The organism is Flintibacter sp. (genome assembly GCF_046973065.1).
The window spans coordinates 1-57398 of sequence record NZ_JBKVXZ010000012.1 but is presented as its reverse complement, the minus strand read 5'-3'; the positions used below and the strand labels follow the sequence as shown (position 1 = coordinate 57398).

At 58.0% G+C, this 57398-nt stretch carries 53 protein-coding genes, 2 pseudogenes, 1 riboswitch and 1 other annotated feature (1 of these 57 running past the window's edge); of the genes and pseudogenes, 27 read left to right on the top strand and 28 right to left on the bottom strand.

What is annotated here, in order from left to right; genetic code table 11:
* From ACLTXB_RS06665 to ilvD, 9 genes and pseudogenes are all read right to left on the bottom strand, one after another.
* On the bottom strand, positions 1-475 hold the beginning of the coding sequence (locus tag ACLTXB_RS06665; RefSeq protein ID WP_428226473.1) for an amidohydrolase. It extends 920 nt beyond the left edge of the window; 475 of the gene's 1395 nt are visible here — the first part of the coding sequence; it begins with the start codon at positions 473-475; its stop codon lies off the left edge, out of view.
* Between the two features lie 250 nt (positions 476-725).
* On the bottom strand, positions 726-1718 hold the full coding sequence (locus ACLTXB_RS06660; RefSeq protein WP_110441345.1) for a biotin--[acetyl-CoA-carboxylase] ligase: 993 nt from the start codon (positions 1716-1718) through the stop codon (positions 726-728).
* A 109-nt stretch (positions 1719-1827) separates the two neighbouring features.
* Positions 1828-2376 carry a ribosome hibernation-promoting factor, HPF/YfiA family gene (gene hpf, locus ACLTXB_RS06655; protein ID WP_008981934.1) on the bottom strand — a complete coding sequence of 183 codons (549 nt, stop codon included), beginning with the start codon at positions 2374-2376 and terminating at the stop codon, positions 1828-1830.
* Positions 2377-2527: 151 nt separating this feature from the next.
* Positions 2528-3688, bottom strand: a complete 1161-nt coding sequence (locus ACLTXB_RS06650; RefSeq protein ID WP_040648639.1) for an amidohydrolase — start codon at positions 3686-3688, stop codon at positions 2528-2530.
* Between the two features lie 195 nt (positions 3689-3883).
* Positions 3884-4351: a S1 RNA-binding domain-containing protein gene (locus ACLTXB_RS06645; protein WP_008981936.1), complete on the bottom strand. Its 468-nt coding sequence runs from the start codon at positions 4349-4351 to the stop codon at positions 3884-3886.
* 89 nt (positions 4352-4440) lie between these two features.
* Positions 4441-4716: a septum formation initiator family protein gene (locus ACLTXB_RS06640; RefSeq protein WP_008981937.1), complete on the bottom strand. Its 276-nt coding sequence runs from the start codon at positions 4714-4716 to the stop codon at positions 4441-4443.
* 238 nt (positions 4717-4954) lie between these two features.
* Positions 4955-5209: pseudogene (gene yabQ, locus ACLTXB_RS06635) on the bottom strand (spore cortex biosynthesis protein YabQ); the annotation flags it as partial.
* Positions 5206-5490, bottom strand: coding sequence for a YabP/YqfC family sporulation protein (locus ACLTXB_RS06630; protein WP_428226472.1), 285 nt, complete (start codon positions 5488-5490; stop codon positions 5206-5208). The gene ACLTXB_RS06630 and the pseudogene yabQ, both read right to left, overlap by 4 nt.
* 116 nt (positions 5491-5606) lie before the next feature.
* Positions 5607-7268, bottom strand: a complete 1662-nt coding sequence (gene ilvD, locus ACLTXB_RS06625) for a dihydroxy-acid dehydratase (RefSeq protein ID WP_428226471.1) — start codon at positions 7266-7268, stop codon at positions 5607-5609.
* A gap of 117 nt (positions 7269-7385) precedes the next feature.
* Here ilvD and ACLTXB_RS06620 point away from each other — a divergent pair, with 117 nt between their 5' ends.
* Together ACLTXB_RS06620 and ACLTXB_RS06615 are read left to right on the top strand one after the other, a co-directional pair.
* Entirely contained in the window at positions 7386-8063 is a 678-nt protein-coding gene (locus tag ACLTXB_RS06620; protein WP_428226470.1) for a FadR/GntR family transcriptional regulator, read from the top strand.
* A gap of 139 nt (positions 8064-8202) precedes the next feature.
* Positions 8203-9129, top strand: coding sequence for a lysostaphin resistance A-like protein (locus ACLTXB_RS06615; RefSeq protein WP_428226469.1), 927 nt, complete (start codon positions 8203-8205; stop codon positions 9127-9129).
* A gap of 57 nt (positions 9130-9186) precedes the next feature.
* Here ACLTXB_RS06615 and ilvC read toward each other — a convergent pair whose 3' ends face one another.
* The 5 genes from ilvC to ilvB (ACLTXB_RS06590) form a co-directional block, all read right to left on the bottom strand.
* Complete coding sequence (gene ilvC / locus ACLTXB_RS06610; protein WP_428226468.1) at positions 9187-10206, bottom strand: ketol-acid reductoisomerase; 1020 nt, start codon at positions 10204-10206, stop codon at positions 9187-9189.
* Positions 10207-10278: 72 nt separating this feature from the next.
* On the bottom strand, positions 10279-10845 hold the full coding sequence (gene ilvN / locus ACLTXB_RS06605; protein ID WP_008981943.1) for an acetolactate synthase small subunit: 567 nt from the start codon (positions 10843-10845) through the stop codon (positions 10279-10281).
* Positions 10846-10857: 12 nt separating this feature from the next.
* Positions 10858-12561 (bottom strand): biosynthetic-type acetolactate synthase large subunit, encoded by a 1704-nt coding sequence (ilvB, locus tag ACLTXB_RS06600; protein ID WP_428226467.1) that lies wholly within the window; start codon positions 12559-12561, stop codon positions 10858-10860.
* A 110-nt stretch (positions 12562-12671) separates the two neighbouring features.
* Positions 12672-13157 carry an acetolactate synthase small subunit gene (ilvN, locus tag ACLTXB_RS06595; protein ID WP_008981945.1) on the bottom strand — a complete coding sequence of 162 codons (486 nt, stop codon included), beginning with the start codon at positions 13155-13157 and terminating at the stop codon, positions 12672-12674.
* A gap of 16 nt (positions 13158-13173) precedes the next feature.
* Positions 13174-14802: a biosynthetic-type acetolactate synthase large subunit gene (gene ilvB / locus ACLTXB_RS06590; protein ID WP_428226466.1), complete on the bottom strand. Its 1629-nt coding sequence runs from the start codon at positions 14800-14802 to the stop codon at positions 13174-13176.
* 58 nt (positions 14803-14860) lie between these two features.
* Positions 14861-15098 (bottom strand) — a binding site (T-box leader).
* 153 nt (positions 15099-15251) lie between these two features.
* On the opposite strand from ilvB (ACLTXB_RS06590), the gene ACLTXB_RS06585 reads away from it, so the two are divergent.
* From ACLTXB_RS06585 to ACLTXB_RS06570, 4 genes are read left to right on the top strand one after another with little or no spacing between them, the layout of a single operon-like run.
* Positions 15252-16169: a ketopantoate reductase family protein gene (locus tag ACLTXB_RS06585; RefSeq protein ID WP_428226465.1), complete on the top strand. Its 918-nt coding sequence runs from the start codon at positions 15252-15254 to the stop codon at positions 16167-16169.
* Complete coding sequence (locus ACLTXB_RS06580) at positions 16166-16651, top strand: NUDIX hydrolase (protein ID WP_151075380.1); 486 nt, start codon at positions 16166-16168, stop codon at positions 16649-16651. The genes ACLTXB_RS06585 and ACLTXB_RS06580 overlap by 4 nt, the downstream gene beginning before the upstream one ends.
* Entirely contained in the window at positions 16648-17529 is an 882-nt protein-coding gene (locus ACLTXB_RS06575) for an aldose 1-epimerase family protein (protein WP_008981949.1), read from the top strand. The genes ACLTXB_RS06580 and ACLTXB_RS06575 overlap by 4 nt, the downstream gene beginning before the upstream one ends.
* A gap of 14 nt (positions 17530-17543) precedes the next feature.
* Positions 17544-17786 carry a hypothetical protein gene (locus ACLTXB_RS06570; protein WP_008981950.1) on the top strand — a complete coding sequence of 81 codons (243 nt, stop codon included), beginning with the start codon at positions 17544-17546 and terminating at the stop codon, positions 17784-17786.
* A gap of 30 nt (positions 17787-17816) precedes the next feature.
* Here the strand turns inward: ACLTXB_RS06570 and ACLTXB_RS06565 are convergent, their stop codons facing one another.
* On the bottom strand, positions 17817-19184 hold the full coding sequence (locus tag ACLTXB_RS06565; protein WP_428226464.1) for an MATE family efflux transporter: 1368 nt from the start codon (positions 19182-19184) through the stop codon (positions 17817-17819).
* Between the two features lie 196 nt (positions 19185-19380).
* Here ACLTXB_RS06565 and ACLTXB_RS06560 point away from each other — a divergent pair, with 196 nt between their 5' ends.
* From ACLTXB_RS06560 to ACLTXB_RS06510, 11 genes and pseudogenes are all read left to right on the top strand, one after another.
* Positions 19381-21372: a fructose-1,6-bisphosphatase gene (locus tag ACLTXB_RS06560; protein WP_428226463.1), complete on the top strand. Its 1992-nt coding sequence runs from the start codon at positions 19381-19383 to the stop codon at positions 21370-21372.
* Between the two features lie 119 nt (positions 21373-21491).
* Positions 21492-22343 carry an aminotransferase class IV gene (locus ACLTXB_RS06555; protein WP_428226462.1) on the top strand — a complete coding sequence of 284 codons (852 nt, stop codon included), beginning with the start codon at positions 21492-21494 and terminating at the stop codon, positions 22341-22343.
* 72 nt (positions 22344-22415) lie between these two features.
* Positions 22416-22599, top strand: a riboswitch (cobalamin riboswitch).
* Between the two features lie 154 nt (positions 22600-22753).
* On the top strand, positions 22754-23539 hold the full coding sequence (locus tag ACLTXB_RS06550) for a sirohydrochlorin cobaltochelatase (protein ID WP_428226461.1): 786 nt from the start codon (positions 22754-22756) through the stop codon (positions 23537-23539).
* Positions 23529-24671: a cobalt-precorrin-5B (C(1))-methyltransferase CbiD gene (gene cbiD, locus ACLTXB_RS06545; RefSeq protein ID WP_428226460.1), complete on the top strand. Its 1143-nt coding sequence runs from the start codon at positions 23529-23531 to the stop codon at positions 24669-24671. Before ACLTXB_RS06550 ends, cbiD begins: the two co-directional genes overlap by 11 nt.
* The gene (cobI, locus tag ACLTXB_RS06540; RefSeq protein ID WP_110441361.1) at positions 24653-25345 is read left to right on the top strand and encodes a precorrin-2 C(20)-methyltransferase; all 693 of its coding nucleotides are present in this window, start codon (positions 24653-24655) and stop codon (positions 25343-25345) included. The genes cbiD and cobI overlap by 19 nt, the downstream gene beginning before the upstream one ends.
* A gap of 12 nt (positions 25346-25357) precedes the next feature.
* Positions 25358-26134: a precorrin-4 C(11)-methyltransferase gene (cobM, locus tag ACLTXB_RS06535; RefSeq protein WP_428226459.1), complete on the top strand. Its 777-nt coding sequence runs from the start codon at positions 25358-25360 to the stop codon at positions 26132-26134.
* A complete protein-coding gene (locus tag ACLTXB_RS06530; protein WP_428226458.1) occupies positions 26131-27129 on the top strand; it encodes a cobalt-precorrin 5A hydrolase in 999 nt (332 codons plus the stop codon). The genes cobM and ACLTXB_RS06530 overlap by 4 nt, the downstream gene beginning before the upstream one ends.
* Positions 27126-27859: pseudogene (gene cobJ, locus ACLTXB_RS06525) on the top strand (precorrin-3B C(17)-methyltransferase). The gene ACLTXB_RS06530 and the pseudogene cobJ overlap by 4 nt, the downstream one beginning before the upstream one ends.
* Positions 27856-28584: a precorrin-6A reductase gene (cobK, locus tag ACLTXB_RS06520; protein WP_110441365.1), complete on the top strand. Its 729-nt coding sequence runs from the start codon at positions 27856-27858 to the stop codon at positions 28582-28584. Before cobJ ends, cobK begins: the two are co-directional and overlap by 4 nt.
* 19 nt (positions 28585-28603) lie before the next feature.
* Positions 28604-29821, top strand: coding sequence for a precorrin-6y C5,15-methyltransferase (decarboxylating) subunit CbiE (cbiE, locus tag ACLTXB_RS06515; protein WP_428226457.1), 1218 nt, complete (start codon positions 28604-28606; stop codon positions 29819-29821).
* Positions 29818-30465 (top strand): precorrin-8X methylmutase, encoded by a 648-nt coding sequence (locus tag ACLTXB_RS06510; RefSeq protein ID WP_428226456.1) that lies wholly within the window; start codon positions 29818-29820, stop codon positions 30463-30465. Before cbiE ends, ACLTXB_RS06510 begins: the two co-directional genes overlap by 4 nt.
* Positions 30466-30627: 162 nt before the next feature.
* Here the strand turns inward: ACLTXB_RS06510 and ACLTXB_RS06505 are convergent, their stop codons facing one another.
* Together ACLTXB_RS06505 and ACLTXB_RS06500 are read right to left on the bottom strand one after the other, a co-directional pair.
* Positions 30628-31551, bottom strand: coding sequence for a DNA/RNA non-specific endonuclease (locus ACLTXB_RS06505; protein ID WP_428226455.1), 924 nt, complete (start codon positions 31549-31551; stop codon positions 30628-30630).
* A complete protein-coding gene (locus ACLTXB_RS06500; RefSeq protein WP_428226454.1) occupies positions 31548-31937 on the bottom strand; it encodes a ribonuclease Z in 390 nt (129 codons plus the stop codon). Before ACLTXB_RS06500 ends, ACLTXB_RS06505 begins: the two co-directional genes overlap by 4 nt.
* 233 nt (positions 31938-32170) lie before the next feature.
* On the opposite strand from ACLTXB_RS06500, the gene feoB reads away from it, so the two are divergent.
* From feoB to ACLTXB_RS06465, 7 genes are all read left to right on the top strand, one after another.
* Complete coding sequence (gene feoB / locus ACLTXB_RS06495) at positions 32171-34579, top strand: ferrous iron transport protein B (RefSeq protein WP_428226453.1); 2409 nt, start codon at positions 32171-32173, stop codon at positions 34577-34579.
* 30 nt (positions 34580-34609) lie between these two features.
* The gene (locus ACLTXB_RS06490) at positions 34610-35413 is read left to right on the top strand and encodes a Cof-type HAD-IIB family hydrolase (protein ID WP_325208101.1); all 804 of its coding nucleotides are present in this window, start codon (positions 34610-34612) and stop codon (positions 35411-35413) included.
* 280 nt (positions 35414-35693) lie between these two features.
* The gene (locus ACLTXB_RS06485; RefSeq protein ID WP_428226452.1) at positions 35694-36305 is read left to right on the top strand and encodes a TetR/AcrR family transcriptional regulator; all 612 of its coding nucleotides are present in this window, start codon (positions 35694-35696) and stop codon (positions 36303-36305) included.
* 44 nt (positions 36306-36349) lie between these two features.
* Positions 36350-38005, top strand: a complete 1656-nt coding sequence (locus ACLTXB_RS06480; protein ID WP_020989378.1) for an efflux RND transporter periplasmic adaptor subunit — start codon at positions 36350-36352, stop codon at positions 38003-38005.
* A 3-nt stretch (positions 38006-38008) separates the two neighbouring features.
* Complete coding sequence (locus ACLTXB_RS06475; RefSeq protein ID WP_040648649.1) at positions 38009-38767, top strand: ABC transporter ATP-binding protein; 759 nt, start codon at positions 38009-38011, stop codon at positions 38765-38767.
* Complete coding sequence (locus ACLTXB_RS06470; protein WP_428226451.1) at positions 38767-40014, top strand: ABC transporter permease; 1248 nt, start codon at positions 38767-38769, stop codon at positions 40012-40014. The genes ACLTXB_RS06475 and ACLTXB_RS06470 overlap by 1 nt, the downstream gene beginning before the upstream one ends.
* Positions 40015-40032: 18 nt before the next feature.
* Positions 40033-41904: an S-layer homology domain-containing protein gene (locus ACLTXB_RS06465; RefSeq protein WP_428226450.1), complete on the top strand. Its 1872-nt coding sequence runs from the start codon at positions 40033-40035 to the stop codon at positions 41902-41904.
* A gap of 35 nt (positions 41905-41939) precedes the next feature.
* Here the strand turns inward: ACLTXB_RS06465 and ACLTXB_RS06460 are convergent, their stop codons facing one another.
* The 3 genes from ACLTXB_RS06460 to ACLTXB_RS06450 form a co-directional block, all read right to left on the bottom strand.
* Complete coding sequence (locus tag ACLTXB_RS06460) at positions 41940-42611, bottom strand: gamma-glutamyl-gamma-aminobutyrate hydrolase family protein (protein WP_428226449.1); 672 nt, start codon at positions 42609-42611, stop codon at positions 41940-41942.
* On the bottom strand, positions 42608-43240 hold the full coding sequence (locus ACLTXB_RS06455; RefSeq protein ID WP_008981969.1) for an AAA family ATPase: 633 nt from the start codon (positions 43238-43240) through the stop codon (positions 42608-42610). Before ACLTXB_RS06455 ends, ACLTXB_RS06460 begins: the two co-directional genes overlap by 4 nt.
* 137 nt (positions 43241-43377) lie before the next feature.
* A complete protein-coding gene (locus tag ACLTXB_RS06450) occupies positions 43378-44208 on the bottom strand; it encodes an AraC family transcriptional regulator (protein ID WP_374737131.1) in 831 nt (276 codons plus the stop codon).
* Positions 44209-44510: 302 nt separating this feature from the next.
* Here ACLTXB_RS06450 and ACLTXB_RS06445 point away from each other — a divergent pair, with 302 nt between their 5' ends.
* A complete protein-coding gene (locus ACLTXB_RS06445) occupies positions 44511-45002 on the top strand; it encodes a hypothetical protein (RefSeq protein ID WP_428226448.1) in 492 nt (163 codons plus the stop codon).
* 64 nt (positions 45003-45066) lie between these two features.
* On the opposite strand, the gene ACLTXB_RS06440 is transcribed toward ACLTXB_RS06445, so the two are convergent.
* The 5 genes from ACLTXB_RS06440 to ACLTXB_RS06420 form a co-directional block, all read right to left on the bottom strand.
* Entirely contained in the window at positions 45067-48069 is a 3003-nt protein-coding gene (locus tag ACLTXB_RS06440; protein WP_428226447.1) for an S-layer homology domain-containing protein, read from the bottom strand.
* A gap of 296 nt (positions 48070-48365) precedes the next feature.
* Complete coding sequence (locus ACLTXB_RS06435; protein WP_428226446.1) at positions 48366-49505, bottom strand: S1C family serine protease; 1140 nt, start codon at positions 49503-49505, stop codon at positions 48366-48368.
* Between the two features lie 98 nt (positions 49506-49603).
* Positions 49604-51058 (bottom strand): sensor histidine kinase, encoded by a 1455-nt coding sequence (locus ACLTXB_RS06430; RefSeq protein WP_428226445.1) that lies wholly within the window; start codon positions 51056-51058, stop codon positions 49604-49606.
* Positions 51059-51076: 18 nt separating this feature from the next.
* Positions 51077-51778: a response regulator transcription factor gene (locus ACLTXB_RS06425; protein WP_008981987.1), complete on the bottom strand. Its 702-nt coding sequence runs from the start codon at positions 51776-51778 to the stop codon at positions 51077-51079.
* A gap of 86 nt (positions 51779-51864) precedes the next feature.
* The gene (locus ACLTXB_RS06420) at positions 51865-53040 is read right to left on the bottom strand and encodes a cation diffusion facilitator family transporter (protein ID WP_428226444.1); all 1176 of its coding nucleotides are present in this window, start codon (positions 53038-53040) and stop codon (positions 51865-51867) included.
* 498 nt (positions 53041-53538) lie between these two features.
* Here ACLTXB_RS06420 and ACLTXB_RS06415 point away from each other — a divergent pair, with 498 nt between their 5' ends.
* A complete protein-coding gene (locus tag ACLTXB_RS06415; protein WP_428226443.1) occupies positions 53539-53976 on the top strand; it encodes a hypothetical protein in 438 nt (145 codons plus the stop codon).
* Positions 53977-54037: 61 nt separating this feature from the next.
* Here ACLTXB_RS06415 and ACLTXB_RS06410 read toward each other — a convergent pair whose 3' ends face one another.
* Positions 54038-54166: a hypothetical protein gene (locus ACLTXB_RS06410; protein WP_428226442.1), complete on the bottom strand. Its 129-nt coding sequence runs from the start codon at positions 54164-54166 to the stop codon at positions 54038-54040.
* Positions 54163-54459 (bottom strand): hypothetical protein, encoded by a 297-nt coding sequence (locus ACLTXB_RS06405; protein ID WP_428226441.1) that lies wholly within the window; start codon positions 54457-54459, stop codon positions 54163-54165. Before ACLTXB_RS06405 ends, ACLTXB_RS06410 begins: the two co-directional genes overlap by 4 nt.
* A 165-nt stretch (positions 54460-54624) precedes the next feature.
* On the opposite strand from ACLTXB_RS06405, the gene ACLTXB_RS06400 reads away from it, so the two are divergent.
* A complete protein-coding gene (locus ACLTXB_RS06400) occupies positions 54625-55158 on the top strand; it encodes a hypothetical protein (RefSeq protein WP_428226440.1) in 534 nt (177 codons plus the stop codon).
* 73 nt (positions 55159-55231) lie between these two features.
* On the opposite strand, the gene ACLTXB_RS06395 is transcribed toward ACLTXB_RS06400, so the two are convergent.
* Positions 55232-57398, bottom strand: a 2167-nt coding sequence (locus ACLTXB_RS06395) for an S-layer homology domain-containing protein (RefSeq protein WP_428226439.1), incomplete at its 5' end; no start/stop codon positions are given.

The following is a 57398-nucleotide window of genomic DNA, read 5'->3' as shown; positions in this document are numbered from 1 at the left end:
CGCGGCCTGCGTGGTAACGGATGCCCAGCTGGGAGGCCGCCTCCATCTGCCGGTCCACCGGAGCCTTGCCGGTGGCCTTGGTAAAGCAGTACTGGTGGTCAAAGGCACAGGTGCAGCCGTGCTTGAGCAGGTCGGCCATGGCGGTGAGAGAGGAGTAATAGATCACCTGGTCGTCCACCATCTGGAAGATACGGTAGATCTTGTCCAGCCACTGAGGCACCGTCATGTTGGGATAATCAATGGTTTTGAGGTTTCGTACAAAGGTCTGGAAAAAGTGGTGGTGCGTGTTGATAAGGCCGGGATAGACAAACTTGTCGGTGGCGTCGATTTCCTGATCGTGGGGGTCCGTGAGATTCTTTCCAATCTTAACGATCTTGGGACCCTGGATCAGCATGTCCGAGTCGTAGTACACCCGGTCCTGTCCGTCGCAGGTCACAATGGCCCGTGCGTTGCGGATCAAAATGGTGGATTCCATACTGCTTCCTCCTTACACTCCACTTGCTCTCGTTTTCGATGGACCCATCATAATAGGTATAGTAACTATAGGTTCAAGCCCCAATTTTATCTTTTTTGCAATTTAAGCGAAAGGCACAAAACCTCTTTCCTTTTTTCTGACCTTTTTGCCTGTTTTCGTGGAGTTTTGACAGAAGTCGTTTCCAATTTCCTTCCAAATCGGCGCAAAAAAACCGGACGGCTCTTACAAGCCGTCCGGCAGAGGCTACACTTTAAACATATCCATACATGCCCCGCACCGAAACTTCTCCGGCTGACAGGGCCTCCCGGCTGCCATCGGGATACTCCACCACCAGGCGGAATTCGTCGTCGATGGCCACAGCCTTGGCCTCCCGGCGGGAGACGGGGGTGATGAGCTGCACCTGGTTGCCCGGGGTGAGGCAGTCGGCGCGGTACTTGTCCAAATACTCCTGCTTCCCCTGGGGGAAGGCGGCGTACATCCGGTCCAGGGCACGGATGACCTGGACGGCCAGCTCGGAGCGGCGCACCGGATGCCCCAGCTCCTGGGCCAGAGAGGTGGCCATGGGGCGCACATCTTCACTGAAATCCTCCGGATCGTGGTTGGCGTTGATGCCGATGCCCGGGATCAGGTACTGCAGGGCGTTGCTCTCGCTCTCCAGCCCCATCTCGGTAAGGATGCCGCACACTTTTTTCCCGTTGAGAATGATATCATTGGTCCACTTGATCTGGGGACGCAGACCGCAGGCGGCCTCAATGCCGTCGCACACCGCCACTGCCACCCAGGCGGTAAAGTCGGTCACCTCGGCAGGGGGCAGCTGGGGGCGCAGCAGGGCAGATACATACAGGCCCCGGCCCTTGGGGGACTGGAAGGTCCGTCCCAGCCGTCCCCGGCCGCCGGTCTGCTCCTCACTGATGACCACCAACCCATCCGGCGCTCCTGCCATGGCCTGGCGCTTGCACTCGGTGTTGGTGGAATCTACGGTGTCCAGACACAGCAGCTTCTCACCCACATGGCATCCGGCCAGAGGTCCGGTCAACTCCCCCTCCCGCACCCGGTCGGGCGCGCTGTCCAGCCGATACCCGCGGTTGGGCGCGGACTGAATAGTATATCCCTCCTGGCGCAGGGCCTCAATGGCCTTCCATACCGCCGCGCGGCTGATCCCCAGGGTACGGCTCATGGCCTCCCCGGATACATATTGATTCTCCTGCTGCAGCAGCAGGGAGAGCACCTGTTCCCGGCTCATCCGTTTGTCCTCCAAATTTCTGATTTTCTTTCATTATACCCGCCGCAAGCCCCCGTAGCAAGGGCAAAAAACGCCCGCCCCAAAGTGGGGCGGGCGTTGTAAAGCGATGTCAGGTCTCGTCCTCGATGATTCCGTAGTCCCCGTCGTTGCGGCGGTATACCACAGCGAAGGAGCCGTCGGCGTCCTCATTGCGGAAGGCGAAGAAGCTGTGACCCAGCAGATTCATCTGCAGGATGGCCTCCTCCTGGGTCATGGGCTTAATGGGGAAGGTCTTGGTGCGCACGATGCGGTACTCGCCCTCTTCCGGTCCATCAGGAACGAAAGAAGCCACTTCCGCCTCATCAATGGTCCGCTCAAAGGCACCCTGGCGCAGACGCTTCTCCAGACGGGACTTATTTTTACGGAACTGGCGCTCCAGAGAAGCTACAGCCGCGTCGATGGAAGCACGCATATCAGAGGAGCTTTCAGACACACGGAAGATGGTGCCGCTGGACCGAATGGTGACCTCCACCTGGTTACGGTCCTTCTCGATGCTGAACGTAATTGCGGCGGTGGCATCCTCCTTAAAATAACGGTCGAGCTTACCCACTTTCTTCTCCGCATAGTTGTGGATGTAGTTGGGTATGTTCACCTTTTTGTCTGTAAACACAAACTTCATATCGGTCGCTCCTTTCACCCCCGAAGGGGGATCTGTGTGACAGGGGGAGAGGGTTCTCTCCCTATGTCAGCATTATACCATAGATAAGGAAAAATACCACCGATTTTTATGAAATATTTATGAAATTTTTTCGTGTCGCTTTTACATGGGCTTATTCCTTGATCACCTTACCGTCCATGACCACCAGACGCACCCGGCTGAGCCAGTTGAGGGGGTGGGCGCTGGTGACCACCACGTCGGCGTCCTTGCCGGGGGTGAGGGAACCCACCCGGTCATCAATGCCCGCCAGCTGAGCGGCATTGATGGTGATACAGGCCAGGGCGCCCTCCGGGTCCATGCCGCCCCGGATGGCCATGGCAGCACACAGGGGCAGATACTGGATGGGGGTCTCGGGGTGGTCGGTACACACCGCGGTTTTCACTCCGAACATCCGCAGGATGGCGGGGGTCTCAATAGTCATGTTGGCCAGCTCGGGCTTGGATCGGTCTCCCAGACAGGGTCCGGTGATCACACCGGCCCCCTCCTGAGCCAGCAGTTCGGGGATGAGATGTCCCTCGGTGCCGTGGACAATGACATACTTCAGCCCAAATTCCTTGCAGATCCGGATGCCGGTGGCAATGTCGTCAGCCCGGTGAGCGTGGATCTGGACGGGCAGTTCCCCGTTGATCACCGGCAGCAGCGCCTCCAGCTTGGCGTCATAGTCCGGCTTGTCCTCGTCCTCATCCTGGGCCGCCCGCTCCAGCTTCTCCCGGTACTCCACCGCCTTGGCCAGATTTTCCCGGATCACTGCGGCGGTAGCCATACGGGTGGAGGGGGTCTCGTGGCGCTCGTTATAGGTGAGCTTGGGGTTTTCGCCCAGAGCCATCTTCATGGCGGCAGGGGCTTTCAGCACCATGGCGTCCACCCACTTGCCGTTGGTCTTCAGGGCGGCAAACTGTCCGCTGATGGGATTGGCAGAGCCAGGTCCGGTGAGCACCGTAGTCACGCCCGCCTCCCGGGCCTCCTGGAAGCAGCGGTCCAGAGGATTCACCGCGTCCACCGCCCGGAGGTGAGGGGTACAGGGATCGGTGGCCTCATTGCCGTCGTCCCCTTCGATGCCCACACCGTCGCCGAACATACCCAAATGGCAGTGGGCGTCAATAAAGCCGGGGGTGATGTGGCCGCCGCGGGCGTCAAAGATCCGTCCCTCCCAATCCTTGGGACACTCCTCCATGGGGCCAACCTGGGCGATCTTATCGCCGCGAATGGCTACATATCCTCCGGGGATGGTCAGTCCGTCCATGGTATGGACCGTTCCGTTGATGATCAGCATAGGATTTCCTTTCTCGGGAGGCAGGATTCGACCCCCTTCCCGTTGACTGAAGTGGAATATTATGGTACCTTTTGGTTGCAGCTCACCAATCTGCACATTTCTCCCCCGCACACTGGGCGCCTCCTTCGGGAGGCGCTTTTCTTTTGCGGAAAAAGAAAACCGTGCGGACTTTGGTCCGCACGGTTTGATGTACGATTACCGGCGGCCGCCGCCACGGCGGTTTCCGCCCTTCTTCTCCAGATAGCGCAGCTCAGAGAGTTTGCTGTCGGAAGCCTGCATAAACTGTCTCAGCCGATCCTCAAAGTCCGTGGGCTCCTTGGGGGCGGCGGGACGGGGCACATAGCCCCCGGAACGGGGCGCGTTGGAGCGAGGTCCGCCCTGACGAGGAGGTCTGCCTCCCTGAGCTCCCCCGGCGGCGCGCTGAGGCGGATCATTGACCTTCTTAATGGAGAGATTGATCCGGTTGGCCTGGTCGATGCCGATGACCTTGACCTTGACCTCCTGACCCTCCTTCAGATAATCGCTGACCTCATTGACATAGGAATAGGCGATCTCGGAGATGTGCACCAATCCGGAGCGGCCCTCCGGCAGCGCCACAAACGCACCAAACTTCGTGATTCCCGTTACCTTACCGTCCAAAATGGACCCAACACCAAACTCCATACTGACTGAAATATCCTCCTTGTAAATTTCCCCCTGAAACTGTGCGTCGGCCTGGCGGAAGCCCGCACCTCCGCCCGCACATCAGCGTCTCAGCCGGCTACGTCACTGTACAGGGTCTCCCCCTGCTTGACATAGCCCCGCTCCCGGGCCACCCGCTCCAGAGTTTCGGGGTCATCGCTGTTGTCGATGGCCTCCTGAAGCTCCTGGTTGGCCAGGCGCTGATCCTCTACCTGCTGGCTCACCGTCTGCTGCTGCTCTTTGGTGTTCTGGATCTGTCCACGCAGATCCAGCAGAGAGGTAGCCAGATAGACCAACAGCACCACGATCACTACCTTGGTTAAAATCCCGGTTCGTCTGAGGCGCATGGTCTTCTCCCCCTCTCTCACGTTCCCGCCGGCGGCGGGCCGAGCGCTCCATTTCCTGAGTTATCTGATTTATTCTACCCCATTTTGCCCCAGAAAGGAAGATATTTTTTGCAAGTTTTTTGATTTTTTTCCGGAGCTGATTTAGTGCAATCAACGGGAGAACTAAGATTTTTAGTACAAAAGTGACCAGATCTGCCAAACGGTAGCCCACCCAGAGCACACCGGAACTGAGCAGCCAAAAATAGACGCAGCCTCCGAAGAACAAAAATACCGCTCCATACAGCCGCACCATCCCCCCCCAGGCCCACTGGGACCAAACAAACAAGACCGCTGTCAGCGTGATCCAGAACAGCAGATCCAAAAGCGGACCCAAAAGGGGCACATGGACTCGAACCCGCAGCACCCGGAACAGATCGTACAGCAGTCCGGCGGCCAGTCCCAGTCCGATCGCCTGGACTACCGCCCAGGCCTGGGCCGTCACATCCGCCGTCATCCGCCCAGCAGCCGGGCAAACAGCCCCACCCGCTCCCGGCCTGCGTCCTCATAGGACATGGAGTCCACGGTTCCTTCCACCTTCAGGTCTCCCCCGTCCAGAGACAGCTTTTCAATATGCAGATCCTCTCCCCGCACAACCAAGGTTCCCTTGACCGTGAGCATGACGATGGTATTTTCATCAAAGCTCTCCACTTCCTCCACACCGGAGACGGTAAGCTGTTCCCGTCCCTCCAGAAGAATGTGGTGGGCCACCTGATTGGGCAGTCCACTGTATTCCATACGCGCCACCTCATTTCCTTTCTGCCAGTATACGAAGGGGATGGCACGCTTATGACAGGTCGTCCCAAAGCACAGAAAAGCCCCGCTGTTTCGACAAAACAGCGGGGCTGAAAGGATTACTCCAGAATGGCTCCCTTATCCGCAGAGGAGACCAGCTTGGCATACCGGGCCAGGTAACCAGTCTTGATCTTGGGCTCGGGGCAGACCCACTTGGCCTTCCGGGCAGCCAGGGTGGCCTCGTCTACCTTCAGAGTAATGGTATGGGCGGGAATATCGATGGCGATGAGATCGCCCTCCTCCACCAGGCCGATGGGGCCGCCGGAGGCCGCCTCAGGGGAGACATGGCCGATAGATGCGCCGCGGGTGGCGCCGGAGAAGCGGCCGTCGGTGATGAGGGCCACGTCCTTATCCAGACCCATGCCCGCAATGGCGGAGGTGGGGTTGAGCATCTCACGCATGCCGGGGCCGCCCTTGGGGCCCTCGCAGCGGATGACTACCACGTCACCGGCCACGATCTTACCGGAGTAGATGGCCTGGATGGCATCCTCCTCGGAGTCAAACACCCGGGCGGGACCCTCGTGGACCATCATCTCCGGGGCCACGGCGGACTGCTTCACCACACAGCCGTCAGGAGCCAGGTTGCCCTTGAGGACCGCGATGCCGCCGGTCTTGGAGTAGGGATTCTCAGTGGGACGGATGAGCTCGGGGTTCCGGTTGACCACGCCCTCCAGGTTTTCAGCAATGGTCTTGCCGGTGCAGGTCATCAGGCTGGTATCCAGCAGGCCGGCTTTGGCCAGCTCGGCCATGACCGCGTACACGCCGCCGGCCCGCTCCAGGTCCTCCATGTAGGTATTGCCGGCGGGGGCCAGGTGGCACAGGTTGGGGGTCTTGTCGGAGATCTCATTGGCCATATCGAAGCTGAGCTCGATGCCGCACTCATGGGCGATGGCAGGCAGGTGGAGCATGGTATTGGTGGAGCATCCCAGAGCCATATCGATGGTCTCGGCGTTGTGGAAGGCGGCCTCGGTCATGATATCCCTAGGACGAATGTCCTTCTTCACCAGCTCCATGATCTGCATACCGGCGTGCTTGGCCAGGCGCAGCCGGGCAGACCACACGGCAGGAATGGTACCGTTGCCCCGCAGACCCATGCCAATGGCCTCGGTGAGGCAGTTCATGGAGTTTGCGGTATACATGCCGGAGCAGGAGCCGCAGGTGGGGCAGGCGTTGTTCTCGTACTCCTCCAGACCCGCCTCGTCCAGCTTGCCGGCGTAGTAAGAGCCTACCGCCTCGAACATGTGGCTCAGGCAGGTACGGCGGCCGTCATTCATGGTACCGGCCATCATAGGACCGCCGGAGACGAAGATGGTGGGGATATTCACCCGGGCGGCGGCCATGAGCAGGCCGGGTACGTTCTTGTCGCAGTTGGGGATCATGACCAGTCCGTCAAACTGGTGGGCCATGGCCATGGCCTCGGTGGAGTCGGCGATCAGATCACGGGTGACCAGGGAGTACTTCATGCCCACATGGCCCATGGCGATGCCGTCGCACACGGCGATGGCGGGAAACTCCACGGGGGTGCCGCCGGCGGCCCGGATGCCGGCCTTGACGGCCTCGGCGATCTTGTCCAGGTTCATGTGACCGGGAACGATCTCGTTATAAGAACAGACCACGCCGATGAGGGGCCGCTCCAGCTCCTCCTTGGTGTAGCCCAGGGCGTAGAGCAGGGAACGGTTGGGGGCGGCGGGAGCCCCTTTCTTGATGACGTCAGAGCGCATAATGAAGTACCTCCTCAAAAGCAAAATCAGTTGTCTGATTTCTATTGCATTGTCTGACTATATAGTATAAGATAGGGATACGAATGTCAAGGACCATTTTGGATGCAGGAGGGCCCTATGGAACGAAAAAACCGCTGGCAGCAGGCTGCTGCCGCACTCTATGACCAGATTGTGGCGGAAAAGCGCCTCCAGCCTGGAGATAAGCTGCCCAACGAAGTGGAGCTGTCCCAGGAGCTGGGGGTGAGTCGGGCCACTCTGCGGGAGGCCATCCGCTCCCTGTGTGCCCAGGGTGTGCTGGAGGTACGCCGGGGCAAAGGCACCTTTGTCTCCCCTCAGGTGGAGGAGATCGAGGACTTTGGGTTTGACCGGTTAAATGGCGTAAAGGGCCGCCTGCGTGATCTGTTTGAACTGCGGGCCATCTTTGAGCCTCAGGCCGCCGCCCTGGCCTGCCGTCGGGCCACCCAGGAGGAGCGCGCTGACATCCTGGCCAAGGGGGAAGCGGTGGCCGCCTGCATCCGCTCGGGTGAGGACCGCACCCGGGCCGACCGGGCCTTCCACACCGCCATTGTCCGCTCCACCCACAACGAGTTCATGGTGCGCCTGCTGCCCATCATCAACCAGGCGGTGGAGGAGGCCATCTCTGCCGGAGAACACGCCGAGGAGCTGGCCCAGGTCACTTTGCAGGATCACGCCATGCTCATGGACTTTTTCCGCAAGGGAGACGCCCGGGGAGCGGAGTATGCCATGGCTATCCACATGCGTCACGCCATGGATGAGATGGAGTTAGAGGAGTAATCCTCCAAAAAGGAATATACATGGAACAGGCGCCAAAGAAGGATTTCTTTGGCGCCTGTTTTCATTGACGCAGTAGGTTTATTATGATAAACTTCAATCGAGTGGTAGATTTATTTTTATAAACCCGGAGGTGCGTTCCATGAAACTGCGTCCCATTTCCCAAGTAACCAGCCGCATGGGAGCGGTTCTGCTCCTTTGCATCATCCTGATGGCCGCATGTTCGCCCATCTCCAATTGGATAGAACAAAATGTTTGCTATTTTCTCTCCACGCCCCTGATCTATGCCCTGCGGCTGCTGGCATTTCTCCCGCCTGCACGGCTCCTGCTGGGCCCGCTCCCAAAGAAGCCGAATCCTATGCGTCCATCTGGCACCCCAGAACACTGGATTGCCTGGGCCGTGCTGGGCTATGGCATCTGCCTGCTGATCACAACAGCGGTTCTGTCTGTTGGTCTGGGCGGACCAACCTTCCAAATCCTTACGCAAGATCCTCCGCCGGATTTTCTTCCGAATCTCTGGCTGCTTATCCCCGCCGCGCTTGTGGAAGAATTCATGTTTCGCCGCTTTTACTGCACCTATTTGTCCCCCTACGGCCACACCTTTGCCATCCTTGTCTCCGCCTATCTGTTTGCCTTCTTTCATGGGAATCTTCCCCAGGCACTCTATGCATTTCCCTTTGGTATTCTCACCGGATACCTCTACCTGAAAACTGGAACAATCGCTCTTCCCTTTCTGGTCCATCTGTTGGACAACGTTCTGTTTCAACAGTCCCTGCGCCTGCATGCCCTTCTGCTGGCTTGGACTGGATTGCCCTATGGACAAGGATTCTTCCTTTGCTCCCTGACCCTCATTTTTCTCCCCCTTCTGTATCTGCGCCTGTGCCGCAGGCGGGAGGGTGGACCTTCTCCCCTCTTCCAGATTCGACAGGTTCTGCGCCGCATTAGTGCTCAAAAAGCAGATTACAAGGCCGCCTTTGCTTCCGGCGGGATGCTGCTGGTCCATGCTTGGTTTGCAGTCAGCTGTTTGGTGTCTTTGGGCGCTATGATAGCATTGACCCACGGTTGGTAACGGATAAAAAATGGTCCCCCGGCTTTTGCCGGGGGACCATTTTGGTATGGAACTAAATTAGTTGGAAGCGGTGTCCAAATCCTTGTCGTCGCCCCAGAGCATGTTCTTACGCAGCTCCTCGCCCACGATCTCCATCTGGTGCTTGGCCAGCTGGGCACGCTTGGAGTTGAAGAAGGTACGGCCGTTCTTGTTTTCGGCGATCCACTTGCCGGCAAAGGTGCCGTCCTGGATGTCGGAGAGAACCGCCTTCATGTTCTTCTTGGTCTCCTCGTAAGGCAGAACACGGGGACCGGAGACATACTCACCGAACTCCGCGGTATCGGAGATGGAGTAGTTCATGGCAGCCACGCCGCCCTTGTTGATCAGGTCGATGATCAGCTTCATCTCGTGGATGCACTCGAAGTAAGCGTTCTCCGGCTCATAGCCGGCCTCCACCAGCACCTCAAAGCCGCAGCGCATCAGATCCACCACGCCGCCGCACAGCACGGTCTGCTCGCCGAACAGGTCGGTCTCGGTCTCGTCGTGGAAGGTGGTCTCCATCACGCCGGCCCGGGCGCCGCCGATGCCCGCGATGTAGGCCAGGGCGAGCTTATAGGCGTTGCCGGTGGCGTTCTGCTCCACCGCCACGAGGCAGGGCACGCCCTTGCCGTTGACGTAGGTGGAACGGACGGTGTGGCCGGGGCCCTTGGGGGCCGCCATGAACACGTCCACGCCCTTGGGAGGCACGATCTGCTGATAGCGGATGTTGAAGCCGTGGGCAAAAGCCAGAGCGTTGCCCTCCTCCAGGTTGGGGGCGATGTCACGCTTGTACACGTCAGCCTGGACCTCGTCGTTGATGAGCATCATCACGATGTCGCCCCACTTGGCAGCCTCAGAAATGGACATAACCTTCAGGCCGGCCTCCTCGGCGTTCTTCCAGTTCTTGGAGCCCTCACGCAGACCCACACATACATCGCAGCCGGAATCCTTCAGGTTCAGGGCATGAGCGTGACCCTGGGAACCGTAGCCGATAATAGCGATCTTCTTCCCGTTGAGATAGTTGATGTCACAGTCCTTGGCATAATACATCTTAGCCATGATCGTACACTCCTTTTTATAAATAAAATATATTCCAATTTCAAACAGACCGTCCGGCCTGTGGAATTGACGTTACAGTACGTTTTTGCCGTAGTTATACTCTTCCCGCAGCTTGTTGTCATCATAGATAGAGCTGCGGCCCCGCTCAATGGCCAGGGTGCCCGTCTTCGCCATCTCCAGGATGCCGAAGTCATCCAGCAGGTCAATGAGGGCGCTGGTCTTGTTCTTATCTCCAAAGATAGCCACAGTGAGGGTTTCCCGGCTGACATCAATGATGTTGGCGCGGAAGATGTTGGCCATCTGGATCACCTCGTCCCGGGCGTTGCGGTCTACCGCCTTGACCTTGATCATGGCGAATTCCCGCTGGATGGAGGTCTCCTCGTCCAGGATCTTTACCACCATGACGGGAATCAGCTTGCGGCACTGGGCGGCAATCTGATTGACCATCAGCTCATCCCCCAGGATGACGATGGTAATACGGGTCACCCCGGGCTGGCTGGTCTCGCCGGAGACGATGGACTCGATGTTATAACCCTTGCGGGAGAACAGCCGGGCCACCTGGCTCAGCACACCGGGAATATCCTGGACCAGCAGGGACAGGGTATAGAGCTTCTTTTCGGTATCAAAAGTCTTTTTCATGTCCCCGCCTCCTTACTTAAGCAAAAAGTCGGTGATGTGGGCACCGCCGGCCACCATAGGCCGAACCATCTCGTCCATATCGATCTGGCAGTCGATCACATAGCCGCAGCCGCAGGAGAGGGCCTCCTGAAGAGCGGCCTCCATCTCGGCACGGTTTGTAACCCGCTTGCCCTTCAAGCCATAGGCCTCGGCCAGCTTGACAAAGTCGGGGCCCCGGTCCAGGGTGGTCTGGGAATAATGCTCGTTATAAATGAGGTGCTGCCACTGACGAACCATACCCAGAGTTCCGTTATTGAAGACAACGGTGATAATGGGCAGATTATAGTGCTGCACGGTGGCCAGCTCATGGCAGTTCATACGGAAGCAGCCGTCGCCAGTGGTGTGAACCACTACCTTGTCGAGGTTGCCCATCTTGGCGCCAATCGCTGCTCCCAGGCCAAAGCCCATGGTGCCAAATCCGCCGGAAGTCAGCAGCTGGCCGGGATACTCAAAGTGGAAGTGCTGGATGGACCACATCTGATGCTGGCCCACGTCGGTGGCCACGATGGTATCGTGGGGCACCGCCTTCTGGATGGCGTCCAGGATCTGACCGGGGGTAAGCTTATCGCCGTCTTCCACCGGCTGCTTCTCCCGCAGTGGGAGAATATGCGCCTTCCACTCCGGATGGCTGTACTGGGGCAGACGCTCATTGAGCAGCTCCAGCACCCGCTTGGCGGAACCCACGATGTGGTGGTCGGTAAGCACGTTTTTATCGATCTCAGAGCGGTCAATATCAATATGTACGATCTTGGCCTGGCTGGCGAAGCTCTCCGGCTGGAGAGCCACTCGATCAGAGAACCGGCAACCCACCGCGACGAGCAAGTCGCACTCATTGCAGGCCACGTTGCTGGCCTGAGAGCCGTGCATGCCGATCATACCGGTGGTGAGGGGATGAGCACCGGGGAAGCCGCCGCCGCCCATGACCGTGATGGCCACCGGCGCGTCCAGCTTCTCGGCAAATTCCCGGAACTGTTTGTCCGCCCGGCCTCGAACCACGCCGCCGCCGCAGATGATCAGCGGACGCTCCGCCTGGGCGATCATATCCACCAGCTTGTCGATATCTCCCAGGTCGGGCTCAGGCGCCTTCAGACCGTGGTTCACCGCCAGTTCCCGGATGCTGTTGGTGGAGCGGTTCTTGGTCCAGGGGATGAACTCATAGTCGATCATGGCGTTGAGGAAGGTGACATTCTTCAAAAAGTCGATGAGCACCGGGCCGGGCCGGCCGGTGGCCGCCACGGCAAACGCCTGACGCATCACGTCGGGGATGGTCTGGGGATCCCGGACCAGATAGGTGGCCTTGGTAATGGGCATAGCAATACCGGTGATGTCTACCTCCTGGAAGGAGTCCTTGCCCAGCAGGTTCTCACTGACGTTGCAAGTGATGAACACCACAGGGGAGGAGTCCATGTAGGCGGTAGCGATGCCGGTAGTCAGATTGGTGGCTCCGGGGCCACTGGTGGCAAAGCACACTCCCACCTTTCCGGTGGAGCGGGCGTAGCCGTCGGCAGCATGGGAAGCTCCCTGCTCGTGAGCAGTCAATACATGACGTATTTTATCTTGATAATTATACAGTTCATCATAGAGATTCAGGATGGTTCCGCCGGGATAGCCGAAGACGGTGTCCACCTCCTGCTCCAGCAGGCACTCCATGATGGCCTGAGTGGCTCTGATTTTCATAGATTCAACTCCTAATATACAGGAACGTGTTTTTCTTCTTCAAAGCGGAAGAGGCAAAACAAGGTTTTACACAAAGCTCTTTTGGTTCCTTTTCTCACGAGAAAAGGAACTTAAATTTTTCCTCCACCTTTTTGTACTGCAATCACACCGGTGCGGGCCACCTCCAGGATGGAGAAGGGGCGCATCATGGACTGGAAGGTATCCAGACGGTCGGGAGTGTCGGACAGCTCCATGGTCAGGGAGGTGGGAGAAATATCCGCCACCTTAGCCCCCATGATCTCGCAGATAGTCATAATGTCCTGGCGGGTCTTGTTGTTGGCATTTACCTTTAAAATCATCAGTTCCCGGCCAATAAGGTTGTTCTCCTCCAGAGTCCGGACCTTGATAACCTCAATGAGCTTGTTGAGCTGCTTTTCCACCTGCTCCACCACGTTGTTTCCGCTGTCCACAATAATGGTAATGCGGGAGATGGTGGGGTCATCGGTGACACCCACAGCCAGGGAGTCGATATTGAACGCCCGGCGGGAGAAAAGTCCGGTAATTCGGTTCAGCACACCTGCCCGGTTTTCTACCAGAACGGAAATCGTCTGTTTCATCACTTCTCCCCCTTTCTCAGTCGTTGGTGCCCACGTCGGGGTGGACCTCACAGATCAGCAGGCAGCACCCCTTGGTGTTCAGGAACTGATCCAAGACCTCGTCCAGCTTCTCCTCGTCGCTGGCAAGGAGACTGGGGATCCCGTAGGCGGCAGCGATGGTCTCAAAATCCGGAGAGCCATCCAGAGCCACTCCGAAGGGACCATGGTAGGGGGCGCTGCACTGGATCTGATGGACCAAACCCAGCATATGGTTGCGCAGCAGGACGATCTTTACATCCATATCGGCACAGCGGATGGCGGAGAGCTCATTCATAGCCATCTGGAAGGAGCCGTCGCCGCACACAACGACCGTCTGCTTCTCCGGCGCCGCCACTTTAGCTCCAATGGCGGCGGGCAGGGCGTAGCCCATGGTGCCCAGGCCGCCGCTGGTCAGCAGCCGCCCCTGCTTCTGAGGCAGGTACTTGCAGGCAAAAATCTGGTTCTGACCCACGTCTACGCAGACCACCGCATCTTCATCCAGCTTTCGGCCCAGCTTGCGCATGACCGTACCGGGGAAGACATAGCCCTCCCGCTGGGGGAAGGTGCGCTGAAGCTCCGCCTTGCGGTAGTCCTTCAGCTGCTCCAGCCAGGCGGACGAGTCGGTTACCGGAGCGCCACGCTCCAGAATCTGCTGCAAAATCACCTTCACGTCGCCCACCAGAGGAACTGCGGCCTGCATGTTTTTGCCGATCTCTGCCGGGTCTACGTCGATGTGGATGGTTGCCATACGCCGCTGGATCTCCCGGGGATCCACAACCGCCCGGTCGGCGGCGCGGGTGCCTACCATAATCAGCAGGTCCGCCCTGGCCAGAGCCTGGTTGGCACATTGGTTTCCGTGAGCGCCGATCATACCCATATTCAAGGGGTGGTCGGTGGGGATAAGGCCAATACCCATCATGGTCTTGACCACGGGGATGGCACAGCTCTCAGCCAGCTCCAGCAGTTCGGCACGGGCGTCGGCCAGCCAAACACCGCCGCCGGCGCAGATGAGGGGCTGACGGGAACGGGCAATGGCCTCTACCACACGCTTGATCTGCAGATCGTTGCCCTTGACGCTGGGCTTATAACCCCGGATATCCACCTGCTCCGGATAATGGAAGCTTCTCAGGTGCTGCTCCTGCACGTCAATGGGAATATCAATGAGAACCGGACCGGGACGGCCGGTGGAGGCAATGTGGAAGGCCTCCTTAATTACCCGGGGGATGTCGTTGGCGTTTTTGACCAGGTAGCTGTGCTTGGAGAAGGGCGCCACCGCGCCGGTGATGTCCACTTCCTGGAAGATATCCCGGCCCAGCAGATGGCTGGGCACCTGGCCGGTGATGGCCACCATGGGGATGGAGTCCATATAGGCGGTGGCGATACCGGTAATGAGGTTGGTCGCTCCCGGGCCGCTGGTTACCATGCACACGCCCACCTTGCCGCTGATGCGTGCATAGCCGGAAGCCATATGGCCCGCGTTCTGCTCGGTCCGTACCAGAGTATATTCAATCTCCGGGTGTTCCTTCAGGGCGTCTACCGCCGGACAGATCGTTGCTCCGGCGTAGCCAAACATATGGGTTACGCCCTCTCGCAGCAAACTTTCAATCAGTGCCTGCGCTCCATTCATTTCACCGTCACCTCCGCATTCCTTTCCAAAAAGCAAAAGCGGCCACATCCTATCAAAACGATAGGACGAAGCCGCTAAACTCCGTGGTACCACCTAACTTCGCGCCGCTGCTGTGTGCGACGCGCACTCAAAACCCCGATAACGGTGGGCATCCGACCCCGCCTACTCAGCCAAAAAGCCGTTCAGCGAGATAGCTCGCGGGCGAGCTTCGGTCCTGAGTCCTCCCCGAGAGCTTACACCAGCCGCTCCCTCTCTGCGCGTTTTGGACTCGCCTACTACCCGGTCATTGCCATTTTAAGTTCTTCAACACTTTAATTTGTGTAAGTGATTTTCATCTTACCTCCATTCCTGCCGTTTGTCAATTCTTTTTTTCCCGGGCGGGCTGTGTTGCGCCTGGCCGCCTCAGCGTGGTATACTGGAAATAAATTATACACTGCTTGGAGGCTTTTATGAAGTACCTTGTATATGGCGCCGGCGGCACAGGAGGCTGTCTGGCCGCCTTCTTAGCCATGAGCGGAAAGGATGTCTCCCTCATTGCCCGAGGCGCCCACCGGGATGCCATTGAAGAAAACGGCCTGGTGCTGGAGACCGGCCACGGCACCTTTGCCGTCCCCATTCCCGCATTTGAACAGGAGCATTATGACCAGCAGCCCGACGTTATTTTTGTCTGTGTCAAGGGCTACTCTCTGGAGGGCATCTTCCCCACCCTGGAGCGGCTGTGCCGCCCGGAGACCATCGTGATCCCCATTTTGAATGTGGTAGGGACTGGCGGCGCCATGCAGCCCCGCCTGCCCCAGTCTCTGGTCACCGACGGATGCGTATACATTGCCGCCGAGATTAAGGCTCCCGGAGTGGTGCACATGAGCGGAGACATCTTCCGTGTGGTCTTTGGCCCCCGCACTCCTGAGGAGTACCGCCCGGAGCTGGAGCAGGTGGCGCAGGACCTCAACGAGTGCGGCGTGGAGGCCATTCTCTCGGACAACATCCAGCGGGATGCCTGGATGAAGTTCTCGGTGGTTTCCCCCATGGCCGCCTGCGGGATCTTCCACGATGTAAAGGTGGGCGCTATGCAGCACCCCGGCCCCATCCGGGACGATTTTGCGGCCTTTGTCAATGAGATCGGCGCTCTGGCCGCCGCCATGGGTTTTCCTCTGGGAGACGACTTGGCAGAGCGCAACCTGGCCATTCAGGACGCCCTGGCCCCCGACGCCTCCACCTCCCTCAAGCGGGACCTGGATGCCGGAAAGCCCTCTGAGGTGGACGGTCTCATTTTCCAGGTGGTGCGCCTGGGCCGTCAGTACGGTGTGCCCACCCCCCGGTATGACGCAGTGGCCGCCAAACTGGGCTACGTGGAGGCCGCGCAATGATCAACACCACTTTATGCTACATATCCCGGGGTGAGGACTACCTCATGCTCCACCGGGTGAAGAAGGAAAACGATCTCAACCACGACAAGTGGATCGGCATTGGGGGAAAGTTCGAGGACAAGGAGAGCCCCGAGGACTGCGTGCTGCGGGAGGCAAAGGAGGAGACCGGTCTGACCCTCACCTCCTACCGCTACCGTGGGATCGTCACCTTTGTCTCTGACCGCTGGCCCACCGAGTACATGCACCTGTTTACTGCCGACGGCTTCAACGGAACGCTGAAGGAGTGCGACGAGGGCGTGCTGGAGTGGATTCCCCGCAAAAAACTGTTGGAGCTGCCCCACTGGGAGGGAGACGCCATCTTTCTGGATCTCATCGCCCAAGAGGACACCCCCTTCTTCTCTTTGAAGCTATGCTACCGTGGGGAGGAGCTGACGCAAGCTGTTCTCAACGGAACCTATATCAAAGGAGGACCTTCTCTATGATCGTCACCATTCAAAATGAATGTCTCACCGTAGACATCGAGGACCTGGGCGCTCAGCTTGCCTCGGTACGCAACCACCACGGCACGGAGTACCTGTGGCAGGGAGACGCAGACATCTGGGCTCGGCGCGCTCCCATCCTCTTTCCCGTGCTGTGCGGTCTGAAAGACAACACCTACCTGCTGGACGGCGTTCCCTATCACATGAACAAGCACGGCTTTGCCCGGGACTGCGTGTTTGAGGTCGTGGAACACACAGACACCAAGGCCTCCTTCCGCTTGACCGACAACGAGGAGACCCGGCGCATGTATCCCTTCTCCTTCACGCTCACGGTCACTTATACCCTGGAGGAGAACCGTTTGATCAAATGCCACCGGGTGGAAAACCGCTCGGAGCAGGTGATGTACTACGAACTGGGCGTCCACGACGGCTTCCGCGCTCCCCTGGAGGAGGGGGAGACCATGGGACAGTATGCCATCCGCCTGCCCGGTCTGGAGGATGCCATCGAGCCCTATGGACTCAATGAGCAGTCCCTGGTCACGCCTAAAAATGGCGCCATTTCTCTGGAAAACGGACGCATCGCTCTTGACCCCACCACGTATCATCTGGATACCGTGATTCTGGATCAGCCTCCTCAGGCCAGAGCCGTCCTGGTGGACGGGCAGGACCGTCCACGGGTCACTGCGGACTTCGCCGATTTTCCCTATCTGGGAATCTGGACCCAGGCCAAGCCCTTTGACACCAACTACGTGTGCATTGAGCCCTGGTCCACCCTCCCCGATGCCACCTTTGTGGGCCGTGAGCTGAAAGACAAGGCAGGTATCCGCAGCCTGCAGCCCGGCGCCTGGGAAGAGCTGTCCTACACCGCTACCTTTACCTGAAAGGAGTCCTGTGGATGAAACCGGAATATGTCAACACCTTCGGCCTGCGCAAGGTCAGCGACAAGCAGGGTGAGATTTTGGAGATCACCCTGGACGCCTCCTATAAATATATGGAAAATACAGTGACAGTTACCACCAACGGACTGGAGAACATCGCCACCCCCAACACCGAGCAGGTGGCCTCTATGGTGATGAACCGCCAGAGCGCCATTTCCCTGCGCAATCTGCTCATTCAGACTCTGGACGGAGAAAACTAAAAAATGGGACCGCCGAGGCGGTCCCATTTTTTATTGGTCTTTTGCGGTGGGGAGCAGCTTTTTGCGCCGGCTCAAAAACAGGGTCAGGGTCGTCGCACTGGCCAGAGCATCCGCAATGGGCTCCGCGGCGTAGATTCCCATGACGCTGCCTGTCACCCGGGGCAGAATAATAGCCAGGGGAACCAGCAGGATCACTTTACGCAGCAGGGCCAGGAACAGACTGGTACGGGCCTGGCCCAGAGCCATAAAGGTAGTCTGGCAGGCCAGCTGAGCGCCAAAGGCCCAGATACCGCCAAAGAAGATTGGCATAACCCGGCTTACCAGGTCAATGAGTTCCTGCTGAGGGGTAAAGATCCGGGCCAGCATCCCCGGGAACAGAGCCACCACCACAAAGGAAACGCAGGTCACAGTCAAGGTAACGGTGAGCAGCCGCTTGAAGGTCTGGCGCACCCGCAGATAGTTCCCCGCTCCGTAGTTGTAGCTCATGATGGGCTGGGTACCCTGGGTGATACCCTGAGTGGGCAGAACGATCATCTGCATGATGGACTGCATGATGGTAATGGTACCTACATACAGGTCACCGCCGTAGGTCTGCATACCGGTGTTCAGAACCACGGTCACCAGGCTCTCCGTAGACTGCATAATAAAGGGAGCCACGCCCAAACCGGCCACCTGGCCTACCACCTTGGGCTCCAGGCGCATATTTTTCTTCCGGATCCGCAGGCCGCTGCGGCGGCTGCACAGGAAGCCTACCACCCAGGCTGCGCTTACCGCCTGAGAGAGAATAGTGGCAAGAGCTGCACCCTTCACTCCCATATGCAGGCCAAAGATAAATACCGGGTCCAGGCAAATATTCAAGACCGCGCCGATGAGCACGCTGAGCATAGCCACCAGGGCCTTACCCTGGGCACTGATGAAGGTATTCAGTCCCAGAGCCAGCTGGACAAAGATGGTACCGATGAGGTAGATGCCGATGTAATCCATAGCATAGCCGATGGTATTTTCCGAGGCGCCAAAGGCATAGAGAATGGGTTCTTTGAAGATGCTGAATCCCACCGTAAGAGCTACCGCGGCAATCAGCAGCAAAGTCAGAGAGTTGCCCAGAATTTTTTCCGCCTTCTCCCGGTTGCCCGCACCCAGCTGGATCGAGGCCAAGGGCGCGCCGCCCTGGCCAGCAAAGGCAGCAAAGGCAGATACCAGCATAATAATGGGGAAGGTGACGCCCACGCCGGTGAGCGCGATGTCTCCCACCTCCGGGATGTGACCGATGTAGATTCGGTCCACAATATTATAAAGCATATTGATGACCTGAGCCGCTACCGCCGGTACCGCCAATTTCAGCATCAACGGGCCGATGGGGGCATTGGCCAGGCGTTCTTCGTCACGGGTCTGCGCCAAGGGAACTCACTCCTTTTTAAGATGGTTCATTATAGCACAAAATTCCCAAAGTGAAAAGATAGTGCATATCTTTTCTCTTAACACCTCTTTATTCTATTTAATTTTTTGTTAAAGAGCATCAACGTACTTGCAAGCAGCGGCTAAATGTGAAATAATGTGTTCGCGTCTAATTCTCGCACTTGAAGGAGGTTTTGAAATGAAGCGGAAAAAGTCATTTTCTCAGGAAGAACTACGTTATCTGAAATTGTTGGCTCAGCAGTACCCCACCGTACAGGCCGCCAGCAGCGAGATTATTAACCTTCAGGCCATTTTGAACCTGCCGAAAGGCACCGAGCACTTCATCTCCGACGTCCACGGAGAGCACGAGGCCTTTTTACATATTCTCAACTCCTGTTCCGGCGTCATCCGGGAGAAGGTAGACGACCTGTTTGCCTCCACCATCTCCAAGGGAGAGCGGGACGAGCTGGCCACCCTCATCTACTATCCGGAGGAGAAGCTGGAACAGCTCCACCGCCAGATGAAGGACATGGATGAGTGGTACCGCATTACCCTACACCGCCTCATCGAGGTGTGCCGCTTTGTCACCTCCAAGTATACTCGCTCCAAGGTGCGCAAAGCCCTGCCCAAGGATTACGCCTACATCATTGACGAACTCATCCACACCAACTACGCCGAGGCCGACAAGCGGGACTACTTTGAAAACATCATCTCCACCATCATCGACCTGGAGCAGGCCGACGGCTTTATCGAGGCGGTCTCCGCCGTCATCAAGCGCATGGCCGTGGACCATATGCACATTGTAGGCGATATCTTCGACCGCGGTCCCCGGGCGGACATTATCATGGACTCTCTGCTGGACTACCACAGCGTGGACATCCAGTGGGGCAACCACGACATTCTCTGGATGGGCGCCGCCTCCGGCTCCCGCACCCTGGTGGCCACCGTGCTGGCCAACTCCATCCACTACAACAACCTGGAAGTGATCGAGACGGGCTACGGCATCTCCCTGCGCCCCCTGTCCGTCTTTGCCAACGAGGTATATAAGGACTGCGACATCCACCGCTTTGCCGTCAAGCTCACCGGCCCCGACGCCGACCAGTACAGCGAGAAGGACAAGCTCCTCTCCGCCCGGATGCACAAGGCGATCACCATCATCCTCTTCAAGCTGGAGGGCCAGAAGCTTCTGCGCCATCCCGAGTATGGCATGAGCGACCGGCTGCTGCTGGACAAGATCGACTACGCCAACAAGTGCATCACCATTGGAGACACCACCTATCCCCTGGAGGATGTGGACTTCCCCACCGTAGACCCCAAGGACCCCTACACCCTCACCCCCGAAGAGGACACGGTCATCAACCAGCTCACCGCCTCCTTCCTGCGCAGTGAGAAGCTGCAAAAGCACATCCGCTTTCTCTACTCCAAGGGCAGCCTCTACAAGGTATTCAACGGCAACCTGCTCTTCCACGGCTGTATCCCCATGACGGCAGACGGAGAGCTGCTCTCCTTCCAGATCGGCGGCAAAGAGCGGAAGGGTCAGGAGTTCCTGGACTACGCCGATACCGCTGCCCGCCAGGCTTACTACCACAAGCTGGGCACCCCGGAGCGGCAGCTGGGCATGGACTTCCTCTGGTTCCTCTGGGCCGGACGCAACAGCCCCATCTTCGGCCGGGACCGGATGACCACCTTCGAGCGCCGGCTCATCAAGGACGAGAGCGCCTGGACCGAGCCCAAGAACCCCTACTACACCTATTACCAGGACCCCGCCGTGTGCGATATGCTCCTCAAGGAATTTGGCCTGGAAGGCCCCCACTGCCACATCATCAACGGCCACATTCCCGTCAAGTCCAAGAAGGGCGAGAGTCCCATCAAGGGCGGCGGCAAGCTCATCGTCATCGACGGCGGCTTCTGCAAAGCCTACCAGCCCACCACCGGCATCGCCGGCTACACCCTCATCTACAACTCCTGGGTGCTGCGCATCGTCTCCCATGAGCCCTTCTGCGGCCGGAAAACCGCCATTGAGAAAAACATGGACATCGCCAACAGCTCCCGGGTCTTTGAGCGCATGGACACCCGCATCAAGATCGCCCAGACTGACATCGGCGCCAAACTCCAAGCTCAGGCCGACGCCCTGCGTGATCTGCTCAGCGCCTACAAAGCCGGTGCCGTCCCCGAGGACCACCGGGAATAACGCTTTACTTTGCCCGCCAGGTCTGCTATGCTATGGGCAGAAGGAACTGGCCTGCGATAGCCCCTGGAACACTCTGCTCCGGGTACATATCAGGACACATTGGAAAGGATCGAGAAACCATGTGGAAAAATGTAGGATATTATAATGGAACCATGGGTCCTCTGGAGGAGATGACCGTCCCCATGGGGGACCGCGCCCTCTACTTCGGCGACGGTATCTACGAGGCCACCTGCGTGGCAAACCGTGTTCCCTTCGCCCTGGACGATCACCTGGATCGGATGTACAACAGCCTGCGCCTGCTGGAGATCCCCTTCACCATGGAGCGCGACCAGGTCAAGGCCGAGCTGCAGAAGGTCATCGACGCCGCGGAGGATTCCCCCATCCACTTCCTGTACTGGCAGATCTCCCGTGGTGTTGCCATGCGCAACCACCCCTTCCCCGCCAATACGGAGCCCACTCTGCTCATCTATGTGAAGCCCCACACCATGAAGTCCATGGACAAGCCCTATAAGCTCATCTCCATGGAGGACATCCGCTTTAAGCTGTGCAATATCAAGACTCTGAACCTCATTCCCAGCGTGCTGGCCAACCAGCGCGCCGTGGAGCAGGGCTGTGACGAGGCCGTCCTCCACCGGGGCAGCCGGGTCACTGAGTGCGCCCACAGCAACATCTCCATTCTGAAGGATGGGGTGCTCCAGACCGCTCCCACCGACGAGCTCATCCTCCCCGGTATCACCCGCAAGCACCTGCTGGCTCTGGCCAAGGAGCACGGCATCTCCGTTTTGGAGAAGCCCTTCTCCATGGTGGAGCTGATGAACGCCGACGAGGTCATCGTCACCAGCTCCAGCGCCCTGTGCATGAAGGCGGAGTCCATTGACGGCATCCCCGTAGGCGGCAAGGACCCCCAGCGTCTCAAGCTCCTTCAGGACGCCTATCTGGAGAAGTTCCAGCGGGAGACCCAGCCCAAGTAATCCGGTTCTTTGGCCCGGCGCACTCTGCGCCGGGCCTTTTCGTTGACAGAGGGGCCAAGGTTGGGTACAATAAGAAAAAAATCGCCAGCGGGTGCCCGGAAGAAAAGGCCGGGAGAATAGGGAAGCGGGTGCAACGCCCGCGCGGGACCGCCGCCGTAAGGGGGAGGGCCGCTCCAGCGCCACTGCAATGCTTGCGGGAAGGGGGAGCGGGCCGGGGAACCCAAGCCGGAAGACCTGCCCACTGACCCACACTGCCTGAGGCTGAAGGCAGGGCCTGCCGCTCCGGACGGACCAAACGGAGAGGCGGAAGACCACGGACCGCTGTGCGGCCCGTCTTTTGTGTTGTCTTTTGCGCCCCTTCTCCCCTCAGGAGGAGGGGCGCGCTGGCTTATTCCAAGGAGGATTTTACCATGAAGGAAGCGCTGCTGACGGTGAGCTTCGGCACCGCGGTGGAGCAGGCCCGTCAGGCTGACATCTGTGCCGTGGAGCGCACCGTTGCCCAGGCTCTCCCCCACCTGCCCGCCTATCAGGCCTACACCAGCCCCACCATCCGCCGGATTCTGGCCCGGCGCGGGATCGACATCCCTGGCTTTGTGCCCGCTCTGGAACAGCTGGCCCAGGACGGCGTGGAGCAGGTCTATGTACTGCCCACCCATGTGCTCCCCGGCTATGAGTATGACGACCTGCTGGAGGCGGTAGAGAAGATTCGTCCCCAATTTCAGCAGCTTCGCATGGCGCCCCCTCTGCTGGGAGACACCTGGGGCGTGCGGGCTCTGGCGCAAATTCTGTGTGACCGTTTCCCTCGTCAGGAAGGACAGGCCGTGGTGCTGCTGGGTCACGGGACTGAGCACCCGGGCAACCTGGTCTATCCCGCCCTCCAGGGCGTGCTGGACTGGCTGGGCCGGGAGGACATCCTCATCGGAACGGTGGAGGGCTGGCCCCAGGCGGAGGACGTGCTGGAGCAGCTGAGCCGTCAAAACTGCCGCCGGGTACTGCTGGCTCCCCTGATGCTGGTGGCGGGCACCCACGCTGTGGAGGACATGGCCGGCCCCGAACCGAAAAGTTGGAAAAACCGCCTGGAGGCCAGCGGCTATGAAGTGACCCCCATCTTTGAGGGGCTAGGCCGCCTGCCCCAGGTGCAGGAGATGTACGTCCACCGTCTCAAGACACTTGTGGAGGAGAACCATGGCCTTTGAGCACTACGTCACCGCCGGAGGCAAGCGCCTGCGCTGCGGCTACACCACCGGCACCTGCGCCGCACTGGCCGCTGCCGGAGCGGTACGGCTGCTGCTCACCAGCCGTCCGCCCGATCTAGTGGCCATTGACACCCCCAAGGGCTGGCGGGTGGAGGTGTCTCTCACCAAGCCTCAGCTGGGAGAGGGCTGGGCGCAGTGTGCCGTCATCAAGGACGGCGGGGACGATATCGACGCCACCCATGGTCTGCCTATTGTGGCCCGGGTAGTGCGTCAGGATGGCGATACCATTACCATCCGCGGGGGAGAAGGTGTAGGCCGGGTGACTCGCCCAGGTCTTGACCAGCCGGTGGGCGAGTGGGCCATCAACCGGGTGCCCCGACAGATGATCACTCAGGCGGTGGATCGGGAGCGGAAGGCACTGGGCTGCACCGATGGATTTTTGGTGACTATCTCGGTTCCCGGTGGGGAAGAGGCCGCTCAGCGCACCTTTAACCCCCATCTGGGCATCGAAGGCGGCATCTCCATTTTGGGCACCTCCGGCATTGTGGAGCCCATGAGCGTCCAAGCCCTGGTGGACACCATGGCTCTGGAGCTGCGGCAGGCGGCGCTTCATAGCGACGGCCGCCTGGTGCTGGTGCCCGGAAACTACGGGCTGGACTTTTTAGCCCAGCATGACCTGATTCCCGAGGTCGCCCCGGTGGTCCGGTGCTCCAACTTTATTGGTGAGGCTCTGGACCAGGCCCGTCTGGAGGGCTTTCGGGAAGTTGTGCTGGTGGGGCACATCGGCAAGCTGGTCAAGCTGGCCGGAGGCATCATGAACACTCACTCCCGCTGGGCGGACGGCCGCCGGGAGTTATTCTGTGCCCACGCCGCTCTGGCGGGCGCGGACCGAAATACCGCCCGAGCTCTTATGGACTGCCCCACCACCGACGGCTGTCTGGAGGTTCTAGACCAGGCAGGGCTGCGGGAAGCAGTTTTGTCCTCCCTGCTGGAGGCCATCCAGGGACACTTGGACCGGCGCTTCGGCCCGGAAGGGACGGTGGGTGCCGTCCTGTTCAGCAATCAATATGGCCTTCTCGGCCTGACCCCCAAGGGGAAGGAGTTAACAGATAGATGGAACAACAGAAATTAGGAACCTTTTACGGCGTGGGAGTTGGCCCCGGCGACCCGGAGCTACTCACGGTAAAGGCCATTCGCACATTAGAAGCCTGCCCCGTGCTGGCCGCACCTCAGACGGCCTCCGGAGAGATGACAGCTCTGAATATCGCCAAGCAGGCCGCTAATCTGGAGGGCAAGACTCTCCTGCCCCTCCACTTCACCATGTCCCGGGACAAGGCCAAGCAGCACCAGGCCCATGTGGAGGCCGCCCAGGCGGTACGCTCTTATCTGGAGCAGGGTCAGGACGTGGCCATGGCGGTGCTGGGGGATGTGTCGGTGTACTCTACCTACTGCTATTTGATGGATCTATTAAAGGATGAATTCCCCTGTGTCATGGTACCGGGGGTACCCGCCTTCTGCGCGGTGGCCGCCCGGCTTGGCCGGAGCTTGACCACCATGAACAGCCCCCTGCACATCCTGCCCGGAGGCGGCGAAGGTCCCGGTGAGACGTTGGACCTGCCCGGAGCCAAGGTACTGATGAAGTCAGGGCGCAATTTCCCCCAGGTTCTTGACGAGCTGGAGAAGCGGGGCCTGCTGGAGCAGGCTGCCATGGTGGAAAACTGCGGCCTGCCCGGAGAGCGGATCTGCCCCTCTCTGGAGGAGAAACCCCAATCCAGCGGGTATTTTACTACGATCATTATACCGTAAGGAGGGAAATCCATGGTCCATTTTGTGGGTGCCGGCCCCGGCGGGCCCGATCTTATCACCCTGAGGGGGGCTCAGCTGCTGGGCGAGGCCGACTGCGTCATCTACGCGGGCAGCCTGGTGAATCCCGCTCTGCTGGCTATGACCCGGGAGGGCGCCTCCATTTATAACAGCGCCCAGATGACCCTGGAGCAGGTACTGGCCGTCATCAAAGACATGGAGCAAAGCGGCAAGACCACGGTCCGGCTCCACACCGGCGACCCCTGTCTGTACGGCGCCATCCAGGAACAGATGGACCAGCTGGACGAGCTGGGCATCTCCTGGGATGTGACCCCCGGTGTGTCCTCCTTCTGCGGGGCTGCTGCTGCGGTAGGGACCGAGTACACCCTGCCCGGGGTGAGCCAGAGCGTCATCATCACCCGCATGGCGGGACGCACTCCGGTGCCCGAGCGGGAGTCCATTGCCGCCTTGGCTACCCATGGGGCTACCATGGTGATTTTCCTCTCCGCCGGCATGCTGGAGGGGCTGTCTGCGGAGCTACTCAAAGGGGCCTATACCCCGGACACCCCCGCCGCTCTGGTGTACAAGGCAACCTGGCCGGAGGAGAAGGTAGTGCTGTGCACGGTAGGCACGCTGGCCCAGGCGGGACGGGAGCACCAGATCTCCAAAACTGCCCTTGTGCTGGTGGGGGACTTTTTGTCCCACAGCTACCAGCGCAGCCTTCTCTACCACCCCGGCTTTACCACCGAATTCCGGCAGGGAGACGGCTCCCTGGATGGAGCGGCGCTATGAAGCTGGAACTGATCGCCTTTACCCAGCGGGGCAATGCCCTGGCAGAGCAGTTGGCCAAAACTCTGTCCGACCACGGACACCAGGCCGCCTATACCCGGGATGGGTTGAAGGCGGAGGCGTGGGCAGAGCGGGCTTTCTCCCGCTCCGAGGGGCTCATTTTTGTGGGGGCAACGGGCATCGCGGTTCGTTCTATTGCCCCTCATCTGCGCCACAAGAGCACCGACCCGGCGGTGATCGTGGTGGACGAGGGAGGACAGTTTGTCATCCCCATCCTCTCCGGCCATCTGGGCGGAGCCAACGATCTGGCCCGGGAGATTGCTACTTTGATCGGTGCTGTCCCGGTCATTACCACGGCCACCGATGTAAACGGAGTGTTCGCCGTGGACCAGTGGGCCCGGCGGCAGGGGCTGATGGTGTGCAATCCGGAGCGAATTTTGTCCGTCTCCTCCCGGCTGCTGGCTGGAGAGACGGTAGGATTCTTCTCCGCCTGGCCCATTGCCGGGGAGCTGCCCCATGGACTGTGTCCGGTCTCCCGGGAGGACGTTCAGGTGGTGCTGGACCTGCACCGCCCGGAGGAGGACGCCCTGTGGCTGTGCCCCAAGGGCGTGCGGGTAGGCATGGGGTGCCGGAGAGGAACTCCGGCGGCGGCTCTCCGCACTCTGCTGGAAGAAGTGCTTACCCAGGAGGGTATTCCTGAAAAAGCAGTCTGTGCCTTATGTACCATCGACTTGAAGAAGGACGAGCCAGGACTCCAGGAGCTGACCCAAGAGCTGAACGTGCCTCTGCTCACCTACTCCGCCCAGGAGCTGGCGCAAGTCCCCGGAGACTTCACCCCCTCCCCCTTTGTGGAGCAGATTACCGGAGTGGACAACGTGTGTGAGCGGGCGGCATTGGCCTCCGGCGGGACCCTGCTGCGGAAGAAAACGACCCGAGACGGGGTCACAGTGGCCCTGGCAATGGAAGAACTTCATTTGACTTGGAAGGAGCACCTATGAAACGGTTGTATGTGGTTGGGCTTGGTCCCGGCGGAACGGACTACCTCACCCCCCAGGCCAGAAAGGCGCTGGAGGACTGTGAGGTGCTGTGCGGCTACACCACCTATATGGATCTTGCGGCGGACTTTACCGCCGGGAAAGAACTGGTCACCACCCCCATGACCCAGGAGCTGGAGCGCTGCCGCCTGGCCCTGGAGAAGGCCAGCGAGGGGAAAACCACCGCTATGATCTGCAGCGGCGACGCAGGGGTGTACGGCATGGCGGGTCCGGTACTGGAGTTGTCGGTCCAGTACCCAGAGGTGGAGATCGAGGTGATTCCTGGGTGACGGCAGCTCTGTCCGGCGCGGCGGTGCTGGGCGCTCCCCTGATGCACGACTTCGCGGTGATCTCTCTTTCTGACCTGCTCACTCCCTGGGATGTCATTGAAAGACGGCTGGACTGCGCCGGGGCGGGAGACTTTTCCGTGTGCCTCTATAACCCCATGAGCAAAAAGCGGCGGGACCACCTGCGCAGGGCCTGCGACATTCTCCTGAAGCACCGCACCCCCGACACCCCCTGCGGCTGGGTGCGGAACATTGGCCGGGACGGCCAGGAAAAGCGGCTGCTCACCCTGGCCCAGCTTCGGGATGCTGAGGTGGATATGTTCACCACCGTGTTTATTGGTTCCACCTCCACCCGTCAGATTGGGGAAAACTTGGTGACTCCCCGAGGCTACGAGGGGAAGAAATGAAGATTCTAATTTTCGGCGGCACCACCGAAGGACGGTTGCTGGCCCAGGCCCTCTCCCAGCGAGGACTGCCTGCCACGGTGAGCGTGGCCACCCCTCTGGGGGCACAGGAGCTGTCCGGTCTGCCCGGCATCACCCCTCTGGTGGGCCGGAAGACAGCACAGGAAATGGCAGAACTTCTAAAAAGTTTTGACCGCTGTGTGGACGCCACCCACCCCTACGCGGTGGAGGCGTCCCGGAATATCCGGACCGCCTGCCAGGCAGCGGAAGTACCCCTGCGGCGCCTTCTCCGGGCAGAGAGTTCCCACGAGACAGGCCACTGGGTGGAAAGCCCAGAGGAAGCTGCCCGGTGGCTGAGGGAACGCAGCGGCAATGTACTGCTGGCCATTGGCGCCAAGGGGATTGGCGCGTTCCAGGATCTGGACCGAGAGCGTCTTTATCCCCGGGTGCTCCCGGTGGTGGAGAGTATTTTAGCCTGTCAGCAGGCCGGTATCCCCACCCGGAATATTATTGCCCTCCACGGGCCGTTTTCCCGAGATCTGAACCGGGCCATGCTGGAACAGTACCACATCCGGTATCTGGTAACCAAGGACGGAGGCCGGGCCGGCGGTTTTGAAGAGAAAGCCGCTGCCGCCCGGGAGGCCGGTGCGGAGCTTGTGGTCATTGGCCGGCCCACGGAAACGGGCTGCACATTGGAAGAAATTTTGTCCTGGCTGACCCAGGATTGATTGGAAGGAGCGAGCTTGGATGGAAGTGACGCTGGTGGGCGTTGGACTTGGGAATCCCTCCACATTGACGGCGGGTGCGGCCGCCGCCTTGAAGCAGGCGGACGGGCTGATCGGCTCCCGGCGGCTGTTGGAGGAATGTCCCCTGCCCCAGTCGGTACCCCGAAAGTTTTCCACCAAATCGGCGGAGATTGTGGAAATTTTGAAGAAGCAGTCCTGGCAGAACCCCTGCGTGCTGTATAGCGGGGACACCGGATTTTACTCCGGCGCCCGCACGCTGGTTCCTCTTTTGGAGGCAGATCACATTCCCTTCCAGGTACTGCCGGGCATCTCCAGCCTGCAATACTTTGCCGCCCGGCTGGGCCGGTCCTGGCAGGAGTGGTCGGTGGTGTCTGCCCACGGCCTTAACTGCGACCCGGTGGGGGAGATTCTTGCCGCCCACGGCAAGCCTGTGTTTTTCCTTACCAGCGGTGCGGAGGGAGCCGGCTCCCTGTGTGAACGCCTTACCCAGGCTGGGCTGGGCCACCTGACCGCCACAGTAGGACAGTCTCTCTCCTACCCCCAGGAGCAAATCATTTCTGACTCTGTCTCCCGCCTGGCGGGACACGCCTTCGCTCCCCTCACCGTTCTGCTTGTGGAGGGGTACACCAGCTGCCGTCCGGCCGGCTCCCAGGGCTTACCCGACGAAGTTTTCCTGCGGGGCGACGTCCCCATGACCAAGCAGGAAGTCCGGGCCGCTGCCATCGGCAAGCTGGCAGTGCGGGACGGCGAGACCTACTGGGATGTGGGGTCAGGCACCGGTTCGGTATCGGTGGAGTTGGCTCTGCTGGCTCCCCACAGCACCGTGTGCGCGGTAGAGTGCGTGGGCGAGGCCTGTTCCCTCATCCGGGCCAACCGGGAAAAGTTCGGAGTCTACAACCTGGAGCTGACCCAGGGGCGCGCCCCGGAGGTTCTGGCCCAGCTGCCCGCCCCGGATGCGGTCTTTATTGGCGGCAGCGGCGGGGAGCTGCCCGCAATTTTGGAAGCGGCTCTGCGGAAAAATCCTGCCGCCCGGTTCTGCATCACCGCCATTGCGGTGGAAACTCTGGGCACGGCAGTCGCTGCCATGACCCAGCTTGGGATGGAGCCCCAGATCAGCCAGGTCACCGTGGCACGAAGCCGCGCAGCGGGTGAACTTCATCTGATGATGGGACAAAACCCGGTTTGGATCATCACTGGGCGAAAGGAGGCCCTGGTTTGAATTTGACCTTTCATACCCCCGGAGGCATCGAAGGGGAGAGCATGCGCATCATCCAGCAGGAGCTGGACGAGATGGGCATCATCCTGGACCCCGACTGCGCCGACGTGGTACGGCGTGCCATCCACACCACCGCCGACTTTGACTACGTCAAAAACCTGATATTCACTCCCGGAGCAGCATCGGCAGGCGCAGCTGCCCTGCGTTCCGGTACGCCCATCGTCACGGACACCAACATGGCCCGCTCCGGTATCAACCAGAAGGCCTGCACCCAGTTTGGGGTGGAACGGTTCTGCTATATGGCCGATCCAGAGGTGGCTCAAGCTGCCAAGAAGCACGGTACCACCCGGGCGGTGGCAGCGGTAGACCGCTGGGCTCAGGAGCACCCCAACGCCATCTTCGCCGTGGGAAACGCCCCCACAGCGCTGCTGCGCATGTGCGAGCTGATGGAGGCGGGCAAGCTCCGTCCCTCCCTGGTGATTGCGGTCCCGGTTGGCTTTGTGAACGTGGTGGCGAGCAAGGAGGCCATGCTGGATCTATGCCGAAAGCTGGAGGTGCCTGCCATTGTGGCTATGGGGCGCAAGGGCGGCTCCACGGTGGCAGCGGCCATCTGCAACGCCCTTTTCTACCGCACCTTTGAACGATAAAAAACGCGAAGTCTGACGATTCAGACTTCGCGTTTTTTCTGTTTCCTAGAAGGTTTCCGGCGTGTCACCAATCTCCCCGCTCTAAACATACTCAGGGCGGGCCAGGGGCGAAACGGAGTTTCGCCGGAAGTTCTTTGCCAAGCTTTCTTTCAAGAAAGCGGGTCAGGGTTTGCAGGTGCCGCAGGGGGAATATCCCTGGTCAATGAGAGACTGACGGGTGCCGGTGTAGTCCTGGCGGTTCTCCGGGCTCATGCTGGTGACTCCGGAGCAATCAGGCAGGTGGAACTTCTTGGAGTTGATGTTCAAAACATACTCCTGTTCCTGCTCTGCCGTGGAAGTGCTGCCGCTGGAGGTCTCCTCCGGCGCCGTACTGCTGTCGCTTCCGCTGCTAGCGGGCGCATCCCCTTCCAGCCAGCTGTCGCCGGTGGCGTAGTCAATGGCCACGCCGGGCTGGACGTTGTAGCAGTAGACATTGAAGCACACACCCTCGCCCTTGTCCTCCACAGACATGGCCTCCATCTGCACGCCGCTAGCCACCAGATTGTCCCCCTCAAAGATGGGGGTAACCCGGTAGAGAACGTGGTTTTCCGTTTCCTTTACGTAGTCAGCCACCAGATTTTCAAAGGGAAGCATGCCCTCCACATTTAAGTACCGGGTACCGGTAATGAGGTTCTCCTTATTGGCATTCTCGGCGGTGAGCTGATAGCCGATGAGGTGACAGCGGTTATAGAGATACTTGCCATCCACGCAGTCGTATTTCACCGTCTGCCAGCCGGAGGGCTTCACCTGGCCAATGCTGCCCCGCTCCTCGGTGGGCATGGTGTCCAGCCCCACATTGGCGTAGGCCACGCCGCAGCGGCCCAGGCTGTCCAGGGGACTGTAAGTTTCAAAGCTTTCGGTAACCAACTCATCTTCGGTGAAGGTGGGCTGGTTGCCATTGAGCTCTACATAGGCTTGGCCGGAATAGGCCGGGATGCTGTCCAGCGTGGCGCTGCTGCCGCCGCTTTGGGGCAGGGCTCCGCAGGCGGAGAGCAGCACGCTCATCAGCAAAAGAAGGGAAAGCAGGGCTGTATTCAGACGTTTCATCTGGTATAGACCTCTCTTGTGATCTTCTCATGGGAATAGCCGGGAAATTCCGTGCGCTCAGCCAGCTTCCACCCCTTGGGAGGCAGCTCGATGCGGACATCTCCGGGATACGCCCGGTTCCAGTGGTACAAAATGAGCTTGTCCGCCTGCTCCAGAACGGGCTGGGGGGACAGGTCCTCCAGGAAGAAGATATCTTCCTCTCCCGGCTGCTCCACCACCTTCACGCCGTCCTCCGGCCCAAACTGCCGGGCTGTATAGGGGCTGACAGCCAAGGGCCGTGCTCCGCACAGATGAAGCATATCCTGGCGCACCAAACGATCCTGGCTCTGGCGGCGGCGGTTGAACATCAGTCCGCCCCGGTCGTCGACACATAAGATCAAGATCACGGTCTGCGCCTCCTCTCAGCCCATCCTGACATGCGGGCAAAATTGCGGGTTAGGAGTGATTATACCACATTCCTCTTCTAGTTTCCAGTAGGTAACTGAGCACAATTTTCTCTCTTTCTATTCCGCTGATTGGCCAGAAAATGCCCCGCTTCCCTTGAAAAGTGCCCTTTCCTTGGGTAAAATATATGGTCGAAACAATTATGTTTTTGTTGCAAGCAGAGAGGACCGAGAATATGGAAGATAAGAAAAACGTCCCACGCACCCTTCAGGAGCTCTCCCCCGGCGAGAGCGGTATGATCCTGTCGGTGGGCAACCAGTCGGGCGCTGTGAAGCGGCGGCTGGTGGATATGGGCCTGACCCCCGGTACGATGGTGAAGGTGACCAAGATCGCCCCCCTGGGTGACCCGCTGGAGGTATCTTTGCGTGGTTATGAACTGTCTTTGCGCAAGGACGACGCGGCCCAGATTCAGATGGGCGCGCCCCGGCGCATGACACCCCCCAAGCCTTCAAACCGCAGCCAGGACCCGGAGGCCATCCGCCGTCAGCTGCTGGATCACGTCCACGAGCTGGAACATCACGGCCGGGACTACGACCACAACGCCCACGACAACCGCCCCATGAAGGTGGCTCTGGCGGGCAACCCCAACTGCGGCAAGACCACCTTGTTTAATGCCCTCACCGGCTCCAACCAGTACGTTGGCAACTGGCCCGGAGTGACCGTGGAGAAAAAAGAGGGCATTGCCCATCTGGGCGACCGGGAACTGACCGTGGTGGACCTGCCCGGCATCTACTCCCTGTCCCCCTACTCCATGGAGGAAATCGTGGCCCGGGACTTTATCATCGGCGAAGGCCCTGACGCCATCATCGACATTGTAGACGCCACCAACCTAGAGCGAAACCTCTACCTCACCGTACAGCTGCTGGAGCTGGAGCGCCCCATGGTGCTGGCTTTGAACTTTATGGATGAGGTCCACGCCCACGGCGATAAAATCGACATCGAGCGCCTGTCCCGGGAACTGGGCGTGCCGGTGGTACCCATCACCGCCCGCACCGGCGAAGGTCTGGACGAGCTGCTGGAGGTGGCCCACCGGCAGATGCACCTGGGCTACACCTTTGAGCCGGACGACCTCTATGATGAATTCACCCACGATATCCACCACCGGATGGGCGAGCTCATCCACGACGCGGCTTATGCCGCCAATCTCCCCGCCCACTGGGCATCCATCAAACTGTTGGAGGGCGACGAGATTGTCTCTAAGGCCCTGAATCTGCCTCAGGATACCCAGAAAAAGCTGGACCAGATCATCGCCGAGTATGAGGCCTCCAGCGATCTGGGCGACCGGGAGACTCTCATCGCAGACAGCCGCTACCAGTACATTGAACGGGTGGTCAAAGCTTCTGTGGTCAGAGGCCAGGCCAGCGGCCAGCCCACCCTCAGCCAGCGCATCGACCGCATCGTCACTGGAAAATACACCGCCCTTCCCCTCTTCCTGTGCGCTATGCTGGTAATGTTCGTTATTACCTTCGGCCCCTTCGGCTCCTGGCTTCAGGACGGAGTGAGCGCCCTCATTGATCTGTTCTCCGGCTTTTTGCGGGACACCATGACCGCCGGAAATGTCTCCCCCGTGCTCATCAGCCTGGTGTGTGACGGCATCATCGCCGGCGTAGGCGGAGTGCTCTCTTTCCTGCCCCAGATCGCCCTGCTGTTCTTCTTCCTGAGCTTCCTGGAGGACTCGGGCTACATGTCCCGGGCCGCCTTTATCATGGACCGGCTGCTGCGGCGGTTTGGTCTGAGCGGCAAGGCCTTTATTCCCATGCTGATGGGCTTTGGCTGCTCAGTGCCCGCCATTATGGGCGCGCGGACCATGGAAAATGAGAAGGACCGACGTATGACCATCCTGCTCATCCCCTTCATGTCCTGTTCCGCCAAGCTGCCGGTATACGGCATGATCGCCGGAGCGTTCTTCGGCCCCTGGGCAGGTCTGGTGGTCTTTGGCCTGTATGTCATCGGCATGTTGGTAGGCATTCTTTCCGGCATCTTCTTCAAGCACACCCTCTTTGCCGGAGAACCCGCTCCCTTCGTACTGGAGCTGCCCCCCTACCGCCTGCCCTCCATGGAAAACATCGCCACCCATGTGTGGCAGAAGGTGAAGGGCTTCCTCATCAAGGCGGGCACCCTCATCCTGCTGATGAGCATGATTTTGTGGCTGCTGCAGTCCTTCGACTTCTCCCTGCACATGGTGGATGACGCCTCCGCCTCCATGCTGGGCATCATCGGCGGGTGGATCGCCCCCATCTTTGCTCCCATGGGCTTTGGCTTCTGGCAGGCGGCAGTGGCCCTGCTCACCGGCCTTATCGCCAAAGAGATGGTGGTCTCCTCCCTGTCTATGTTCTACGGCTTTGCCCTGACCGCTACCAGCGCCCAGGTAGCCGCGGCTATGACCGGCTTTACCCCTCTGGCTGCCTTCTCCATGCTGGTATTTATCCTGCTCTATGTCCCCTGTGTGGCCGCGGTGTCCACCCTGGCCCGGGAGATGCAGAGCACCAAGTGGACCCTCTTCTCCATCGCCTGGCAGCTTGGCGTGGCCTATGTGGCCTCCCTGCTGGTGCACACCATCGGTGTGCTGCTTGGACTGGGCTGAGATACACACCATATTAAGGAGGACCTTATCATGATCCGACTCATCGCCCTGGACCTGGACGGGACCCTGCTGGACCCGGCGGGCCAGATCACCGACGAGACAAAAGCCGCCATTGCCCAGGCCCGCCAGGCGGGTATCAAGGTGGTGCTGTCCACCGGGCGCTCCGTGCAAGAAGCTGCCGACTTTTCCGCCCAGGCTGGGTGTGACAATTTGTCTGTCTGCCTGGGAGGCGCCGTGCTGTCGGATAACGCAACCGGCGCCCACCTGCGGCGCTGGGATATTCCGGCGGACGTCAGCCGAAAGGCCCTGGAGCTTTGTCTGAATCGGGACATTGAACTGATGATCTTTGCCGGGGAGCAGATCGTACTGGACCCCTTCTCTCAGCAGTCCCTCTCCAAGACCTTCCCCTATCCGGTCTTTCATAACGCGGCGGTGGTATCCGAGGATCCCATCGCCTATCTGGAGGAGCACGACCTTCCGCTGACCAAGATCCACGGAGACTGGAACCGGCCGGCCTACCCCCTGGAGGAGCTCTCACAGCTCCAGGGCGTAGAACTCACCTCCTCCAACGATCACGACTTTGAATTGGTACCCGCTGGAGTCAACAAAGGCCGCACCCTGGCCCTGCTGGCTCTGCTGTGGGGGATTCCTCTGGACCAGTGCGCCGCGGTAGGCGACAGCGAAAACGACTTGGCTATGCTCCAGGCGGTAGGCACCCCCATCGCCATGGGCAACGGCTGCGAAGCTGTGAAAGCGGCTGCCCGCCATGTTGCCCCCGATAACGCCCACGAGGGCGTGGCTCATGCCATCCGCTGGGCCATGGAACAGCCTTAACCAAATGCGATCCCCAGACGGCGCGGAAAATTCCGCGCCGTCTTCTTTTTTCCCTTGACCTTCCCCCTGGTGGATGGTATATGCTGAGCTAAGATTTTATGAAATTTTAAGGAATTTTTTTGAAATTTCTCACCTGCCTACGCTACACTGAGACGGAGCACGGCAGCTTGGAAGTATGAACAAACTATGAATTGCTCCGTTGCCTCTTGACCGGGAAAACACAGGCGATTATACTATATGACAACTTGTCATATTTGTGTTTTTTGGGGGTATGTACACCGTGCCCAGCACAACATTTTTCCATCTGCCCCAGGCCAAACGGGAAAAGCTCCTTCAATGTGCCCGGGATGAGTTCTCCCGGGTGCCCTTTGATGAGGCCTCTATCAACCGCATCGTCCATCAGGCCGAAATCTCCCGGGGCAGCTTTTATATGTACTTCACAGACAAAGCGGACCTGTTCCGCTATCTGCTGCAGTGCTATCTGGACGATCTTACCCAGCTGATGGTCCAGCTGCTGGACCGGGAACAGGGCGACCTCTTTGCCGCCTTTGAGTCCCTATTCCAAGCTCTGGTGGAGCGGAGAGAGGATTTGGCCGCACAGCAGTTTCAGGCTATCCTGCACCGCAATGCCGGGGTCCAGCAGGGAGCACTGCTGCGCTCGGCAGGCACCCACTCACTGTTTACCGCCCTGTCTGACCACATCGATGCATCCCGGCTGTCCATCCGCCGTGAGGATGATCTGGAGGACATGTTCCATATTCTTATCAGCGTGACCGCGCCGGCGCTGTGCGCCGCCCTGTCTCATACAGACCCTCAGCCTGTATGGACCCGCTTCTGCGCCCAGCTGGACATTCTCCGCCGGGGAATGCTGGCCCGCCATGAGGCTACCTGATCTGTCACCCCTTCAATTTAACATACAGCAAGGAGTTCACTGCAATGGAAACAAAAGAACAACTGCAAACCGCTCCCGAGGTCCCCGTCATCGCGGATGCTCCCGAGCAGGACAGCACCCCGACCTGGAAAGCACCCAAGAAAAAGCGCCGCTGGCCTAAAGTGGTCATCGCGGTGCTCCTGGTGCTGGCCGCCCTGTTCTTCTTCGTCATCCGGCCCATGCTGGGTGCAGGAAAAGAACTGCTGGCGGGCGCCTACCTGACCAGCACTGCCCAGATGCAGGAGATGACTGTATCCGTCTCCAGCACCGGCACCATCCAACCCATCGACTCCTACAACGTCAGCGGCATGGTCACCGGCGAGGTTCTGGAGGCCCCCTTTGAGGTGGGCGACCAGGTGGAAAAGGGCGACGTCCTCTACCGCATCGATCCCGGCAGTGCCGAGACCGCTCTGCAGCAGGCCCAGCTGTCGGTGCAGCAGGCCCAGCTCAACTACGACTCCATCGTAGACGGTCTCAACCCCAAGGCCTCCGGCGCCGGAGTTGTGCAGAAGCTGCACGTGAAGAAGGGCGATCTGGTATCTGCCGGCTCCCCCATCGCGGATATCTCGGATACCTCTACCATGACCCTTACCGTCCCCTTCCAGTCCGCCGACGCTCAGCGCATCGCCGTGGGCTCCTCCGCTCAGGTCACGCTGGCCGGCACGCTGGAGACACTCACCGGCACGGTGGAATCGGTGGCCAACGCCGACCTGGTGGGCAACGGCGGCGCTCTGGTACGCCAGGTAAAGATCCGGGTACAGAACCCCGGCGCTCTCACCACCTCTACTACAGCCACCGCCAAGGTGGGCAGCATCGCCTGCGCCGGCAGCGGCACCTTTGAGGCCAATCTCACCCAGACTGTCGTCGCTACCGGCAGCGGCGAGGTGGTCAGTCTGAACGTCTCCGCGGGCAGCCGGGTATCGGCTGGTCAGGTGCTGGCCACGCTGGGCGGCTCCTCCGCGCAAACCTCTCTGGAGAACGCCTCCATCTCCCTGCAGAATGCGCAGCTCTCTCTGCAGAACGCCCAGGACGCGCTGGACAACTACACCATCACCGCCCCCATCTCTGGCACGGTGATCGAAAAGAACTTCAAGGCCGGTGACACCATTGACAACAACAGCCTCACCGCCGCCGGCGGCACCCTGGCCGTTCTCTATGACATGTCTACCCTGACCTTTGAAATGAAGATCGATGAGAAGGATATCAACAAGGTCCAGGTCGGCCAGGAGGTCACCATTACCGCCGATGCGGTGGAAGGCGTCACCTTCTCCGGTGTGGTGGACACCGTCAACATCAACGGTACTACCGTCAGCGGCCAGACCAACTATCCCGTTACGGTGGTCATCAACGATCCTCAGGACCTCAAGCCGGGAATGAACGTCTCCGCCGACATCATTGTGGAGCGGGCCGGCACGGTTCTGTGCGTACCGGTAGATGCCGTGAACCGAGGCAGCGATAAGCCCACCGTCCAGGTGGCCCAGGAGGGCGCTCTGGATGAAAACGGCAACGTGGTCGATCCCTCCAAGCTGGAGACCCGCGAGGTCACGCTGGGCCGCAATGATAACGACAACATTGAGATTACCAGCGGTCTCAGCGAGGGAGAAATTGTCGTGTGGGTCAACGAGGTCTCCAATCCCTTTGCCGCTATGATGGGGATGTAAGCCATGGGACACCTGATCGAATTTCAGCAGGTCTATAAGATCTATCCCATGGGTGATACCCAGGTGCGCGCTTTGGATGGGGTGAGCTTCTCCATCGACAAGGGCGAGTTTGTGGCCATCGTAGGCCAGTCCGGCTCCGGTAAATCCACTGCCATGAACATCATTGGCTGTCTGGACGTGCCCACCAGCGGACATTACTTCCTGGGCGGCGTGGATGTATCCACCATGGACGATGACCAGCAGGCGGTGATCCGCAATAAGATGCTGGGCTTTATCTTCCAGCAGTACAACCTGATTCCCAAGCTCAACGTGCTGGAAAATGTGGAGCTTCCCCTTCTGTATGCCGGAGTTCCGGAACGGGAGCGGCGGGAACGGGCTCTCAGCGCGCTGGACCGGGTTGGATTGGCATCGAAATACAAAAACCGTCCCAACCAGCTCTCCGGCGGCCAGCAGCAGCGTGTATCCATTGCCCGGGCTTTGGCAGGCAACCCCTCAGTCATTCTGGCCGACGAGCCCACCGGCGCACTGGACTCCCACACCAGCCGCGAGGTCCTCTCCTTCCTGAAAAAGCTCAACCGGGAGGGCGACACCGTGGTGCTTATTACCCACGACAACTCCATCGCCGTGCGGGCCAAGCGCATTATCCGCCTTCAGGACGGAAAAATCATCTACGACGGCGACTCCAGCGATCCTCAGGCTGTGGTCCAGCCCAAACTGGACGAGGATGAGGACGAGGATCTGGACGAGGAGGTGAACGCCTGATGGGTGTGAAGCAATCCTTCTTCCTGGCCCTGAAGTCTCTGGCCACCAGCAAGATGCGTGCTCTGCTCACCATGCTGGGCATCATCATTGGCGTGGCCGCAGTCATTATCATCATCTCTCTGGGTGACGGCATGCAGAAGCTGATGAGCGACTCCTTTGACGAGCTGGGCGCCAACCTCATTCAGGTCACCGTTCAGTCCAGCGGCTCCTCCCGTGAGGTAGACACGGACGACATGTATGACCTGGTGGAGAAAAACCCCAAATACCTCACCGCCGTCAGCCCCTATATTACGGTCTCTTCCGCCTCTGCCCGTACCCCGGGCGACACCTTCACCCCCTACAGCGTGGTAGGTGTCAGCGAGGACTATGACGAAATTCGGGCGCTCACGGTGGAGCAGGGACGCTTCCTTCAGTATGTGGACGTACTCCGCTCTCAGAAGGTATGCGTGATAGGCTCCTACATCAGCAAGGAGTACTATAACGGCAATGCGCTGGGCAAGACCATCGGCCTGAGCGGCTATAACTACACCATTGTAGGCATTCTGTCCGAGAGCGCGGAGTCCCGCAAGAGCTCTGCGGATGACGTGATCATCATTCCCTACACCAACGCCCAGCAGCTTAACAGCGCCTTAAGCAGTGACACTGCCGGCGCCGGAGCAGGCGGCATGTCCTTCAGCATGGACAACTACATGTTCAGCGGCACCAGCAAGGACACCGCCACCGCCTCCCGCGGCATCATCGAAACCTTTTTGGATAAAGTGTACGGCGAGGACGGCAACTACATGGTGGTCACCTCGGCTGAGATGCTGGACATGATGAACACCATGATGGGCACCATGATGGTGGTACTGGTGGCCATTGCAGGCATCTCCCTGCTGGTAGGCGGCATCGGTATCATGAACATCATGCTGGTATCCGTCTCGGAGCGCACCCGGGAAATCGGCATCCGCAAATCCCTGGGCGCCAAGCGCCGGGACATCCGCGGACAGTTCATCATCGAGGCTGGCACCACCTCTGCCATCGGCGGCCTGATCGGCATCGTGCTTGGCATTGTGCTCGCTAAGCTAGCGGGCACCCTCATCGATGGTATGATGAGCTCTGGCTCCACAGAGTTTACCGCCGTGGTCTCTCTGGGTGCCATTGCCGTGGCCTTTGGCGTATCGGTGGGCGTTGGCATCCTGTTTGGCTACCTGCCCGCCAACAAGGCCGCCAAGCTCAATCCCATCGACGCGCTGCGCTATGAATAACAAGGAGGTAGACCTCTTATGAAGTTAAAATCCATTCTCGCCGCCGGCACTGCCGCTGCCCTGCTTGTGGGGATGCTGGTACTGCCGGCCGGCGCCCGCTCCGCCACGGTCCCTGCCCAGCAGGAGGTGACCCAGGTAGTCAACGCCCTGGGTATTATGGTGGGCGACAGCCAGGGCAACATGCAGCTGGACCGCACCGTCACCCGGGCCGAGTTTATCACCATGGCGGTCAAGGCCTCCCCCAACGGAGACCAGGTGGGAGAGGCTTCCACCTCCCCCTACCCTGACGTACCCTATACCCATTGGGCGGCTGGCTTTGTAGAGGCCGGCGTAGCCGCTGGGCTTATCACCGGATACTCGGACGGCACTTTCCGCCCCTCCAATCAGATCACCCTGGCCGAGGGCGTGACCATTATCCTGCAGCTGCTGGGATACAGCAACGAGGACTTTTCCGGCGCCTACCCCACCCCGCAGATGGCTCTCTACCACAGCCTGAAGCTGGACCGGGGACTCAAAGCCCAGAACAGCAGCGACGTGCTCACCCGCTACGACGCCATGTATCTCTTCTACAACATGCTCTCCACCAACACCAAATCCGGCACCCCATACATCAATTCTCTGGGACACTCCCTCAATGCCGCCGGTGAGGTGGATCTGGTTGCTCTGATCAACGGCGTGATGGACGGTCCCCTGGTAGCCACCGGCAACTGGCAGTCCTCCATTCCCTTCTCCCTCTCGGGCGTTACCGTGACCCGGGACGGCGAGGCCTCCTCCCTGAGCAAGGTACAGGAGTACGATGTGGTCTACTGGTGCCAGTCCATGCGCACCCTGTGGGTCTACTCGGACAAGGTGGTGGGCACCATTCAGGCCATTACCCCCAACACCGCTGCTCCCACTGCAGTGACCATCGGCGGACACTCCTATGAGCTGGACAGTGCGGCTGCCGTCTATGCTCTGTCCGATCTGGGCACCTATGACCTGGGCGACACAGTCTCTCTGCTCCTCGGCCGTCAGGGCAAGGTAGCCGCTGTCACCGACCCCATTGCCACCACCTCGGAGCGCTGCGGTGTGGTCACCAAGGTCACCCGGGAATCTTACTCCGACGGTTACCACTCCTCCTACACCGCCGATACCATTACCCTTTTGGCTACCGACGGCAACTCTTACAACTATGAGTGCACCACCCACACCTACGAGGTAGGCGATCTGGTAGGAGTAAACATTGCCGCAGATGGCACCGTCTCCCTCAAGCGCCTGCAGGCTGCAAAGCTCTCCGGCAAGGTCAGCAGCGACGGCAGCAAAATCGGCTCCACCCCTCTGGCTGACGGCGTGGAAATTCTGGACGTGTACGAGAACTCCGGAACCCGGGTCTTTGCCAGCCGCCTGGCCGGCATCAATCTCACCCAGGATATGGTCAGCTACTACACCATGAACGGCAGCGGTGAGATCGACCGTCTGATTCTGAACGATGTTACCGGCGATAACTACAGCTACGGCCTGCTGACCCGGATGGATGTACTCCCCTCCGGCGGCCTGACCAACTACTACACCTATGTGTATGATGTGGGCGGCACCACCTACACCCTGCCCAACATCACCACCGGCTTCCCCGTCAGCACCGGCGGTGTGATGATCAAGGGCGACCTTACCAACCCCGACAAGATCTACAACCTCACCAAGGTGACTGCCACCAGCATCAGCGGAAATCAGCTCATCGCCAGCAACCGCTCCTACACCATGGCAGACAACGTGGTGGTCTACGAATACCGCAACGGCTCCTACTACCTCTCCTCCGCTCAACGGGTCCAGGAGAAGGGACTGAGCCTCACCGGTTGGTACGACAAGGCAGAAAGCAACGGCGGACGCATCCGCATTGTGGTTGCAAAATAAGAAAAATGGAGGAAACCAAATGGTTTCCTCCATTTTTATGCTTCAATACAAGAAATGAGCCATTGAAACAGGGCGCTTCCCTCGCCCCGGCCCGGCCCGGACAGACGTTCCGGATGAAACTGCACCCCCAGCACAGGTAGGCAGCTATGTTCGATTCCTTCTGTAAATCCCTCCGGCGCCCAAGCGGTGGCTTCCAGGTCATGTCCCAGACGGTCCACCGCCTGATGGTGGGCACTGTTGACCACGGGACAAGGCCCCAGAAGCCGCTCCAGCAGGCTTCCCGGCTCACAGCAGATCGGGTGGTAGACATCTTCCTCTCCCTGGTGGCGCACCCGCCAAGCGGGCTGCAGGTCCTGGATCAGCGTGCCTCCCAGAAACACGTTGAGCACCTGCATCCCCCGGCAAATTCCCAGCACTGGGCGTTTCCAGGTAAGGAAGGCCTCCGCCAAAGCCAGCTCCGCCCGGTCCCGCTCCCGGTCCGGTGGATTGGAACCCCGGTTCTCCTGTCCAAACAGGACCGGATCCATATCTCCCCCGCCGCACAACACCAGAGCATCGCAGCTGGGATCAGGTATGGGACAAATCCCAGGCACCGGAATCGCTCCCGCTCGCTCTACCGCGCGGATATAGCGTTCCAGTCCGCCCGCTTGGCCGGAAATCTGGACCTTTGGGATGTGGTTTCCTCCTTGGTATTTCTGAGAACTCACTCAGCCATCTCCGCCTGGGCGGTACGCAGACGAACCAGTGCGGCGATGAGATCCACCGCTCCCTCAATGCCGGTCACGCTGGAGTTGATGGTCAGGTCATACCGGCGCATCTCGCCCCAGGTGTGACCGGTGTAGTAGTTATAATAGTTCGACCGGCCCCGGTCCATATCCCGAATCCGTTCGGACATGTTGCTGGTAGGGATGTGGTATTCCTCCACACACCGCACCACCCGGTCCTCCAGGGGCGCATGGACAAACACTTTCAGGCACTCCGGACGCTCTCCCAGCACATAGTCGCTGCAGCGGCCCACAATGACACACGGTCCCTGGTCAGCCAGCTCCCGAATCACTTCGGCCTGGGCAAAAAAGGCCTGGAGGCTTACCGGCACTCCCTGCTGGGTGTAGGTGGGAATTCCGATACCAATGGGCGTAAAGGTAAGATGGAAGCGGCTTCTTGCCCGTTCTTCTGCCCGAGCAATGAATTCCGGGGAAAGGCCGCTCTTCTCCGAGGTCTTCTGGATCAAAGTACGGTCATAACACGGGATTCCCAGCCGGGCGGCCAACCTCTTCCCGATCAATCTTCCGCCGCTTCCAAATTCACGGCTGATGGAAATAACATAGTTGCTCATATGGCGCGCCTCCTGTCTGGACTGTTCCCTCGCGGGGGGACCGGCGGAGGCCGGCCCTTCATGCAGGGTATATTTCATATTATAGCGACTCTTCCGGAAAATGACAATGAAAACCTGTCCCCGCACGATAAGCCGTTCTAGGGCTGTTCTTCATGCTCCCGACGATACTGGGTGGGGGTGACTCCCAAAGTGCGCTTAAACGCCTTAGAGAAGGTAAGGGGATCGGGATAGCCGCAGGAGCGTGCGATCTCACCTACCGTCAGTTTGTTTTCACTCAGCATGTTGGCTGCCCATTCCATGCGGAACCGCATCAGATATTGCTGGGGCGACATGTTAATGGTGTTTTGGAATACTGTGGTCAGATAGCTGCGGTTAAGCCCCACATACCGGGCCAGCTTAGCCACCGTGAGGTCCTCCTGGAAATGGTTGCGGATATACTCCATGGCCAGCTCCACATACTCCGACGCTGTCTCCCGACTGCGCCGGACGGAGCTTTGCGCCGACTGGGCAATCCAACCCAAAAACACATACAGCTCTCCCAACAGCAGCAATTCGTTGCCCGCTCCGGCGGTATCAAAGCCCAGCATGGCCTGCACACAGTCCTCCAGCTGTTGGGACTGGGCGCACTGGAAGGTACGCCGCTCCTTTCCCAAGCCGCAGCATTTGAGATAGTCCGCCGCCCGGCTTCCGGTAAAGCCTACCCAAATATGGTTCCAGGGCTGCTGGGAATCTGCCTGATAGGAGCTGAGTTCACCGGGCAGAATCAAAAATCCATCTCCCGGACCGATCTCATACTTTACTCCCTGAGCCCGGTATACTCCCCGTCCCGACAAGCAATAGTGCATCACATAGTGCTCCCGCACTGCGGGGCCAACCGCCTCTCCAGGTTGACAATTCTGGCGGCCGCAAAACAAGAACGACAACTCTCGAACTTCATCTGCTCCGTGCGCGAACCAGGATCCACCCATCCTACGCCCCTCCTTTTTGAACCATAACCAGTTATAAAGCTAGGACCTTCTTTCTATTTGTTGTGGATATTATATCATATTGACCATAAACTTTCCATATGCTTTTCAATGTTTTTATTGCATTTGCACAATTCTTTCTAGGGGAGAGATTTGTGCTACCAAACAAGTTTCCTGGAAGAAAACAGTAACCCCACACATGGAAACAGGCATGGCGGGGCATAATTACCAGTATTTGTATAAGATTGTGCACTTGCAGGCGGATTTCTACCATAGGTGAACGCTACTTTTAAGGAGGAGTACCTATGGCGAGCAATTATACAGAACACTACGGTCTGTGCCAGTGGGAGGCCACGGACCAGGTAAGGAGGGAGGAATTCAATCAGGATAATGCAAAGATGGATGAAATCCTAAAAACTTTGGCTGACAAGGACATTACATTGGAGCGTGCAGTAGCGGCCGTAGCGGCAGCGGCAGGCAACTGTCAGATGGAGCTGATTACCTACACCGGCACGGGCACATATGGTACAGGCAAGGCCACAAAAATTACCTTTAGCCAGATCCCGGATGTCTATTTTATCGTCGGAGATCTGGCCTTAGTAACCGGACTGGGAGGAAATAAAACTCCGCTGATGGTGGCCCAGGATAAAACCTATAACGAAAGTTTTGTCGATGACACAAATGTCACATGGAATGATGCCCAGTTATCTCTGGTCAACGGCGTGGACGCCCGGTATCAGATGAACAGCAAATCCAAGCAATATTGGGCTTTGGGCTTAAAGCGAAATGTCGTATGAGAGAAAGGTCCCCGGGCACAAAGCTCGGGGACCTTTTTTAAGCCTTAATGGTCTTTTAAGAGCATTACTTGCTCAGCAGAGCAGTCAGCTCACCATAGACCAGACGATACTGCTGGTTGCCGGAGATACCGGTAACAGGAGTAAAGCCATATTTATCACCGCTCTTGACCAGAACCTTGATGGTATCGACAGTGCGCCAATCGCCGTCATTGTTCATCATCTGGAGCTGCACCTCATAGGTGGTGTCCTTGGAGACAGCGCTCTTCAGCTCGATCTTAGCGCCGGTTTCCTTGGCATTGTTCCGGCTGGACAGCTTGATCACATTGGCATCGCTGCTGCCGCCATCGGGACCCTCATAGTCATTGTCCTTGTTGCCGTCAACAATGATCACGGAGGTGGCGCGACCATCCTCAATCACAGCGTAGAACTCATAGGTGTTCTTGCCGTCAGCATCCTCGTTCAGATCCTCGAGGATGGACTTCAGGGAGTTAACGCCGGTGTAGTACTCGGTGGTCTCCTTGTTCTTGACCGTCTGGGTCAGAACAACATTCACATCCTCAGCGATGCGGAAGCCTTCCTTATTCTCGGTCTCATCGTACAGGGTCTTGCCCTTCAGGCTGTACTGCTTCTCAGCAGAATCGGCAACAACGATAACATCCTCATCGTCGGCCTCGATCAGGGCTACAGCCTCCTGAATGTCGTCGACATAGTAATCCTTGCCTTCCAAGGGCTCAATGTCCTTCACATTGCCGTTGGCATCGTACTTCACAGTGACCCAGCGACCATCCTTAGTGACATTGTAGTTCTCCAGGACGCTGTTGTCATCGTCGCCAACCTCAGTCAGGATCACGGACTCACCGTTGATGATGACCTCACGGGTCCAAGTCCACTCGCCGGAAGCCTTGTCGTAGCTCTCGTCCTTCAGGTCATCGCTGTTCACATAGGCAATCTTGGAGGAGACGCTGTCGCTCTCGCCCACGACCACAGCGGCGATCACATAGTTGTCATCGTCATACAGAACATAAACACCGGAAGAGGTGTTATCGGCACTAGCAGTACCGTCGCACTTGACCTCGTCAAAAGCGTCCTGACGGGTGTAGATCTTGAAGCTGGCATTGTCCACACCAGTCACAACCTCACTGGTACCACTGATCACAGCATAGTCAGTCTTGCTCTTGGTAACCTTGTCCAGATCAGCCAGCAGGTAGATGGAATCATCATTGCCGTATACCTTGCCGTCCTTCTCGCTCTTCAGGGAGATGTGCTTGGAGTCGATCACGTTATCGGTCAGAGTGGAGCCGCTGCGAGTAGCGTTGTGCTGGCTCTGAGCCAGGTCAACGTCCTTGTCAATGTCGTTGCCCACGGGCTTCAGGGTGTACACATCGCTGCTGTTCTTGGTGTAGGTGAACCACTTGTTCACAACGGGGCTGTTCAGGTCGCGAACATCATCGGTGTTCTTGACCTCAATGACCTTGCTGGTACCATCAACAAAGATGGCGTTAGCATCATAGCTCTTGGTGGTCAGGTTGCTGCCGTTGGGATCAACACCAGTGATGAAGACATAGTTGTCAACACCGTCAACCTCTTCAATACCGATCATGTAGCCGTACTGATCCAGATAGACATTGTAGGTCTTATCCTTCATATTGCTCTGGGTGTACTCGTTCAGCACCTTGCTATCATACTTCAGCATGGCGGAATCGTCATACTTGGTGCCGTCCACAGTCACAGAAGTAACCATATTGCCGCTAGTGCTGATCTTGCTGATCTCAACTGCAGACAGAGTCTCGACATCAGCAATGCTCTGAATCTCACGGTCAGCATAAGTCACCAGATAGAACTCGCCCTCAGCCACATCAGAGACAGCAAAGTCCTCTCCTGAAACAGACACACGCTTCTCGCTATCAGCATAGATGACGAAGTTGGCCTCATCCTTCTTTTCGTTGTAGTCAGCATCAGCCTGAGCCAGGTAGGTGTTGATAACAGTAACAACAACTTCCTCGGCGTCGGAGTCCACGAACACCTGAGTCAGAGCGCCGTTGTCGGTCACGTCAACGTCATCCTTGTTGTTCTTGGAAATCTGCTTATAGAAGTCATCATCCTTGCCGTCCACATAAGCAGAGAAGTCATACTTGTCAAAAGCAGTCTTGCCCACGACATCGTACAGCTCCTTGCCGGAAACGGAGGTGGTATACTCCTCGACCATCAGGTCGTAGTTGACATAGGTGCCGATCTTCTCACCGTCAAAGCTCCAGGTGTGAGCAGGACGGCCGAACACGTCAGCCTCATCGTCAGCCAGCTTCAGGTCGCCGTTGTACAGTTCCTCACCCAGCTGAACGTAGTACTGATTGTTACCAGCAATGTCAGTCTTACCGGTATCGATGCTGTTGTACTTCTTATTGGCGTTGGTGCGGGCAGTGTACTCAGCGCGGTAACCGACAGTCACATCGCCGATCTGGATGCCCTTGTCGCCGGTAAAGTCAACCATCTGAGCTTTCAGGCCATTCAGCACCAGCTGAGCCACCTGGGCGCGGGTCAGAGCGCTATCAGCATCAGAATTGATGTTGGCAAACAGATTAATGTAGGAAGCCTGACGGATGGTAGCTACTTGCCAGTCAGAGCCGAAGTCCTCGGCGTTCTGGAAGTAGCCCAGAGCCTTCATGATCATCAGGCTGGCCTCAGCGGCGGTCACCTTGTTGTTGCCGCCGTACTGGCCGTTGCCGATGCCGGCGACCACGCCCTCGGCGGCACAAGCGGCCACATAGGGAGCGGCCCACTCGGGCACGTCAGTAAAGGGATTGGTACCACGATAGTAGTCGTAGTCCAGGTTCAGCAGGTGAGCCATGACAACGGCCATCTCGTTACGGGTGATGCTGCCATCGGGATTGAAGTTCCCGTTCTGATCGCCAGTCATGATACCTACAGTCTGCAGGACCTCGATGGCTTCCTGGTTGACGTTGGAAGCATCGACATCCTGATAGCCCGCAGCGCTGGAACCCATGACCAGCATACCAAGAACCATGGTAGAGGACAGGAGCAGGCTGAGAGCACGCTTCAGGTTTCTCATTGGAAATTCCTCCTTTTTTATTCAGGAAGGATTGTTTTCTTCTAAAAATTGGCTTAAAAGCAAACTTTTTTGCCAAAATCGCAAAGCATAACGACCCTTACACATCAAAAATGGTTGCATATTCCAGATCAAAACCTTATTTATTAGCAAAAATAAAATAAAAAAGTTTGTTTGGTAGACATTTGGTAGACAAATCTTTCCATCTAAAAAAAAGAAACCTCCGGAAACCGTTGAGAGACAACGGTTTTCGGAGGTTTTGTGGTAGACATTTGGTAGACCTGTGGTAGACAAAGGTGTTACCCCAGCGCTTCCCGGCTCTGAATGACAAAGGAAAACTCCAGTTCTTGACCATCCCGTAAAATACGCACGGTGGCTTCATTTCCCACAACCAGACTGGCTACAATCTGCTTTAAGCGATCGAGGCTATCCACACTGACACCGTTCACGCTCAGCAGGATATCATCCTCGCGAACGCCGGCCTGCCAGGCGTTACTATCTTGCACAACCTCATAGACTCTCAGTCCGCCAGATTCTTCTGGTTGTGTGAGCACTGTGATGCCCAGCATGGCCGCCGGACGACCGGCAATCAGGCGATCGGCCATCAGCTTGACCCGGGCCATAGGAATCGCAAAGCCCAGCCCTTCCACGGTACCATCATCCGAAACGATCTTAATAGTGGTGATTCCTACCACCTGACCGTGATCATTGATGAGTGCGCCGCCGGAGTTACCAAAATTGATGGGGGCACTAGTTTGAATCAGGTCCATCAGGATCCCATCCACCTCTACGGTCCGGTTCAGGGCGGACACGATCCCTTGGGTAATGGAGGTTCGGTATCCTAAGGGGTCACCAATGGCAACCACCATATCTCCGCAGCGCAGCTGATCGGAATCGCCGAACTCTGCCGGAGTCAGTCCCTCTGCCTCCACTTTGAGAACCGCGATATCCTCCTCCGCATCAGCACCCACCAGTCTGGCAGGTAAGATAGACTCATCGGAGAAAATCACTCGTACTCGGCGCATATCCGCCACGACATGGGCGTTGGTAATAATATAGCCGTCCTGAGTCATGACCACACCGGTACCTGACCCATAACTGTCTTCTCCTTCGCCTTCAATAGACACGATGGAATTTACATTTTTTTCGTAAATCTCTGTGGCGGTCAGAGCCGGACCCGAGGCCTGGCTGATCGGCACAGTTACGCCTGTCCCTGTTTGTGCCCGCTCCAGCTTACCAAAGGGATCCTCCGACTGGGAAGTCTGAGAAATCTGGGGATCGTTTCCCCCACCCGTCTGCGGCAAGAGGTAGCGTACTACAAGCATACCTACCGCCAATCCCAGCAGCAGGACAAACACCAGAAGAAAAATCAGCAGTGCCCGTCTGGGGCGGCGGCGCTTGGGACGCAAAATATCGGGAGCGCGAGGTGGAATCACCACGGCCGGTGGAGTTGGATAGTGCGGAGAGGGCTGCTCCCAGGGGCCGCCCTGCCAGAGATCTTGCGGTTGCTGCGTCATAGGATAACTCCAGTCTTTCGTCAGGCCAGCGTGAGCGTAAAGGTAAAGGTGGTCAGACCATCTTCGCTGGTGACGGTAATATTTTCTTTTAGGTTGCCCAAAATGGTCTTGACGATATACAGGCCCAGACCCACGCCATCCCGATCCATACTGCGGGAGTAGTCCGCCTTATGAAAACGTTCAAACAGAAGGGGCAGCTCATCCTGGGGAATGGTAGCACCCAGATTGCTGATGGAAGTATATGCTTTGCCCTCCTTCTTTGTGATACGAAGTGTAATGCTGGTCCCAGCGGCGGCAAATTTGGCCGCATTATCTATCAAGTTGTAGCAGACCTGAGTGACCGAGTCCGGGTCACCCCACACCATCAGCTTGTCCTCCGGCATCTGAACATCCATATCCAGATTTCGGTCTGTGATCTTTCCCTCCAGGCTGATAATAACCTGAGAGACCACTTCCACCAGATCAAACTGCTCCTGTGCGGTAATACTGTTCTCAGCCAGAGCGTTGAGACGGGAGAGATCCAACATCCTCCGGACCAGACGGCTGAGCCGGCGGGTCTCAGAGACCACGATTTTCAGCGCGTCCTGCTCCTTTTCCGGAGGAATGGTACCGTCCAGGATACCTTCCGCAAAGCCGGAAATGGTAGTCATGGGGGTCTTCAGCTCATGGGACACATTGGCGATAAAGTCAGCCCGCTGATTTTCCACTTTAGCCAGTGAGTTAGCCATGGAGTTAAAGGCATCGGCCAGTTCTCCGATCTCATCACATCGGTCTTTATAGTTGTTGACTCGTACATCAAATTCCCCGCGTCCAAATTTCCGTGCCGCCTCGGCCATCTCGGTAAGAGGACGGGTCTGATGGGCAGAAGTAATGGAGCTGGCGATCACAGCGATCAGAAGCACCACCACGGCAGCAAAGAAAAAGATCGTCGCCGTGGCACGCCACATTTCGGATAGTCCGCTGGTATCTCCAGAAACCAGCACCAAACCTTGGCTGATCTCCAAATCGCCGATCTTTACATTGATGGGCAGGCCGGCAAAATAACGTCCGCTGGAGTACAGACCATTCAGCGTGGTAATCCCGGTGTAGCTGCCACGCTCCTGGATCTGATCCACAACATTCTGCGGGATCTTCTTCGTGTACAGCTCGCTCTCAGAGGCATAGATAATTTCCCCGTTTGAATCAGCCACAATAATGGAGGAGTCCGACATGGCCGTCAGCGTCTCCACATTGGCCCGGTAAAAATCTTCTCCAGCCTCCTCCAAAATGGTTCCCTGGGTTTTTAAATAGTAGTCCGAGGTAAAATACTCCGAGGTAAACGAGGCAATATACCCCGCATTCCGCTCCAGGCGATCCCGGGTTTCTGAAATAATATACCGATAGGACAGCAGCATAAATGCGGTAGACAGCAAGGTAAAAGACAGGGCCACGATCCCTACCATCATGATGAGCTGCCGCTTATATAAGCTTTTCAAGGGATCACCCTCTTCAAATCAGCTGTTTGCACCGGCGGGAGCCACTTCAAATTTGTAGCCCACGCCCCATACGGTTTTCAGCCGCCACTGATCGCTCACGCCCTCCAGCTTCTCTCTCAGACGCTTGATGTGCACATCTACCGTACGGCTGTCGCCAAAGTAGTCAAAGCCCCACACCTCATCCAGCAGCTGGTTGCGGGTAAATACCCGGTTGGGGGCAGAGGCCAGGTGGTACAAAAGCTCCAACTCCTTCGGCGGCGTATCCACCCGCTTGCCATCCACCAGCAGCTCGTAGGAATCCAGGTTGATCACCAGCTTATCAAAGCTGAGCTTCTTGTTCTCCTGTTCCTCCTCTTGGCCGGTGCGGCGCATCACCGCGTGGATGCGGGCCAGAACCTCTTTCATCTCAAAGGGTTTTACAATATAGTCGTCTGCTCCGCTCTCCAGCCCGGTGACCTTATCCTCTGTCTCACCTTTGGCTGTAAGCATAATGACCGGTGTAGCACTCTCCTCCCGGATCTTCTTCAATACGGTCCAGCCATCCATCACCGGCAGCATAATATCAAGCAGAACCAAAGCAGGCTGGAAGGAGCGGAAATACTCCACGCCCTTGCCTCCGTCTTTGGCTACTTTGGTCTCAAAACCTTCCTTTTCCAGATACAGATGGAGCAGCTCAGCAATATTGCTGTCATCCTCTACGATCAAAACCTTCTGCGCCATAGATAACTTCCTCCGTTCCTATGTGGATTCTCAGTTTAGTCATATTATAGTGGAAAATCCCCCAAGTGAGGTGAATATTTTGTAAATTACTTTTCCCGGCGCTCTACATAAGAATGATCCACCTGAATAACGGCAAAATACTTGGGGGACAGCGCCTCCACGTCCTTCCGCAGCTGTGAGACCACCTGATGATCGGTAAGGCGGAACCCATAGGGTACCATCACGTCAAACAGCACATTGGTATGGTGGGGACCGGCAGTAATACGCAGGTCATGAATGGTGAGACAGGGGTCCAGCTGCTGAGCCAGATAGGCTACCTGTTCCCGCAGAGCAGTGGTGCGCCCGTCGTTGACCACCGGGTCCATATGGATGACGGTCTCAATGTGGTGTTTCTCCTTCAACTCCCGCTCAATGTGGTCAATGAGATCGTGCATCTCCAGCAGATCGGCATCGGCAGGAACCTCGGCATGAAAAGACATCATAGCCCGTCCGGGTCCATAGTCATGATAGACCAGATCGTGAATGCCCAGGATATTCTCGTGGGAGAGGACCAGCTGGTCGATATCTGCTGCCAGCTCCGGGTCCATCGGCCGGCCCAGAAGAGGATCCAGTGTATCTTTTGCAGCCTCCCAGCCGGTTTTCAAAATGAACAGGGCCACAAGCAACCCGGCAAAGCCGTCGATCTTCCAATGGAAGAAATGTCCGACTAATGTAGCCAGCAAAACCACACTGGTGGCCGCTGAATCGGAGAGAGAGTCGGCTGCGGTGGCTGCCATCGTCTCTGAGCCGATCTTCTGAGACAACGTGCGATTAAAGAAGTACATCCATACCTTGACTGCCACAGACACGGCCAGAATGACTACAGCCAGCCAGGAGAAGTCCAGTTCTTCCGGATGGAGCAGCTTCTCCACCGAAGATTTCCCCAGCTCAAATCCCATGAGCAGAATTGCCATGGACACCACTAGGCCGGTCAGATACTCCATACGGCCATGACCAAAGGGATGCTCCTCATCCGCCTCCTGCCCGGCCAAACGGAACCCTATAAGGGTAATCACAGACGAGGCTGCATCAGACAGGTTATTTAATGCGTCACCCACGATTGCAATGGAACCAGTGATCACACCGGCCAGCAGCTTGCCCAGACACAACAACGTATTGAGCACGATACCCACTCCGCCGGCCCGGGTGCCGCACATCTGACGCACCTCAGGTGACTTAGGATCCCGGCCGTCCAACCAACGCCGAATCAAATACTGAATCAAAAAAGGTTCCCCCTATTCAGGGCGGGCCCAGGCCCGTCAACGTAAAATATTATTATATTATCGCACGCATGCAGGGAGTGCGTCAAGCGCGCCCTCACAGCTTTTTCTTCTTCGGCCGAAATATGGACAAGCCGTTAAGAAAATATTAATTTTGTTTTAAGATGGCCGCGCTTTCCCTTCTATGAGAACTTTTGCGCAAAAAAAGATTGTAATCTATCCGGAGTGTTTACAGAAAGTTCACATCCCCGTCATGGTTTTGCCTTAATTATCGGTTATTCTATGAGCGTACCAAGTAATCATAATAATATCTCCCATTTCTCCCTCTCCTTTACAACACACACAGGCAACAAGCCCCGGTCATTGACCGGGGCCTGTTGTCGTTTATTTATGCTTAGCAATGGGCATGACATGACGCAATTACCAGTATTTGTATAACATTATGCACTTGCAGATGGATTCCCGCCATAGGTGAACACTACTTTTTAAGGAGGAATACCTATGGCAAGCAATTATACAGAGAACTATGGCCTGTGCCAGTGGGAGGCTACGGATCACGTACTGAGGGAGGAATTTAATCAGGATCATGCAAAGATTGATACGGCCCTGGGGGACTTGAAAGCAAACGTTGTGCGGACTGCTGTGGGAAGCTATGAGGGAAACGGACAATGCGGGGAGTCCGCTCCCAACCATCTGGACTTTGATTTTTCACCGAAGATGGTCATCCTGGTGGTAGACGAGCACAGCATGATGAAAACCGGAACGGTGCTGATTGCCGGCCAAACCAGCAACGCTGGCATTGGCACGTCGTACTCCAGCGGTAGCTGCCTTAATCTCACCATTACCTGGGAGAAAAATGGAGTCTCCTGGTACGGAGGAGATGCAGAACGACAATTAAATAAGGAAAACTGTAGTTACTTTTATTTTGCTATCGGATAAAGATAACTATAGAAAAAGCAGCTGCCCGGAGGCAGCTGCTTTTTTGTTCGCTAAAAGGGAATTAGGCCTTCACAATGTACAGAGCGGTGACAGCATCGTCATCATTCACAGTGTACAGGATGGTGTTGGACTCACCAGTGTAGTTGCGGTTGATGGAGCCAACGGTGATGTCGCCGTCGGTATCGATCACATACCATCGGTCTCCACCATGGTAGACTCCAGAGTGTTCAGAGTCAGCTGAGCCACGTCGTTACGGGTCATAGCGGTGGAAGCACCGGCAACGATGCCGTCAAACAGGTCAATCTTAGAGCCCTGCTTCACGGTAGCGACCTGCCAGTCAGAACCGAAGTCCTTGGACAGCTGGAAGTAGCCCAGAGCCTTCATCATCATCAGGGCAGCCTGAGCGGTGGTCACGCTGTTGTTGCTGCCGTACTGAGTGGCGCTGATGCCGGCGGTGATGCCGTCAGCATAGCAGGCGGCCACAGAGGGCCGCCCCTACGGGATGGATGGGAAAGAGGAGGATGCGCAAAAAACACAAGACCCCGCCGGTCCTTGATTGAAAAAGGGCATGGCGGGGCTTAATTACCATAAAATGTATGATAATGTACCACTTTTGACCTCTGCCCAGTATAGGTGGAGGTGTTTTTTATGGCAAGCAATCACACGGAGCATTTTTCACTCAATCAATGGCAGGCGGACGATCAGGTACTCCGCACCGATTTCAACGAGGACAACGCCAAGATTGACAGCGCTCTCAAGGATCTGGCCGCCGCGCAGGCGGAAAAAGCCGACCAGACGGCCCTGGACGCTCTGGCCGCGGAGGTGGCGAAAAAGGCCACCACGGCGGCGCTGGAGGCCCTCAGTAAAAAGCTGGCATCCATGCCCTGCCTAGTGACCGGGACCTACACCGGAGACGGGGCGGAAAGCCGCCTGATTTCCCTGGGCTTCCAGCCCAAGGCCCTGCTGGTGATGCGGGAGGAGGGCTACTCCGCCCGTCCGTATACCGATGACTACTACGGTGGCCTGGCCCTGCCGGGGAAGCCGGTGTGCCTGCAAACCAGCTATGGGACCAATTATATTTTGACCATCGAATCCAAGGGCTTCCGGGTCTACTATAACCGTGACAGATACATCCTCAGCAATCAGAAGGACACCAACTACTATTATCTGGCCTGGAAATAAAATCAGAGGGCCCCTCCCATACGGGAGGGGCCACACTGATTGGATTTTAAGAGATTTGTAACTCCGTCAGGAATTACTTGCCCTTGACCTCGTTGGACTCGACGCCGTTCACAACGACCTTGTAAACGCTGCCGGTATCCAGCAGGAACTTATCGTCGCCATCGTTCACGCTGATCTCACCCTTCTTCAGGGTAACAGTCTTGGTGCCAGCGGAGACGTACTTGCCGTCCACGCGCTGCTGCAGCTCCACGGTGAAGTTAGTAGCCTGCTCGGCATTCTGGTTCATGACGATTCTGAAGCCACCGTCAGCCCACATCTGAACATGGTCGATCTTGGCGTCAACCTTATCGGCATCGTTCTTGTCGGCGTCCTTCATCTTGTAGACATAGACCTCAACGGCCTCGTCGTTGTCATCCTCGAACACGAAGACGTCCCCAGAGTAGGTGCCGTCCTTGCCGAAGTTCTTAGCCAGGCTGCTGGGAGTGGTGGTCTTGCCGTCGCCGTCATCGTTGACGAAGATGGTGTACTTGTCGGCCAGAACCACGTCGTCCTTGCCCTCACCCAGGCTCAGCACGCCGGCCTTGTAGGAGATAGCCTTGATGTCCTTGTAGACCTTGAAGTCATCATCGCTGGCGTCCTTCACCAGATCCTGGTCATCCATGTAGCCGTTCTCGTCATAGGAGACGTTCTGGTACAGGCCGATCTCCAGATTCTTATCGGTAGCCTTCACGGTGGTGATCTTGCCGTTCACGATGGCGTCGTACTCGTAGTACTTGTTGTCATCCTTGTCGACGCTGGCGTTGGGCTTGCTCTCCAGGAGGTAGACGCGGTCGCCGCTGTCGCCGGAGATGGACATATCAGCAGAGTAGATGTAGACCACGTCGGCGTAGGCACCGTCATTCACCACAGCCACAGTCACATCAGCAGTCTTGGAGGTGATGTCGGGGACATTCTTGATGCCGGTGTAAGCAGTCACATCGTCATCGTCGTTCACCACGAAGATGGTGTCGTTGTTGGCCTTGGCGCCGCCAACCTTATCAGTGTAGATGGAGCTCTTGCCATTCTCAACGATCTTCTGGTTATCAGCGCTCACGGTGTAAGTCACGTTCTTCTCATCAGTGATCGCCTCCAGCTCGTACTTGCCGTTGCTCTTCTCGTTGTAGGAGTACCACTTGTTCTCAAAGTCGGTATCATCCTTGATCTCATCATCGTTGTCAACCACAACAACCTTGTTGGTGCCGTCGATGAAGTAGGCATCGGCCTCCAGGTCGGCCTTCGCGCCGCCGGTATGAGCAATCTCAGCCACGTAGACATAGTCGTTGTGACCAGCGGTGCCGTCGGTGTAGATCACATAGCCGTTGGCGTCCAGAACCAGGGTATAGGCCTCGTTCAGGTCGTAGGACAGATTGCTGTCGTCATTCACGGCGTCAGTGTAGTTCTTGGAGTACTCGTACTTGGTGCCGTCCACGGTGACATTCTTCTTCTCGGTGTAAGCGGTCACCTTGCCCTCGACGGTCTCAGCCAGGTCGATGGTCTTGATCTCCTTGTTGGCCACAGTGACCAGGACGTAGTCCTCGTCAGAGTAGGTGTCCAGGTAGTCAAAGTCATCGGCGGACAGAGTGGTGTCGTCGGCGGGCAGCGCAGTGCCATCCAGAGCCTTCAGATCCAGCTCCTCGTCGTTCTTGTCGTAGTCGCCATCGACCTGAGCAACATAGGAGTTGATGACGGTGATCACCACGTCGTTGGAGTCATCATCGATGAACACCTCAGTGGTAGCGCCCTTCTTGATGATCTTATCGCCAGCGTCGTCATCGTTGTTCTTGACGATGTAGTTACTCAGCTTCACATCCTTCAGAGCCACGCCGTCCACGACCACGGAGAAGTCGGCATCGCCGTTCTTCAGGTCGTTGTAGACATCGCTGCCCACCAGATCGTACAGATCCTGCTTCTCGACAGTGGCGGTGTAAACAGCGTCAGCGTCGTCAGCGTAGGTGCCGATCTCCTTGTTCTCATAGGTCCACTTCACGGAAGGACGGCCGAAGTCGTCATCCGCACCGTCGGCCTTGACCAGGTCGCCGTTGTACAGATCCTCGCCCAGCTGGATGGTGTACTTGCCGTCCACCTTGGTGTTGTCGATCTTGGCGTACTTGCTGTCGGTGCCGGTGCGGGCGTCATAGGTAGCCTTGCCGCCGGAGATGACGATGTCACCAACATGAACGTCGCTGCCGTTCTTCTCGGCC

Excerpts from the sequence above, each read along its gene's own strand:
- ACLTXB_RS06660 (WP_110441345.1), bottom strand. The coding sequence starts at position 1,718 with ATGAGCCGGGAACAGGTGCTCTCCCTGCTGCTGCAGCAGGAGAATCAA.
- ilvC (WP_428226468.1), bottom strand. The coding sequence starts at position 10,206 with ATGGCTAAGATGTATTATGCCAAGGACTGTGACATCAACTATCTCAAC.
- cbiE (WP_428226457.1), top strand. The coding sequence starts at position 28,604 with ATGGAAGTGACGCTGGTGGGCGTTGGACTTGGGAATCCCTCCACATTG.
- ilvB (WP_428226467.1), bottom strand. The coding sequence starts at position 12,561 with ATGAAAATCAGAGCCACTCAGGCCATCATGGAGTGCCTGCTGGAGCAG.
- ACLTXB_RS06550 (WP_428226461.1), top strand. The coding sequence starts at position 22,754 with ATGAAGGAAGCGCTGCTGACGGTGAGCTTCGGCACCGCGGTGGAGCAG.
- ACLTXB_RS06490 (WP_325208101.1), top strand. The coding sequence starts at position 34,610 with ATGATCCGACTCATCGCCCTGGACCTGGACGGGACCCTGCTGGACCCG.
- ACLTXB_RS06455 (WP_008981969.1), bottom strand. The coding sequence starts at position 43,240 with ATGAGCAACTATGTTATTTCCATCAGCCGTGAATTTGGAAGCGGCGGA.
- ACLTXB_RS06640 (WP_008981937.1), bottom strand. The coding sequence starts at position 4,716 with ATGCGCCTCAGACGAACCGGGATTTTAACCAAGGTAGTGATCGTGGTG.
- ACLTXB_RS06585 (WP_428226465.1), top strand. The coding sequence starts at position 15,252 with ATGAAGTACCTTGTATATGGCGCCGGCGGCACAGGAGGCTGTCTGGCC.
- ilvN (WP_008981943.1), bottom strand. The coding sequence starts at position 10,845 with ATGAAAAAGACTTTTGATACCGAAAAGAAGCTCTATACCCTGTCCCTG.
- ACLTXB_RS06505 (WP_428226455.1), bottom strand. The coding sequence starts at position 31,551 with ATGAAACGTCTGAATACAGCCCTGCTTTCCCTTCTTTTGCTGATGAGC.
- ACLTXB_RS06475 (WP_040648649.1), top strand. The coding sequence starts at position 38,009 with ATGGGACACCTGATCGAATTTCAGCAGGTCTATAAGATCTATCCCATG.
- ilvD (WP_428226471.1), bottom strand. The coding sequence starts at position 7,268 with ATGCGCTCTGACGTCATCAAGAAAGGGGCTCCCGCCGCCCCCAACCGT.
- ilvB (WP_428226466.1), bottom strand. The coding sequence starts at position 14,802 with ATGAATGGAGCGCAGGCACTGATTGAAAGTTTGCTGCGAGAGGGCGTA.
- ACLTXB_RS06580 (WP_151075380.1), top strand. The coding sequence starts at position 16,166 with ATGATCAACACCACTTTATGCTACATATCCCGGGGTGAGGACTACCTC.
- ACLTXB_RS06560 (WP_428226463.1), top strand. The coding sequence starts at position 19,381 with ATGAAGCGGAAAAAGTCATTTTCTCAGGAAGAACTACGTTATCTGAAA.
- ilvN (WP_008981945.1), bottom strand. The coding sequence starts at position 13,157 with ATGAAACAGACGATTTCCGTTCTGGTAGAAAACCGGGCAGGTGTGCTG.
- cbiD (WP_428226460.1), top strand. The coding sequence starts at position 23,529 with ATGGCCTTTGAGCACTACGTCACCGCCGGAGGCAAGCGCCTGCGCTGC.
- ACLTXB_RS06415 (WP_428226443.1), top strand. The coding sequence starts at position 53,539 with ATGGCAAGCAATTATACAGAGAACTATGGCCTGTGCCAGTGGGAGGCT.
- ACLTXB_RS06465 (WP_428226450.1), top strand. The coding sequence starts at position 40,033 with ATGAAGTTAAAATCCATTCTCGCCGCCGGCACTGCCGCTGCCCTGCTT.
- ACLTXB_RS06425 (WP_008981987.1), bottom strand. The coding sequence starts at position 51,778 with ATGGCGCAGAAGGTTTTGATCGTAGAGGATGACAGCAATATTGCTGAG.
- feoB (WP_428226453.1), top strand. The coding sequence starts at position 32,171 with ATGGAAGATAAGAAAAACGTCCCACGCACCCTTCAGGAGCTCTCCCCC.
- ACLTXB_RS06480 (WP_020989378.1), top strand. The coding sequence starts at position 36,350 with ATGGAAACAAAAGAACAACTGCAAACCGCTCCCGAGGTCCCCGTCATC.
- ACLTXB_RS06645 (WP_008981936.1), bottom strand. The coding sequence starts at position 4,351 with ATGGAGTTTGGTGTTGGGTCCATTTTGGACGGTAAGGTAACGGGAATC.
- ACLTXB_RS06650 (WP_040648639.1), bottom strand. The coding sequence starts at position 3,688 with ATGCTGATCATCAACGGAACGGTCCATACCATGGACGGACTGACCATC.
- cobK (WP_110441365.1), top strand. The coding sequence starts at position 27,856 with ATGAAGATTCTAATTTTCGGCGGCACCACCGAAGGACGGTTGCTGGCC.
- ACLTXB_RS06400 (WP_428226440.1), top strand. The coding sequence starts at position 54,625 with ATGGCAAGCAATCACACGGAGCATTTTTCACTCAATCAATGGCAGGCG.
- ACLTXB_RS06570 (WP_008981950.1), top strand. The coding sequence starts at position 17,544 with ATGAAACCGGAATATGTCAACACCTTCGGCCTGCGCAAGGTCAGCGAC.
- ACLTXB_RS06555 (WP_428226462.1), top strand. The coding sequence starts at position 21,492 with ATGTGGAAAAATGTAGGATATTATAATGGAACCATGGGTCCTCTGGAG.
- ACLTXB_RS06575 (WP_008981949.1), top strand. The coding sequence starts at position 16,648 with ATGATCGTCACCATTCAAAATGAATGTCTCACCGTAGACATCGAGGAC.
- ACLTXB_RS06440 (WP_428226447.1), bottom strand. The coding sequence starts at position 48,069 with ATGAGAAACCTGAAGCGTGCTCTCAGCCTGCTCCTGTCCTCTACCATG.
- ACLTXB_RS06620 (WP_428226470.1), top strand. The coding sequence starts at position 7,386 with ATGGAACGAAAAAACCGCTGGCAGCAGGCTGCTGCCGCACTCTATGAC.
- cobM (WP_428226459.1), top strand. The coding sequence starts at position 25,358 with ATGGTCCATTTTGTGGGTGCCGGCCCCGGCGGGCCCGATCTTATCACC.
- ACLTXB_RS06445 (WP_428226448.1), top strand. The coding sequence starts at position 44,511 with ATGGCGAGCAATTATACAGAACACTACGGTCTGTGCCAGTGGGAGGCC.
- ACLTXB_RS06615 (WP_428226469.1), top strand. The coding sequence starts at position 8,203 with ATGAAACTGCGTCCCATTTCCCAAGTAACCAGCCGCATGGGAGCGGTT.
- hpf (WP_008981934.1), bottom strand. The coding sequence starts at position 2,376 with ATGAAGTTTGTGTTTACAGACAAAAAGGTGAACATACCCAACTACATC.
- ACLTXB_RS06530 (WP_428226458.1), top strand. The coding sequence starts at position 26,131 with ATGAAGCTGGAACTGATCGCCTTTACCCAGCGGGGCAATGCCCTGGCA.
- ACLTXB_RS06450 (WP_374737131.1), bottom strand. The coding sequence starts at position 44,208 with ATGGGTGGATCCTGGTTCGCGCACGGAGCAGATGAAGTTCGAGAGTTG.
- ACLTXB_RS06630 (WP_428226472.1), bottom strand. The coding sequence starts at position 5,490 with ATGGAATACAGTGGACTGCCCAATCAGGTGGCCCACCACATTCTTCTG.
- ACLTXB_RS06470 (WP_428226451.1), top strand. The coding sequence starts at position 38,767 with ATGGGTGTGAAGCAATCCTTCTTCCTGGCCCTGAAGTCTCTGGCCACC.
- cobI (WP_110441361.1), top strand. The coding sequence starts at position 24,653 with ATGGAACAACAGAAATTAGGAACCTTTTACGGCGTGGGAGTTGGCCCC.